The organism is Streptomyces sp. NRRL S-340 (genome assembly GCF_000720185.1).
In the GTDB taxonomy this organism is placed as follows: domain Bacteria; phylum Actinomycetota; class Actinomycetes; order Streptomycetales; family Streptomycetaceae; genus Streptomyces.
In genome coordinates this window covers 287,400-336,777 of sequence record NZ_JOIY01000004.1, presented here as the reverse complement: position 1 = coordinate 336,777, position 49,378 = coordinate 287,400, and the positions used below count along the sequence as shown (strand labels likewise).

Here is a 49,378-nt window from a genome sequence, read left to right as displayed (position 1 = left end):
ATCCCGCACACCACCCGCATCCGCCCGCAGATCCCCGCACGCCTTCTCCAGCAGCCCCAGATCACCCGTGAACTGCGGAATCTCCCCCGGCTCGATCACGCTGCACCGCCCCCCGTCCGCCGACCCCTTCCGCAGGGTCGGCTCGCGTCAAGATCCCATCATCATACAAATGGGGTAACGGGGTGTCAGGAGCGCGAGGCGACCCGGCGCGCCCTCGTGCGGGGGCCGCCGAAGTGCGGGGGCGGGGCCGTGGGGGAGGGAGTGAGGAGGAGGCCGCCCAGGACGGCGGCGGCCGTGCCGGGGGTGTCGGCGTCCGCCTCCGTGTACGGGTTTCCGTGCGTGCGGACGTCCTGCTCCGCACGGTCCCGGGCCTCGCGGGCGAGGGCGTCGGCGCGCAGGTGGCCGACGGGGTCGTCCGAGTCCAGGAGGCGTTCCGCCCCGGCCAGCAGGGTGCGGGCCGCGGCGCCCACCGCTCCCCGGTGCGTCGTGACGAAGTCCGCCGCCGCAGCGGTCGCGCTGCGGGCGATGAGCAGGGCCGCGGCGGAGAGCACTCCCGTGCGCCCCGCGTCCAGGGGAGCCGTTGCCGTGACGACCCGGCGCAGGACGTCCAGCGGGTCGTGGCGCCGGCCCGAGGTCAATTCCTGCCGTACGGAGGCCAGGACGGCGTCCGCGTGCAGGACGCGGGAGCGGATCTCACCGGCCGGCACGCCCGTGAGCCGGCTCCGCGCCCCCGCCCGCTCCGCCTCCGCCCCGCTCAGCGCGGCCGGCACCATCGACGCGGCCTCGTCCAGCTCGGCGGCGAGGCGTTCGACGCCGTCGAGGAGGACGGCCGCCTGCGCCACCGCGCCCTCGGCCGCCCGCAGATGAGCCGCGGCGCGGCCGGTCTCGCCCAGGTCCGCCCGCTGGCGCGCCTGGTTGAGGTGGACCGTCGCGAACATCAGACGGTCCTTGGCCTGTTCCGTGTACCCCGTCACCTGGTCCGACGCCGAGGGGGCGTAGCGCCGTGCGAGGCCGGCCAGGACGGCCTCCGCCGCCGGCGTCCGCGCCGCCAGCGCCCGGAAACGGGTCTCCGCCACCTCCACCGCCCGGCCGACTCCCCGGTCCAGTGCGCGCACGTCGTCGAAAGCGTCCGCCGCCGCGTCCAGCAGCCGCCCGGCCTCCTCACAGCGGCCGATCACGCCGGCCAGTACCTGCCGCCGGGCGGACGGGTCCGCCGGGTCGCCCGCGTCGTAGCGCAGCCGCAGTCCGAAAGCCACCGCCAGTTCCCGCTCCGCCTCGCGGACCGCCCCGGCGAAGGGCGCCACGTCCGCGCCGCCGCGGGCCGCCTCGGCGAAGCCCAGTTCCTCCCGGCTGGTGCGCAGGCAGTCGTCGGCCAGGACCAGCGACTGCCGGGCCCGTGCGTCGAGTTCGCCCGGTCCGTCGAGTCCGTCGAGGCCGGCGATCCGGCCGCCGGAGAGCGGATCCGCAGGCGGCGGGGACGCGTCCGCGCCTCCGCCGCCCGGTGTCGTCCGTGTCCTCGCCCGCCGGGTGCGCCGCACGTACCCGTACCCCGCGCCCACCGCCGCCGCGCCCACCGCGACGAGCGGCAGGACGAGGTCGGCGCCCGACGTCTCGTCCTGCGGGGGTGCGGCGGTACCGGCGGCGACCGGGCCGGCGCGGGGGAGTGCCTCCGCTGCAACCGCCGTACCGCTGTTGATCGTCATCACCGGAAGCGCCAGCCAGGCGATCCCCACCGCGCCGCCCAGCGCGGCCCGCGCCGCCCGCACGCACCAGTGCGGCCGGGCGCGGCGCGGCCGGACCGCGCGGGGCAGGGAGGACGTCACGTCTCGGAGCGTATGACCGCCGGTGCGGGCCCGCGACCGGGACTGCGGCACTGGTGGGGCGGATGCGACGCGACGACAGTGAGGGGCCGGGACAGCGGCATGGAGAACAGCGGAAGCGAAGACGGCAGAGGCGAAGGCGGCACAAGCGGCGAGGAGGCCGCGAGCGGCAGGAAACTCCAGGCCGAGGAGACCGAGGCCAGCGAGGCCGAGGAGGTCACCGAGGCCGGCGGGGGCACGGGCGCCGCGGCCGAGCGGCGCCGGCGGGCCGGTGCCGCCGAGGACGCCCAGGACACCGGCGCGGACCGAGCGCCCGTGCCCGGCCCCGGCCGCCTCTTCGGCGCCCGGACCCCCCGCGTGTCCGGCGCCCGCCGCCTCCTCCGCCCCCGTCGCCTGGTCCCCCTCCTCGTCCTCCTGCTGGTCCTGCCCCTCCTCGCCGCCGAGACCGCCCTGCGGGTCAACTACACCGGCGAACCGGCCGACGGCACGCGGACCAGGGGCCAGGACGCGATCTGGCTCGGACACGCCTGGGTGGACGGGCGGAAGAAGGACGCCGATGTCGCGGCCCTCGCCGCGCGGCTGCGCGGGACCGGGATCCGGGACCTGTACGTGCACGCGGGTCCGCTGGAGCACGACGGCACCCTGCCGGCGTCGGCGTACCGCGACGCCGGACGGCTGGTGGCGGCCGTGCACCGGGCGCTGCCCGGCGTGCGGGTGCAGGCCTGGCTGGGGGACGTGCTGGCCACCGAGAGCCCGGACGGGCTGCGCCTGGAGCGGGCCCGGACACGCGCCGCCGTGGTCGCCTCCACCCGTGCGGTCCTGGCCGCCGGGTTCGAGGGCGCCCACTTCGACCTGGAGCCGCTGCACTCCGGCGACCGGAACTACCTCGGCCTCCTCGACGACCTGCGCGCCGTCACCCGCGCGCACGGCGCCGTCCTGTCGGTCGCCGCACACCAGATCGACCCGCTCCCCGCCTTCCACTCCCTCTGGGGCACCCTGACCAACCACCCCAAGTGGTGGTCGCAGGCGTACTTCGGGGAGGTCGCGCGCCGGGTCGACCAGATCGCCGTGATGTCGTACGACACCATGCAGCCGTTGCAGAGCCTGTACGGCGGTTACGTCGCCCAGCAGACGTCCCTCGCCCTGGAGGTCACCCCGGCCACCACCGACCTGCTGATGGGCCTGCCCTTCTACCACGAGAACCGGTTCGGCCACTGGGCGCACGCCGAGACGGTGCCCGCCGCCGTCCGGGGCGTCCGCCTCGGCCTGTCCCGTACTGACCCGGACCGCGTGCGCTTCGGCGTCGCGCTGTACGTCGACTTCGCCGCGACGGAGGCGGACTGGAGCGCGTACCGGAACGACTGGGTGTGACCCGCGGCCCTCACCGCCGCGTGGACGCCACCGTCACGGCGAGCGCCGCCACCGTCACGGCGAGCGCCGACACCGTCACGGCGAGCGCCGCCTGATCTTCGAGCCCAGCCAGACCAGCGGGTCGTACTTGCGGTCCGCCGCGCGTTCCTTCAGGGGGATCAGGGCGTTGTCGGTGATGCGGATGCCCTCCGGGCACACCTCCGTGCAGCACTTGGTGATGTTGCAGTAGCCGAGGCCGTGGTCGTCCTGGGCCGTGCGCTTGCGGTCCAGGCCCGCCTGGTCCGCCGCGTCCAGGGGGTGCATGTCCAGCTCGGCGATCCGCATCAGGAAGCGCGGCCCGGCGTACGCCGGCTTGTTGTCCTCGTGGTCGCGCACGACGTGGCAGACGTCCTGGCACAGGAAGCACTCGATGCACTTGCGGAACTCCTGCGGCCGGTCCACGTCCTCCTGCATCATGCGGTACTCGCCGGGCGCCAGACCGGGCGGCGGGACGAAGGCGGGGACCTCGCGGGCCTTGGCGTAGTTGAAGCCGACGTCCGTGACCAGGTCGCGGATGACCGGGAAGGCGCGCAGCGGTGTGACGGTGACCGTCTCGTCCCGGGTGAAGACCGACATGCGGGTCATGCACATCAGGCGCGGACGTCCGTTGATCTCCGCCGAGCACGACCCGCACTTGCCCGCCTTGCAGTTCCAGCGCACGGCGAGGTCGGGTGCCCGGGTGGCCTGGATGCGGTGGATGATGTCGAGCACCACCTCGCCGTCGTTGACCTCGACCGTGAAGTCCTTCAGGCCGCCCCCGCTCGCGTCACCCCGCCACACCCGGAAGCGGGCCTCGTAGCCGCTCATTGCGACAGCTCCTCTTCGGTGAGGTACTTGACCAGCTCTTCCTTCTCGAACAGGGCGAGCAGGTCCGGGCGGATGGGGGCGGTGGTCTCGCGGGTCAGCGTGATCTGGCCGCGCACCGGGTCGGTGGCCGCCAGGCCGCCGGTGGGGTCGCTGAGCCGGCACAGCAGGTTGGTCCGCCGCCAGGCGCGGTCCATCGACGGGTGGTCCTCGCGGGTGTGGCCGCCGCGCGACTCGGTGCGCTCCAGCGCCGCCCGGGCCACGCACTCGCTGACCAGCAGCATGTTCCGCAGGTCCAGGGCCAGGTGCCAGCCCGGATTGAACTGCCGGTGGCCCTCGACCCCGGCCCGGCGCGCGCGGACGCGCAGCTCGGCCAGCTTGTGCAGCGCCTGCTCCATCTCGGCCTCCCGGCGGATGATGCCGACCAGGTCGTTCATGGTCTGCTGGAGTTCCTGGTGGAGGGTGTACGGGTTCTCCGGCGGTCCGTCCGCCGCGTTCGCCTCCGCCGAGAACGGGCGCAGTGCCTCCGCCGCCGCCGCGTCCACCTGGGTGTCCGGCACGGGCGGGCGGTCGTGGGCCAGGCCCTGGGCATACTCGGCGGCGTGCCGGCCGGCCCGGCGGCCGAAGACCAGCAGGTCGGACAGTGAGTTGCCGCCGAGCCGGTTGGAGCCGTGCATGCCGCCGGCCGCCTCGCCGGCCGCGAACAGGCCCGGCACCCCGCGGGCGGCCGCCGTGTCCGAGTCGACCGCGACGCCGCCCATCACGTAGTGGCAGGTCGGCCCGACCTCCATCGCCTCGGCGGTGATGTCCACGTCGGCGAGTTCCTTGAACTGGTGGTACATCGAGGGCAGCCGGCGGCGGACGGTCTCGGCCGGCATCCGGGTGGAGACGTCCAGGAACACGCCGCCGTGCGGGGAGCCGCGGCCCTCCTTCACCTCGGAGTTGATCGCGCGGGCCACCTCGTCGCGGGGCAGCAGCTCGGGCGGCCGGCGGTTGTGGTCGGGGTCGTCGTACCAGCGGTCGGCCTCGTCCTCGGTCTCGGCGTACTTCTCCTTGAAGACGTCGGGGACGTAGTCGAACATGAACCGCTTGCCCTCGGAGTTGCGCAGCACCCCGCCGTCGCCGCGCACCGACTCGGTGACGAGGATGCCCTTCACCGACGGCGGCCAGATCATGCCGGTGGGGTGGAACTGCACGAACTCCATGTTGACCAGCGGCGCCCCGGCCAGCAGCGCTAGCGCGTGCCCGTCGCCGGTGTACTCCCAGGAGTTCGAGGTGACCTTGAAGGACTTGCCGATGCCGCCGGTGGCGATCACCACCGCGGGCGCCTCCAGCACGAAGAAACGGCCGCTCTCGCGTTCGTAGGCGAAGACGCCGCCCACCCGCCCGCCGTCCTTCAGCACGCGGGTGACCGTGCACTCCTGGAAGACCTTCAGCCGCGCCTCGTAGTCCCCGGTCTCGCGGTGGTCCTCCTGCTGGAGGGAGACGATCTTCTGCTGGAGGGTGCGGATCAGTTCGAGGCCGGTGCGGTCGCCGACGTGCGCGAGGCGGGGGTACTCGTGACCGCCGAAGTTGCGCTGTGAGATCTTCCCGTCCTTCGTACGGTCGAACAGCGCGCCCCAGGTCTCCAGCTCCCACACCCGCTCGGGTGCCTCCCGGGCGTGCAGCTCGGCCATCCGCCACTGGTTGAGGAACTTCCCGCCGCGCAGCGTGTCGCGGAAGTGGACCTGCCAGTCGTCGTGCGGGTTCGCGTTGCCCATGGCCGCGGCGATGCCGCCCTCGGCCATCACCGTGTGCGCCTTGCCGAACAGCGACTTGCAGATCACCGCCGTGCGCGCCCCGCGCTCGCGGGCCTCGATGGCGGCGCGCAGTCCGGCGCCGCCCGCGCCCACCACGACGACGTCCCACTCCTGCCGGTCGACCACGGACATCAGTCCTCACTCGTAGATCACTGGACGAACTGGTGGGGCGCTAGAAGAAGCGCGGATCGTCGAACACCCCGGACGCGACGAGATAGACGTAGAAGTCGGCGAGCGCCACGCTGATCAGCGACGCCCAGGCCAGCTGCATGTGGCGGGCGTTGAGCCGGCCGACCGCACGCCAGGCCCGGTAGCGCACCGGGTGCTTCGAGAAGTGCTTGAGCTTGCCGCCGACGATGTGCCGGCAGGAGTGACAGGAGAGCGTGTACGCCCAGATCAGCCCGATGTTGACGAGGAAGACCAGGGTGCCGAGGCCCATGTGGCCCCAGCGGTAGTGGGTGTCGCGGAAGGCCAGCACCGTGTCGTAGGTCAGCACGCCGGCGACGAGCAGCGCGGCGTAGAAGAAGTACCGGTGGACGTTCTGCAGGATCAGCGGGAAGCGGGTCTCGCCCGAGTACCGGCCGTGCGGTTCGGCGACCGCGCAGGCCGGCGGGGAGGCCCAGAAGCTGCGGTAGTACGCCTTGCGGTAGTAGTAGCAGGTCAGGCGGAAGCCCAGCGGGAAGATCAGGATGATGATCGCCGGGGAGATCGCCCACCAGCTGCCGAAGACGTCGGCGTTGGGGCCCATCCGCATGGTCCGGCAGTTCTCCGCCAGGCAGGGCGAGTAGAACGGCGAGACGTAGGGGGCCGCGTAGTAGTCGGCGTTCGCGAAGGCCCGCCAGGTCGAGTACGCGACGAAGGCCAGCAGGCCCGCGGCGGTGACCGCCGGGGCCAGCCACCAGCGGTCGGTCCGCAGGTGCCCGGCGGCGATCGCGGCGCGCGCCGGGGACCGGACGCCGCCGCGCGCGGGACGGGGGGCCGTGCCGGGAGGTTCCGTACCAGTGGCCACGTAAGGACTCCGGTCGGGTCAGGGGGCGTGGCGGTCGCGGGCGCCGAGTCCCTCGTCGTCCGAGTCCGTCCACAGGGAGATGTCGTAGGGCGTGTCGGAGATGGTGACGAGGGCGGGGCGCTGGGCCGCGGCGGGGCTCCGGGTGGCCTCGCGCAGCAGGGCGACGCTCTCGCGCAGGTGGTCGGCGTCGGTGCGCACGCGGCGTATCTCCAGCGTGCCGCCGAGCTGGTGCTCCAGCCGGGCAACCGACCGCAGCAGGTCGTCGAGGGTGTGCTGTACGGACGTCAGGTCGTCGGACACGGACATGACGTGACCTCACTTCCACGGGCCGCGAGGGCCCTGGACGGCGACGTTCATGCGCCTGCGAGTGTCGCGCGTCACACCTGCCGGTGGGAAGGGATGTGCAGCGATCGGCGGATCGCGGCTTTCCCGCGCACGCTCGTACGCGCTCTGTGTGCGCCGGGGCGCATTGCTCCGCACGGGTGACCTTCCGGCCCCCCGCCGCCGTGTCGCCTCCGGCAGACGAACCCTTTCCTCTTCAGTGGGGCCATAGATCTGATCAGCTCCAAAATACCGCCAAACGTGAACAAGCAGTACGCAGACCAAGAAAGCCCCACATATGTTCCGCCCGCCTCCCCACCTGTGCCGCCACCCGTGCCCACCGGCGGGAAGCGGCTCCCCGGAGGTAGCACAGATGTCGTACGACGGTGTCGGGCCCCGCGCGGTCATGCGCTCGGCCGCCTTCCTGGCCGCAGGCGCCCTCACGGTGCCCCTGCTGGCCGGCTGCGGCTCCGACGACGAGGGCAGCAAGCCCCTGGCCGCGCAGGACATCGCCCCCGCGGCCCGCGCCCAGGTCGCCGACGGAGGCACCCTGCGCTGGGCCGTGGATGCGATGCCGGAGACGCTGAACACCTTCCAGGCGGACGCGGACGCGGGCACCACCCGGATCGCCCAGGCCGTCCTGCCCGCCATGTTCCGCATCGACGCCGCCGGCCGCCCGCAGCGCGACGCCGACTACCTCGACTCCGCCCGGGTGGTGGAGACCGAGCCCAAGCAGGTCGTCGTCTACCGGCTCAGCCAGCAGGCCGTCTGGAGCGACGGCCGCCAGATCGGCGCCGCCGACTTCGCCGCCCAGTGGCGCGCCCTGTCCGGCAAGGACTCCGCGTACTGGACCGCGCGCAACGCCGGCTACGACCGCATCGAGAAGGTCGAGCGCGGCGCCAACGACCTGGAGGTCCGCGTCACCTTCGCCCGCCCCTACGGGGACTGGAAGTCGCTGTTCTCGCCGCTCTACCCCAAGGACGTCACCGGCACCGCGAACGACTTCAACGACGGCGCGCGCAAGAAGCTCAAGGTCAGCGCCGGCCCGTTCACCGTGCGGAAGATCGACACCAAGGAGAAGGACGTCGTCCTCGCCCGCAATCCGCGCTGGTGGGGCCACCCGGCCAAGCTGAACGAGATCGTGCTGCACGCGGTGGCGCGCGACAAGCGGGCCGCGGCGCTCGCCGACGGCACCGTGGACGTGGCCGACATCGACCCCGCCGACGCCGACCGGATCACCCTCGCCGACGGCGCCCACGGCAGCTCCCCCTTCCTCGGGGGCGGCGGGCGCACCGCGGCCAAGGCCCTGCGCTCCTGGGCGCTCGTGCACGGTTCCGACGAGAAGGCCGCCGGCCGCGAGCGCCGCGCCCTGGAGAAGGGCCGCGGCACGCTCACCACCTACCTGAAACAGCAGGAGGCGCTGCGCGGCGTGCGGGTGCGCAAGTCGCTGGAGCCGGCCTTCACCCAGCTCGCCCTGAACGGAGCGGGCGGCCCGCTCGCCGACGAACGCGTCCGGCACGCGGTGGCGCACGCCCTGGACCGCAAGGAACTCGCCGAGATCGTGCTCAAGCCGCTCGGCCTGCCCGCGACCCCCGTCGGCAGCCACCTCGCCCTGTCCGGCCAGGCCGACTACGCCGACAACAGCGACGCGCTCGGCGGCCAGGACACCGCCCAGGCCAAGGCACTGCTCGCCGACGCCGGCTGGGTGCCGGGCCAGGGCAAGGAGCGCAAGAAGGGCGACAAGGCGGCCGGCGCCGAGGGCCACAGGGGCGCGAGCGGGTCGCCGGACGGCGCGGGCGACGGCGACGGCACCTACATCGTCGGCGTGAACGACGACATCGAGGCCAACGGGGACGGCAAGGGCCACGCGGACGGTGGTCACCGGGGGTCCGACGGCGGCAGCGACCAGGAGAGCGCCAAGGACCACGCCGGGGACGGCGGCGGTTCCCGGCAGCTCGCCCAGGACGGCAGGCACTACGCCCGCGAACAGCTGACCCAGGGCGGTGCGCCGGGCGCGTACGCCCCCCGGGGCACCGCCGCGCCGGCCGGTGCCGTCGCCGGGCCGCTGGCCAAGGACGGCAAGCCGCTCACCCTCCGCTTCGTGCTGCCCTCCGGGCCCGGCTCCGAGACGCTGCGCAAGGTCGCCGACCGGATCACGGCCATGCTGGAGAAGGTCGGCATCGCCACCGACGTCACCAAGGTCCCCGACGACAGCTACTTCCGCGACCACATCGCCGCCGGCCAGTACGACCTCGCCCTGTACTCCTGGCCGGCCACCGCCTACCCGGCCACCGACGCCCGCCCGGTCTACGCCAAGCCCGTCCCGGCCGCCGACGGCTCGCTGAACGTCCAGCAGAACTACACCCGCGTCGGCACCGACCAGGTCGACCAGCTCTTCGCCGAGGCCGTCGCCACCCTGGACGAGGGCGAGCAGCGCGACCTGGTCCGCAAGGCGGACGCGCGGATCTGGGCGAGCGCCGGGTCCATCCCCCTCTACCAGCGGCCGCAGCTCGTCGCGGTCCGCGACACCCTGGCCAACGTGGGCGCCTTCGGATTCCAGACGCCGGTCTACGAGGACATGGGATTCCTGCGCAAGGGCGCCGCCGGGGCCACGGCGAGCGCGTCGTCGTAGCCCGGCGCCGCCACCGGAGCCCGAACGGGCCGGAACGCGGGCGGCGGCCGGGCCCCGGCGGGGCCGGGACCAGGGCCGCAGCCGGGTCCGTGGCCGGGGCCGGACGGCCCCGCAGGCCCCCGCGGCGGCGCACCCGTACCATGGGGTGAGGCCGTGGCGTGTTCAGCCCGGCAGGGCGCGCGTACCGAGGACGTACGCGCAGCCGTCCGCACACTCCGGGAGTACGCCTCAATATGGCCACGCGCCACGACATTCGAAACGTAGCCATCGTCGCTCACGTCGACCACGGCAAGACGACCATCGTCGACGGCATGCTGAAGCAGGCCGGTGCCTTCGCCGCCCACCAGCTCGACTCCGTCGACGACCGCATGATGGACTCGAACGACCTGGAGCGTGAGAAGGGCATCACGATCCTCGCCAAGAACACGGCGGTGAAGTACCACCCCAAGGACGGCGGGGACCCCATCACGATCAACATCATCGACACCCCCGGCCACGCCGACTTCGGCGGCGAGGTCGAGCGCGGTCTGTCGATGGTCGACGGTGTCGTGCTGCTGGTCGACGCCTCCGAGGGCCCGCTGCCGCAGACCCGCTTCGTGCTGCGCAAGGCGCTCCAACAGCGCCTGCCCGTCATCCTGTGCATCAACAAGACGGACCGCCCGGACTCCAGGATCGACGAGGTCGTCAACGAGACGTACGACCTCTTCCTCGACCTGGACGCCGACGAGGAGCAGATCGAGTTCCCGATCGTCTACGCCTGCGGCCGTGACGGCGTCGCCTCGCTGACCAAGCCGGACAACGGCACGGTCCCGGCCGACTCCGACAGCCTGGAGCCGTTCTTCTCCGCCATCCTGGAGCACATCCCGGCGCCGACCTACGACGAGGACCTGCCGCTGCAGGCCCACGTCACCAACCTGGACGCGGACAACTTCCTCGGCCGTATCGCGCTGCTGCGCGTGGAGCAGGGCGAACTGCGCAAGGGCCAGACGGTCGCGTGGATCAAGCGCGACGGCTCCGTGCAGAACGTACGGATCTCCGAGCTGATGATGACCGAGGCGCTCACCCGCAAGCCCGCCGAGAAGGCCGGCCCCGGTGACATCTGCGCCGTCGCGGGCATCCCGGACATCATGATCGGCGAGACCCTCGCCGACCCGGAGAACCCGGTCCCGCTGCCGCTGATCACGGTCGACGAGCCCGCGATCTCCATGACCATCGGCACCAACACCTCCCCGCTGGTCGGCCGCGGCGGCACCGGCAAGGGCGCCGACGCGAAGGCGGCCGTCAAGGACCGCAAGGTCACCGCCCGCCAGGTCAAGGACCGTCTCGACCGCGAGCTGATCGGCAACGTCTCGCTGCGCGTGCTGGACACCGACCGCCCGGACGCCTGGGAGGTCCAGGGCCGCGGTGAGCTGGCGCTCGCCATCCTGGTGGAGACCATGCGCCGCGAGGGCTACGAGCTGACCGTGGGCAAGCCGCAGGTCGTCACCAAGGAGGTCGACGGCAAGACCTACGAGCCGGTCGAGCGCATGACGGTCGACGTGCCCGAGGAGCACATGGGCGCGGTCACGCAGCTCATGGGCGTGCGCAAGGGCCGCATGGACAACATGTCCAACCACGGCTCGGGCTGGGTCCGCATGGAGTTCGTGGTCCCCTCCCGCGGTCTGATCGGCTTCCGCACCGAGTTCCTGACCCAGACCCGCGGCACCGGCATCGGCCACTCCATCCACGAGGGCTTCGAGCCCTGGTTCGGCACGCTGACGACCCGTAACAACGGTTCGCTGGTCGCCGACCGTGCCGGCGCCGTCACCGCCTTCGCGATGACGAACCTGCAGGAGCGCGGCGTGCTCTTCGTGGAGCCGGGCACCGAGGTGTACGAGGGCATGATCGTCGGCGAGAACTCCCGCGCCGACGACATGGACGTCAACATCACCAAGGAGAAGAAGCTCACCAACATGCGGTCCTCGACGGCCGACGTGACCGAGTCGATCGTCCCGCCGCGCAAGCTCTCCCTGGAGCAGTCCCTGGAGTTCTGCCGCGACGACGAGTGCGTCGAGGTGACCCCGGAGGCGGTCCGCATCCGCAAGGTGAACCTGGATGCCCGCGAGCGCGCCCGCGCGGCCAGCAGGGCCAAGCACGGCTGAGTCCGGCCGGGCCCCTGACGGCCGCGGACGCACAGCGCACCAGGGCCCGCCCGGCAGCATGCCGGGCGGGCCCGCGCGTTCCCCGGGCGCCGCGGTGTCAGGTCCGTACAGGGTTTTCCCTACAACCGCGTATCAGCACGCTCGGTGACACCTGTACGGTTCGCGCCATTGTTAGAGTGACCGGAATCTACGGCTTGTCGGGTCCTCGTGCCGGTCTGTTCCGCGCACCGGTCCCGGACCGCCCTCCAGATGCTCGCGCCGCCGTCCAGCGCAACGGGTTTTTCCGGCCCTCCTGTCCGCTATTCGGACAGTCGCGCCCGATAGTTGTGTAACAAGTCCGTTTCGCAGGGATCTTTCACCAAACCCTTTGTCCGGATTTTGGAAGAAGTACACGGCAGGTGTGATCGAACCGAGACCTGGAAGGTGTGGTTCGGTACGGTTCGGATGGCAGATAGTTAGGCGCGTAGAGCTCGGATCAACGGGTCACGCGCTGCTGGCGGCGCCGACTCACGAGCCAGGGGGCACCTGAGCATTTCAGGCACCGGTAACGGTGATGCGTCAAGTGCCCCTCCATGCGGTGAACCAATGGACTCATGAGGAGGAGCCCCATGCGTGGTGCCAAGAGCGCCAAGTGGGTTGCGATAGCCGCGGTTGTGGCGCTGGGTGCGACGGCCTGCGGTGGCGGCGGTGGCAAGGGCAGCGACAGCAAGGCCGCGGTCGACCCCAACGGAAAGTTCTCCGTCGAGGTGGGCGAGCCGCAGCACCCGCTGCAGCCGGCGAACACCATGGAGTCCAACGGCAGCATCGTCATCAAGTCGCTCTTCTCCGGGCTCGTCGACTACGACTCCAGCGGCAAGATCGTCATGGTCAACGCCCAGTCGGTCGACACCAAGGACAACAAGACCTTCACGGTCAAGCTGAAGCCGGGCTGGAAGTTCCACGACGGCACCCCGGTCACCTCCACGTCCTACGTCAAGGCGTGGAACTGGGCCGCCAACCCGGCCAACAAGCAGACCAACAGCGCCTGGTTCGCCGACATCCAGGGCTACGAGGACGTCGCCCCGGCCAGCGGCAAGCCGAAGTCGGACAAGATGTCCGGCCTGAAGGTCGTCGACGACAACACCTTCACCATCACCCTGTCGAAGCCGATCCCGTACTTCGTCTACAAGCTCGGCTACGAGGTCTTCGACCCGCTGCCGGAGTCCTTCTACAAGGACCCGACCGCGGCGGGCGAGCACCCGGTCGGCAACGGCCCGTACAAGTTCGTCAGCTGGAAGCACAAGCAGTCGATCGAGGTCGCCAAGTACGACGACTACAAGGGTCCGAACGCCGCCAAGAACGGCGGTGTGGTCTTCAAGAACTACGCCAAGCTCGAGACGGCGTACCAGGACCTCAAGTCCGGCAACCTCGACGTGATGCGCCAGGTCGCCCCGCGTGACCTGCCGGTCTACAAGCAGGACCTCGGCGACCGCGCCGTGGACGAGTCGTACTCGGCCATCCAGACCATCGCCGTGGCCTTCTACTCCCCGCAGTGGAAGAAGGTCAACCCGAAGGTCCTCCAGGGCCTGTCGATGGCGATCGACCGCGACACCATCACCAAGACCGTCCTGCAGGGCACCCGTGAGCCGGCCACCGGCTGGGTCGCCAAGGGCGTCCTGGGCTACCAGCCGAACGCCGCCGGTGACATCACCAAGTACGACCCGGCCAAGGCCAAGCAGCTCATCCAGCAGGGTGGCGGCGTCCCGGGCAACAAGATCTCCATCCAGTACAACGCGGACGGCGGTCACAAGGAGTGGGTGGAGGCCGTCTGCGGCTCCATCACCAAGGCCACCGGCGTGGCGTGCACGGGCGACTCGAAGGCCGACTTCCAGGCCGACACCAACGCCCGTGACAACAAGCAGGTCAAGTCCCTCTACCGCTCCGGCTGGGTGCTCGACTACCCCTTCATCTCGAACTTCATCCGCGACCTGTTCGGCTCCCAGGCCGACGGCAACCAGGGTGGGTTCAAGAGCAAGGAGGTCGACGACCTCATCGCCAAGGCGGACGCGGCCAAGACGCTGGACGAGTCGGAGAAGCTCTACCAGCAGGTCGAGAAGGAACTGCCGAACTACATGCCGAGCATCCCGCTCTGGTACTACAAGGTCAACGCGGGCTACTCGGAGAAGGTCTCGGGCGTCAAGTACGCCCAGGACGGTGACCCGATCCTGACCGGCGTTCAGGTCAAGAAGTAACCGCTGACGAACAGCGCGTGCCGTGCCGCACCCTTCAGGGGTGCGGCACGGAAGCGGCCGACGAACGGCCGGGGGGCCCTTTTCGCCTCGTACGTACGGAATTCTTCGGGAAGCCGCTCGTACGGGGCGAAAAGGGCCTGCCGCTGTGACTGACATGGAGGCACCATGGGGCGCTATGTCGCACGACGACTGCTCCAGATGATCCCGGTCTTCATCGGGACAACCCTGCTGATCTTCCTGATGGTCTACGCTCTGCCCGGCGACCCCGTGCGCGGGCTCTTCGGGGACAAGGCCACCACGCCGCAGGTGATCAACTCGCTGCGGCACCAGTACGGCCTCGACAAGCCGGTCCTGGTCCAGTACTGGGACTACATGCGGGGCATCATCCTGCACTTCGACTTCGGCGACCAGATCGCCAGTGGCCGCCCGGTCACCGACATCCTCGGTGAGGCCTTCCCGGTGACGCTGCGGCTCGCCGGTCTCGCCTTCGCCATCGAGGCCGTCGTCGGCATCGTGCTCGGCGTCATCGCCGGCATGCGCGCGGGCAAGGCCGCCGACACCGTCATCCTCTTCGTGACGCTGCTGCTGATCTCGGTGCCGGTCTTCGTGCTCGGCTACATCCTGCAGACGGTCTTCGCGATCAACCTGGGCTGGCTGGAGCCGTCCGTCACCGACGACACCGACCTCAACCAGTTCATCCTGCCCGCCATCGTGCTGGCCAGCGCGTCGCTCGCCTACGTGGCCCGGCTCAGCCGGACCTCGGTCGCCGAGAACCTGCGCGCCGACTACATGCGCACGGCCATCGCCAAGGGCCTGCCCAAGCGCCGGGTGATCGGTGTGCACCTGATGCGCAACTCGCTCATCCCGGTCGTCACCTTCCTCGGCACCGACCTCGGTGCCCTGATGGGCGGCGCGATCGTCACGGAGGGCATCTTCAACATCCACGGCGTGGGCGGCACGATCTACGACTCGATCGTGCGGCGAGAGGGCACCACACTCGTCGGCCTCGTCACCATCCTGGTCCTCGTGTACCTCTTCTGCAGCCTGATCGTCGACCTGCTCTACGCGGTCCTGGACCCGAGGATCCGTTATGCCTGAGCTGACCACTTCCGCTGACGAAGCGCCCAGCGCCGCCGCGACCGCCGCCGCGGGCGCCGAACTGCCGCAGCCCAAGGCGGAGAAGACCCGCAGCCTGTGGGGCGACGCCTGGCAGGACCTGCGCACCAACTGGGTGTTCATCGTCTCGGCGCTCCTCATCCTCCTCCTGCTGCTGATGGCCGCCTGGCCCGGCCTGTTCACCGGCGGCGACCCGAACAACAAGGACCTGGCCGGGCACTACCTGGCGCACCCGCAGTACGGGAAGGTCTTCTCGGTCGACTGGCTGGGCTACGACGCCCAGGGCCGCAGCGTGTACGTCCGCGCCATCTACGGCGCCCGCGCCTCGCTGCTGGTCGGCGGCGGGACCACCCTCGCGGTGACCCTGCTCGGCGGCCTGATCGGCATGGTCGCCGGTTACTTCGGCGGCTGGGTCGACGCGGTGCTGTCCCGGGTGACCGACATGTTCATGGGCATCCCGTTCCTGCTCGGCGCGCTGGTCCTGCTGAACGCCTTCACCGACCGGACGATCCCGGTCATCATCCTGGCGCTGGCCTTCCTCGGCTGGACGCAGACGGCCCGTGTCATGCGCGGTGCGGTCATCACCGTCAAGTCCACGGACTACGTGCAGGCCGCCAAGGCGCTCGGCGCCGGGACCAACCGCATCCTCTTCCGCCACGTGCTGCCCAACGCGGTGGCGCCGGTGATCGTCGTCGCCACCATCTCGCTCGGTGTCTACATCGGTGCCGAGGCCACACTGTCGTTCCTCGGCCTCGGCCTGAACGGCGCCTCGTGGGGCAACGACATCTCCGACGGCGGCAACTCGATCCGCGTGGCCCAGTGGATCATGCTCTATCCGTCGATCATGCTCAGCATCACGGTGCTGGCGTTCATCATGCTCGGTGAGGCCGTCCGCAACGCCCTCGACCCGAAGACACGCTGAGGGAGGCGTACGTGACCACCATCGAAGAAGTCACCCCCGTGCCGTCGCCCCGCGACGGCGGGGCGGACGGCGGGCCACTGCTCGACGTGCGCGACCTGCACGTCGAGTTCCACACCCGCGAGGGCGTCGTGCGGGCCGTCAACGGCGTCAACTACAGCGTGAGCGCCGGTGAGACGCTCGCCGTGCTCGGCGAGTCCGGCTCCGGCAAGTCCGTGACCGCGCAGGCGATCATGGGCATCCTGGACATGCCGCCGGCGAAGATCCCCCAGGGCGAGATCCGCTTCCGCGGGCAGGACATGCTGACCATGTCCGCCGAGGAGCGCCGCAAGATCCGCGGCCGCCGGATCGCGATGATCTTCCAGGACGCGCTCTCCTCGCTGAACCCGGTGCTGGAGCCGGACCTGATCATCGCCGACGAGCCGACCACGGCCCTCGACGTGACGGTCCAGGCCCAGGTGATGGACCTGCTCGCGGAGCTGCAGCGCGAGTACAACATGGGCCTGATCCTGATCACCCACGACCTCGGCGTCGTCGCCGACGTCGCGGACAAGATCGCGGTGATGTACGCGGGCCGCATCGTGGAGCAGGCGCCCGTGCACGAGCTGTACAAGCGCCCGGCGCACCCGTACACCCGGGGTCTGCTGGACTCGATCCCGCGCCTGGACCAGAAGGGCCAGGAGCTGTACGCGATCAAGGGCCTGCCGCCCAACCTGCTGCGCGTACCGACCGGCTGCGCCTTCAACCCGCGCTGCCCCAAGGCTCAGGACATCTGCCGTACGGAGATCCCGGAGCTGCTGGCGGTCACCGAGCGCGACGGCGGCGAGCTGCCGGGCCGCGCCTCGGCGTGCCACTTCTGGAAGGAGACGATCCATGGCTGAGCTGAGCAAGAACGGCGAGCAGCAGGACGCCACGCCGAACGTCTCCGAGGTGGACGTCGTCAAGGCGGGCACCGAAGACGAGGCGGTCGACGCCATCGAGGCGCCCGTCCAGCGCGGTGAGCCGATCCTCCAGGTGCGCGACCTGGTGAAGCACTTCCCGCTCACCCAGGGCATCCTGTTCAAGAAGCAGGTCGGCGCGGTCAAGGCCGTCGACGGCGTCTCCTTCTCGGCGAGCCCTTCGACATCCACCCCGAGGTGGCCCCGAAGGGCGACCGGCGCCGCAAGGTGCAGGAACTGCTGGACGTCGTCGGTCTCAACCCCGAGTACATCAACCGCTACCCGCACCAGTTCTCCGGCGGTCAGCGCCAGCGCATCGGCATCGCCCGCGGCCTCGCGCTCAACCCCGAGGTGATCATCTGCGACGAGCCGGTGTCCGCGCTCGACGTGTCGGTGCAGGCGCAGGTCATCAACCTGATGGAGCGGCTGCAGGACGAGTTCAACCTGTCGTACATCTTCATCGCGCACGACCTGTCGATCGTCCGGCACATCTCGGACCGCGTGGGCGTGATGTACCTGGGCAAGATCGCCGAGATCGGCACGGACGAGCAGATCTACGACCACCCGACGCACCCCTACACGCAGGCGCTGCTGTCGGCGGTGCCGGTGCCGGACCCGGACGCCCGTGAGCACCGCGAGCGGATCATCCTCACCGGCGACGTGCCGTCCCCGGCCAACCCGCCCTCGGGCTGCCGCTTCCGCACCCGCTGCTGGAAGGCACAGGACAAGTGCGCCGAGGAGGTCCCGCTGCTGGCGATCCCCGAGCGCTTCAAGGCCTCGGACTCCCCGGCGGCCCACGAGTCGGCCTGCCACTTCGCCGAGGAGAAGGACATCGTCCACGCGGCGTAGTCCCCACCGCGGCACCACCGCCGATGCCCGGCACCCCCACCAGGGTGCCGGGCATCGGCGTTCACGGACCGCGGCGGACGTGCATCCGGCTGGAGCCGGGCCGTCCTCGGTGAGGCGTACGGGATATATGCGGCTTATGTGCTGATATGGGTGTCAAGCCGTCGGCCGGACCGTGCCCTGTCCCGCACCCGAGGAGGCGCCCATGCGTGCAGGCACCCGCGTGCGGTGGGCCGGTGCGGCGCTGGCGGCGGCCGCGCTGCCGCTGGCCGCGGGGTGCGGCAGCACGACGGGTGCCGGGGCCGGCGTCCTCAGCTCCTCCTGGGGCGACCCCCAGAACCCGCTGGAGCCCGCCAACACCAACGAGGTGCAGGGCGGCAAGGTCCTCGACATGGTCTTCCGCGGACTGAAGCGGTACAACCCGCGCACCGGCAAGGCCGAGAACATGCTCGCCGAGCGGATCGAGACCACCGACTCGCAGAACTACACGGTCACCGTCAGGTCCGGCTGGACGTTCAGCAACGGCGAACCCGTCACGGCGAAGTCCTTCGTCGACGCCTGGAACTACGGCGCGAGCCTGAAGAACAACCAGAAGAACGCGTACTTCTTCGGCTACATCGACGGCTACGACAAGGTGCATCCGCAGAGCGGCACGCAGAGCGCCGACACGCTGAGCGGGCTGAAGGTCACCGGACCGCGGACCTTCACCGTCCGGCTCAACCAGAAGTTCTCCACCTTCCCCGACACCCTCGGCTACGCCGCCTTCGCCCCGCTGCCCCGGACCTTCTTCACCGACCACAGGGCCTGGCTCGCCAAGCCCGTCGGCAACGGCCCGTACACCATCGAGTCCTACACCAAGGGCGCGCAGATGTACCTGAAGAAGTGGGCCGCCTACCCGGGCCCGGACAAGGCGCTCAACGAGGGCGTGACCCTGCTCGTCTACACCGACAACAACACCGCGTACACCGACGTCCTGGCCGGCAACCTCGACCTGGTCGACGACATCCCCGCCAGCCAGCTCAAGAACGTCACCAAGGACCTGGACGGCCGCTACATCAACACCCCGGCCGGCATCATCCAGACCCTCGCCTTCCCGTTCTACGACAAGGCGTGGAACACCGACGGCGCCCGCAAGGTCCGCACCGGTCTGTCCATGGCCATCAACCGGGCGCAGATCACCAAGACCCTCTTCCGCGGCACCCGCACCCCCGCCACCGACTGGACCTCACCGGTGCTCGGCAAGGACGGCGGCTTCCAGGCCGGGCTGTGCGGCAGGGCCTGCGCGTACGACCCCGCCGAGGCCAGGAGGCTGGTCGAGGAGGGCGGCGGGCTGCCCGGCGGCCAGGTGCGCATCACGTACAACGCGGACACGGGCTCGCACAAGGAGTGGGTGGACGCGGTGTGCAACTCCATCAACAACGCGCTCGGCAACGACCGCGCGTGCGTCGGCAACCCGGTCGGCACCTTCGCCGACTTCCGCAACCAGATCTCCCGGCACCGCATGCCGGGCCCCTTCCGGGCCGGCTGGCAGATGGACTACCCGCTCATCCAGAACTTCCTCCAGCCGCTGTACTACACCGACGCCTCCTCCAACGACGGCACGTGGTCGAACCAGCAGTTCGACCGCCTCGTCGACCGGGCCAACGCCGAGACCGGCAAGGCCCAGGCCATCCGGCTCTTCCAGCAGGCCGAGGGCGTCGTCCGCGACAACATGGCGGCCATCCCGCTCTGGTACCAGAACGGCAGCGCCGGCTACTCGGAGCGGCTGCACCACGTGGCCCTCAATCCGTTCAGCGTGCCCGTCTACAACGAGATCAAGGTCGGCTGACCCGCCATGGGACGCTACGTCGTCAGACGCCTGCTCCAGATGATCCCCGTCTTCGTCGGGGCCACCCTGCTCATCTTCGTCATGGTCAACGTGATGGGCGACCCCGTCGCCGGGCTGTGCGGCGAACGTGCCTGCGACACCGCCACCGCCGCCCAGCTCAAGCGGGAGTTCGGCCTCGACAAGCCGCTGTGGCAGCAGTACGCGACCTACATGGCCAACGTCTTCACCGGCGACTTCGGCACCGCCTTCAACGGCCAGCCCGTCACCGAACTGATGGGCGCCGCCTTCCCGGTGACCATCCGGCTCACCGTCGTCGCGATCGTCCTGGAGATCGTCATCGGCATCACCCTGGGCGTGGTGACCGGGCTGCGGCGCGGCCGGCCCGTGGACACCACCGTCCTGCTGCTCACCCTCGTCGTCATCTCCGTGCCCACCTTCGTCACCGGTCTGCTGCTGCAACTGCTGCTGGGCGTCACCTGGGGCTGGATCCGGCCGTCCGTCCCGCCGGAGGCCTCCTTCGACGAACTGATCGTGCCCGGCCTGGTCCTCGCCTCCGTCTCCCTCGCCTACGTCACCCGGCTGACCCGCACCTCCATCGCCGAGAACCGGCGCGCCGACTACGTCCGCACCGCCGTCGCCAAGGGCCTGCCGCGCCGCCGCGTCGTCGTACGGCACCTGCTGCGCAACTCCCTCATCCCCGTGGTCACCTTCATCGGCACCGACATCGGCGCGCTGATGGGCGGCGCCATCGTCACCGAGCGCATCTTCAACATCCACGGCGTGGGCTACCAGCTCTACCAGGGCATCCTGCGGCAGAACACGCAGACCGTCGTCGGCTTCGTCACCGTCCTCGTGCTGGTCTTCCTCGTCGCCAACCTGCTGGTGGACCTGCTGTACGCCGTACTCGACCCGAGGATCCGCTATGCCTGAGCAGCAGCCGCCGCAGCCGCACGAACCCGAGGGCGCCGTCGCGGGGACCGGGATGGGCGGCGGGATGGACCTCGCGGCGAGCGAGGCGACCACCCTGGCACCGGCGCCGGGCGGGGCGGCCGACGGCGCGGGCCCGGGGGAGCGGCCCCGCTCGCTGTGGTCCGACGCCTGGCGCGACCTGCGCCGCAACCCCGTCTTCCTGCTCTCCGCACTGGTGATCTGCTTCCTGATCGTCATCGCGATCCGGCCCTCCCTGATCGCCCCCGGCAACCCCCTGTCCTGCGACCTGGCCCGGGCCCAGGACGGCTCCTCGCCCGGCCACCCCTTCGGATTCGACGGCCAGGGCTGCGACGTGTACACCCGCACCGTGCACGGCGCCCGGGCCTCCGTCACCGTCGGGGTCTGCGCCACCCTCGGCGTCGCCGTCCTCGGCTCCGTCCTCGGCGCCCTCGGCGGTTACTTCGGCGGGGCCTGGGACGCGGTCCTCTCCCGCGTCACCGACATCTTCTTCGCCATCCCCGTCGTCCTCGGCGGCCTGGTCCTGCTGTCCGTGGTCACCAGCAACACCGTCTGGCCCGTCGTCGGGTTCATCGTGCTGCTCGGCTGGCCGCAGATCTACCGCATCGCCCGCGGCTCCGTCATCACCGCCAAGCAGCACGACTACGTGCAGGCCGCCCGCGCCCTCGGCGCCTCCGACAGCCGGATCCTGCTGCGCCACATCGCGCCCAACGCCGTCGCCCCCGTGATCGTGGTCGCCACCATCGCCCTCGGCACGTACATCGCCCTGGAGGCCACCCTGTCCTACCTGGGGGTCGGACTGAAACCGCCGAGCGTCTCCTGGGGCATCCAGATCTCCGCCGCCTCGCCCTACGTCCGCAACGCCCCGCACGCGCTGCTGTGGCCCGCCGGCGCCCTGGCCGTCACCGTGCTGGCCTTCATCATGCTCGGCGACGCGGTCCGCGACGCCCTCGACCCCAAGCTGAGGTGACGGCGCGATGCTGCTCCAAGTCCGCGACCTGCACGTGGAGTTCCGCACCCGCGACGGCGTCGCCCACGCCGTCAACGGCGTCACCTACGAGGTGGACGCGGGCCAGACCCTCGCCGTGCTCGGCGAGTCCGGCTCCGGCAAGTCCGTGACCGCGCAGGCGATCATGGGCATCCTCGACATGCCGCCCGGCCGCATCACCGGCGGCGAGATCCTCTTCCGCGGCCGGGACCTGCTGAAGCTGCCGGAGGACGAGCGGCGGCGGATCCGGGGCGCCGGGATCGCGATGATCTTCCAGGACGCGCTGTCCGCCCTCAACCCCGTGCTCACCGTGGGCGACCAGCTCGGCGAGATGTTGAGCCGGACCTGATCATCGCCGACGAGCCGACCACGGCCCTCGACGTGACGGTCCAGGCCCAGGTGATGGACCTGCTCGCGGAGCTGCAGCGCGAGTACGACATGGGGCTCGTCCTGATCACCCACGACCTGGGCGTGGTGGCCGACGTCGCCGACCGGATCGCGGTGATGTACGCGGGCCGGATCGTGGAGACCGCCCCCGTCCACGACCTCTACAAGGCGCCCGCGCACCCCTACACCAAGGGCCTGCTGGACTCCATCCCGCGCCTGGACCACAAGGGCCGCGAGCTGTACGCCATCAAGGGCCTGCCGCCCGGCCTCACACGCATCCCCTCCGGGTGCGCCTTCCACCCGCGCTGCCCGATGGCCCGGGACGTGTGCCGCACCGACGTACCACCCCTCCACCCGGTGGACGAACAGCGCGGGTCCGCCTGCCACTTCTGGAGGGAGTGCCTGGATGGCTGAGCCGCTGCTGGAGGTCGCCGGGCTGGTCAAGCACTACCCGCTCACCCGGGGCATCCTCTTCAGGAAGCAGGTCGGCGCGGTCAGGGCGGTCGACGGCGTCGACTTCTCGGCGAGCCCTTCGACATCCACCCCGAGGTGGCCCCGAAGGGCGACCGGCGCCGCAAGGTGCAGGAACTGCTGGACGTCGTCGGTCTCAACCCCGAGTGCATCAACCGCTACCCGCACCAGTTCTCCGGCGGTCAGCGCCAGCGCATCGGCATCGCCCGCGGCCTCGCCCTGCGCCCGGAGGTCATCGTCGCCGACGAGCCGGTCTCCGCCCTCGACGTCTCCGTGCAGGCCCAGGTGATCAACCTGATGGAGCGGCTGCAGGCGGAGTTCGACCTCTCCTACGTCTTCATCGCGCACGACCTGTCGATCGTGCGGCACATCTCCGACCGGGTCGCGGTCATGTATCTGGGCCGGATCGTGGAGACCGGCACGGACGAGCAGATCTACGACCACGCGACGCACCCGTACACGCAGGCGCTGCTGTCGGCGGTCCCGGTGCCGGACCCGGAGGCCCGCGAGCGGCGCGAGCGGATCATCCTCACCGGTGACGTGCCGTCCCCGGCGGACATCCCCTCGGGCTGCCGATTCCGCACCCGCTGCTTCAAGGCCCGCGAGCGCTGCGCGCGGGAGGTACCGCTGCTGGCCGTCCCCGCCGAGTTCCGCCACACGCCCGGCCCGGCCGCCCACGACTCGGCCTGCCACTTCGCGGCGGAGCGGCAGACCGTGCGGTGACACGCGGGCAACGCCGCGGAAACGGGGCCGATACGCGCGGACGGCAGGATGAGGCGGTACGGCCGTGCGGGTGCCGTTCGCGGGCCGGGTGCGTCCCGCCCCCCCCTTGCGGGGGAGCGGTGCGCCCGGCCCGCCGGCGTGTCCGGCCCCTCGCCGTGCCGGCTCAGCCGCCGAGGCCGAGCGACCGCTTGAGGAAGTCCACCTGGAGCAGCAGCAGGTTCTCCGCGACCTGTTCCTGCGGGGTCATGTGGGTGACCCCCGACAGCGGCAGCACCTCGTGCGGCCGGCCGGCGGCGAGCAGCGCGGAGGAGAGCCGCAGGGCGTGCGCGACCACCACGTTGTCGTCGGCCAGGCCGTGCACGATCATCAGCGGGCGGTGCGGCGCGGCGGGCGCGGACAGGGCGCCGTCCTCGGTGACGAGCGAGGACCGCTCGTACGGCCCCGGGTCCGCGGCCGGGTCGCCCAGGTACCGCTCGGTGTAGTGGGTGTCGTAGAGGCGCCAGTCGGTGACCGGGGCGCCGGCGATGCCCGCGTGGAAGACGTCCGGGCGGCGCAGCACGGCGAGGGCGGAGAGGTAACCGCCGTAGGACCAGCCGCGGATCGCCACCCGGCTGAGGTCGAGCGGATGGGTCTTGGCGAGGTCCTGGAGCGCCTCGATCTGGTCGTCCAGGGTGGCGGTGAAGTCGTGGTGGATCGCCTTCTCCCAGGCGGGGGAGCGGCCCGGGGTGCCGCGGCCGTCTGCGACGACCACCGCGAAGCCCTGGTCGGCGAACCACTGGGAGGTGAGGTACGCGTTGTGGGCGGCCATCACCCGGGGACCGTGCGGGCCGCCGTAGGGGTCGAGGAGGACGGGCAGTGGGGCGGCGGTGGCTGTGTCACGGGGGTAGTCCGTAGGCATAAGCACGGCGCACGGAATTCGGCGTGCGCCCCCCTCGGTGAGAGTCACGCGCGGGGTGATGCCGGGCACCTCGGCGTGCGAGGCGATGAACGCCACCTCCTCGCCGGCCCGCAGCACCCGCACCCGCGACCCCGGCCGGTCCAGGGTCGCCGACACCAGCACGGTCACCTCGCCCGCACGCACCGCCGTGTGCACGCCGGGCTCCTGGCTGACGCGCTCCACGCCCAGCTCGTTGACCCGGTACACGTGCGTCTCGCCGATCTCCGCGGCGGTGGCCTCCGCACCGGCGGAGGCGGAGACGAGGACATCGCCCTCGGCGACGTCGAGTACCGCCCGGACGTGCAACTGCGCTCCGGTCAACGGGCGTTCGCCGACCGCCAGAACCCGCGCGCCCCCTTCGTCCGCCAGGCGCACGAGCTGTCCGGAGGGGCTCCAGCACGGCACACCGGGGAAAAGATCAAGCCAATCTAGATCTTCGTCCGCGTGCACCATGCGGGTCGCGCCCGAGTCCGCGTCCACGGCCAGGTACAGCTGGCTGCGCTGGTCCCGCGCCTGCACCAGGAGCAGCGGCGCACCCGCCGCTGACCAGTGCACACTCGCCAGGTACGGGTAGCGGGCCCGGTCCCAGGAGACCTCCGTGCGCGCTCCGTCCAGGCCGATCACGAACAACCGTACGTCGGCGTTGGGCGTTCCCGCGGCCGGGTACCGGACCTGGCGGGGTTCCCGCTCGGGCCGCGCCGGATCGGAGATCCACCACTGGCGCACCGGCGCGTCGTCCGCACGTGCCACGAGCAGCCGGTCCGACTGCGGTGCCCACCAAAAGCCCCGGTGGCGGTGCATCTCCTCGGCCGCGATGAACTCCGCGAGGCCGTAGGTGACGGTGGCGGACTCGGGCTCGGCGAGCGCCCGGTCGCCGTCGCCCTCGGCGCCGACCACCCGCAGCGCGCCGGCGGCGACGTAGGCGATGTGGCGTCCGTCCGGAGAGGGGCGCGGGTCGATCACCGGCCCGGATACGGGCAGTTCACGAGCCGTGCCCGCCCGCAGCTCGGCCGTGAACAGCCGGCCCGACAAGGCGAAGGACGCCAACTCCACGGCGTTGTCGGTGGCGTAGCCCACGATGCCCGCACCGCCCTCACGGGTGCGCTCGCGGCGCGCGCGTTCCTCGGAGGAGAGGTTCTCCAGGGCGCCGCCGAGGAGGGTACGCGGGTCCGCGGCCACGCGCTCCCGGCGTTCGGCCAGGTCCAGGACCCGCAGTGAACTGGCCCGGTCCGTACCGGAGTCGGAGCGCAGGAACACGACACGGGAGGCGTCGGGAGCGACGGTGAAGGCGCGCGGTGCGCCGAGCGTGAACCGCTGGGTGCGTGCGTGCTGCCGGGGGAAGGAGACAGGCTCGGTCGTCATACCAAGACCATATTGGCCATGCGCCCCCTTGTGCGGCCGTGCGCCGAGCGATGCGCGCGTGCGGATAGTTATGATCGTTAGCGCATAGTGGGTATGAACCTGCTGACCGTTGCGTGGATTTATCTGCCCCCATAGTCCGACCCCCCGACACCCCCCGCGTCCTGGGATCTTTGGAGGTGAGCCGCCGTGGCACTCTCGATTTCGGCGGTGGTGCTGCTGGCGATCATCGTCTTCTTGCTGATCAAGAAGTCGGGGCTGAAGGGAGGTCACGCGGTCGTGTGCGTCCTCCTCGGCTTCTACCTGGCCTCTTCGACGGTCGCCCCGACGATCAGCGAACTGACCAAGAACGTGGCGGGGATGATCGGCAGCCTGAAGTTCTGAGGCCGGCCGGGCGGCTCCGGGCGGACTGAGCGGGCTCCGCCGGACCCCGGCGTCCCGCCGTCGTCTTCTCCCGGAGAGGCGGGGGGCGGCGAGGCCGCAGGCTTCCCGCCGTCCCTGGGCATCCGGCGCGACGCGGACGGTCCGGCCTGATTCGGGTTGAGGCCGTCCGGGATCCCCTTGATACAAATGATCGATCGGTCCTTCCTTTCGCGCCCGGCGGCTCTGGCGCCGTGCTGCGCGGCGGAGGAGCCGACGAAACGTATCTGCGTGGGGCGGCGGAGCGTGAGCGGACGTGTCGGCCATCGGCACGGACGCGACGGCCCTGTGGGACGCGGGCGCGCGCATCGACAGCACCTTCAACTCCCTGTCGGCGTACTGCAAGGCCCCCGAGGCGGAGAAGCTGTTCGCCACGACGAAGCCGGTGGCCGCGGCGGGCGACGAACTCTGCGACGAGCTGGGGACCGTCGCGAGCGCCCTGGCCGCGTACGCGGACGAGGTACGGCCGCTGGTGGCCACACTGGACCGGCTGCGCCAGGAGGCCCGCGCCTTCCGTGCGTCGGTCGCGCACGACGACGACTGGCGGGAGGACGGCGACAAGGTCGAGGAGAACAACGACCGCCGCTCGCAGGTCGACGCCGCCTGGGCCGCCTTCCAGGCCGCCGAACGCGACTGCCACGCCAAGATCGTCAAACTCGTCGGCGGCGATCCGCTGACGGTGGACGACGGTTCGCACGAGAAGGGCATGTACGGCTACCGGGCCGAGGACCTCGACCAGGCGCAGGGCCTGCCGTGGGGCGACCCGGTCGACGAGGAGACCCCCTGGTACCGGATCGACCAGCACGCCTGGAACTTCGTCAAGGGCTTCTTCGTCGACGGCGTCTGGGGCACCATCCGCGGCCTGGGCACCCTCGTGGGCGTGGACGGCTGGGACACGGCCGGACAGGCCTGGAAGGGCCTGGGACAGCTGCTGACGGGCATCGCGCCTGAGAAAGGAACGCTGGAATTTACAGCGGCTATCAATACCGACGGTTCGACATCAGCAAGGGGACTCTCTCGTGACCGTACATATTTCCCGGCACGGGCTGGCGGACGGGCCGGAGGCGGAGCGGTACTCGGAGCGTCTGAGCGGGCACTTGGCGGAGAAGGTCGAAGATCTTGAAAGCTCCTCCGAGCTGATCGATTCGACGTTCAGCGCGAGTCTGCTGCTGCTGTCCGCCCGCTGTGTGACCGACCCGTCGGCGGCGGCGGTGGAGACGTGGGAAGCGGCGGTCACCGCCATGCAGCTGGGTTCCGCGCTGTTCGCGGTGACCGGGGCGAGCGAGGGGACGGTCGAGTGCCGGATCGACAGGAAGGTGCGGAGCCTTCCTGCTGTCGGTCCGCTGTCCACCGCGGACGCGGGCAACTGGCTCACCGCTTTCTGGCTGGCCGTCATCTGCCGTGAGCGGCAGCGGATGACGGAGTTGTGTGAGATCCCGTTGGAGCGGCTGCGGTCGCCCGAGGGGCAGTACGACGAGTACGTCTACCACTGGGTGGACACGTTGCAGACGTACTGGCTGCGGCGCCCCGGTCTGGTGGAGAAGCTGACCGCCACCTTCGAGGCGTCGGACCCGGCGGTGGCCACGATCGCTCCCCGCGACCTGCTCCAGGGCATCCTGTATCCGCCGATCAACCTCTTCTACCACTTCGTCCGCAGGGACGAGGAGGGCTTCACGCCCGCTCTGGTGGACGCCCTCAAGCTGCACCAGATGTACTGGACGCTGAACGAGGACCGGGCCCGCGACATCGACGGCAGCATCGCTCTCGGTCCGCTGGCCATCGCCTCCCTGGCCTACGACGGCAAGATGCCCATCGGCGTCGAGTCCGAGTACCTGCCCAGGCACCTGCTGCAGCACGACTGGCTGGGGGAGTTCCCGACCTGAGAGGCCGGCCGCGTGCGGCTCGCCGTTCGGCCGGACGAGCCCCGCGCCGTCATGCTCCGGACGCGTACGGGACGAAGTCCGTGGTGCCATACCGCAACCCAAGGATGCGGGGCTGCCTCAGACCGGAAGTCGGGCGACCGTTGAAAGCACGCCCTCGGAGCCCCCACCGCCGTACCGTCCGTGAACGTCAGCGACTCGGTCTTGCCGCCCAAGCCCGGGGGCACTCCCCCTCTTGGTACGACCAAGAGGCCGCGCCGGTACGCGACTTCAGCGTGCTGCTGTCCTCCGCGCCGCGAGGTGCCCGGCTCGTCCGGCGGCTCGCGGCCGACCGGCTCCGCGCGTGGGGCGTCGCCGGCACCCCCTGCGAGACGGCGCGCCATGTCGTGGCGGAGCCGACGGCGAACGCGGCCGCGCACGGCCGCCTGCCGGGCCGCGGCTTCCGCCTCACGCTCTACGTCGTCGGGCGCACGCTGCGCGTCGAGGTGACCGACACGCGAGGTGACCGGCAGCCGGTGCTGTCCGAGCCCGACCGGGCTCCCGTAGCGGAGTCCGGCCGCGGACTGCTGCTCGTCGACGCCCTCGCCGACCGCTGGGGCGTCGCCGAAGGCCGCTTCCCACGCAAGACGGTCCGGGCCGGACTACGCGTGCCGTAACCAGAACTCATGTTCTCCCGTTACCGAAGTGACAAGAATCCGGTATTGAAAGAGCGAACCAGGAACCGCATGGTCAACTCGTCCCACGAGGCGATGCACCGCATCTTCCAGGAGTACCCCGGCTTGTTCGCCGGGGTTTCCAAGGTCCTGGGTCTTCCGTTCGTCCAGCCCACATCCATGGCGGTTCTGCCCAGCGATCTCACCGAGATCCAGCCCGTCGAGCGCCGGGTCGACACGCTCTTGCGTTTCGACTCGGACGACGAGCCGCTCCTGGTGGCCGTGGAGGCACAGCGCGGGAAGGACCCGGACAAGCCCGCCAGCTGGGCGTACTACCTGTCCTACCTCTACACGAAGTACAAGGTCCCGCCCTTGCTGCTCGTCGTCTGCCAGGACCGGGCCACGGCCGAGTGGGCCGCCCGGCCGGTGGACATCGGGCCCCGGCAGTGGCCCGCCCTCACGCTGCACCCCCTGGTGGCCGGGCCCCACAACATGCCTGTGATCACCGACCCGGCCGAAGCCCGTGAGGATCTGGCGCTGGCCACGCTGTCCGTCATCACCCACGCGAAAGAACCCGCCGTCGATGGGATACTGAAAGCCCTGTCCGCTGCTTTGCGGGGCGTGCCCGAAGCGTTCGCCGGCCCGATCATCGAATTCACCGCACAAGGCCTGGGCAGCAGTCGCCGGGCCGCAGAGATCTGGAGGAACCTGGTGGCCGTGGACCTCTCCTTCTACAAGTCGTACCTCGCCGAAGAAGTCCGTGCGGAAGTCCGCGCGCAAATCCAGGACGAGGTCCGCGCGCAAATCCAGGACGAGGTCCGCGCGCAGGTACAGGAAGAGGCCCGTGCGGAGAGCCTTGTCCGGAAAGGCGCCGAGGACATCCTCCTCGTCCTGGAGACCCGCGGACTCGACGTGTCCGGCGCGGTCCGTGAACGCGTCACCGCCTGTGACGATCCCGAACTGCTGCGGCGCTGGCTCACCCGTGCCGTGACCGTGCCGGTTGCCGAACAGATCTTCGAGTAGCGGAGTCTCCGGGGGGACGCGGGGCGAGGCGGGCCTGGGCCGGTGCCGCGTCCTGTGCCTCGTAGGGTGGAGGCATGACGGAACTGCCCGATCGGCGTCTGCTGCTGGTGCACGCGCACCCCGACGACGAGTCGATCAACAACGGCGCGACCATGGCACGCTACGCGGCCGAGGGCGCGCTGGTGACGCTCGTGACCTGCACGCTGGGGGAGCGGGGTGAGGTCATCCCGGACGGGCTGCGGCACCTGGGCGGGGCCGAGCTCGGCGCGCACCGGCGGCAGGAGCTGGCCGCCGCCATGGGAGAACTCGGGGTCACGGACTTCCGGCTGCTCGGCGGCGCCGGACGCTACCAGGACTCCGGGATGATGGGCCTGGCCGACAACGACGACCCGGACTGCTTCTGGCAGGCCGGTGTCGACGCGGCCGCCGAGCACCTCGTCGCCGTGATCCGCGAGGTCCGTCCGCAGGTCCTCGTCACCTACGACGACAACGGCGGCTACGGCCACCCCGACCACATCCAGGCCCACCGCGTCGCCATGCGCGCCCTCGATCTGGCCGCCGACCCCGCCGTACGGCCCGACCTCGGCGCGCCCTGGCGGATCGCGAAGGCGTACTGGAACCGGATGCCGCGTTCCGTCGCCGAGGCCGCCTTCGCGCGGCTCGGCCGGGAGCTGCCCGGCCTGCCCTTCGCCGAGGCCGCCACCCTCGACGACGTCCCCGGTGTCGTCGAGGACGAGCGCGTCACCGCGCGGATCGAGGGCGGCCCCGCCCACGCCGCCGCCAAGGCCGCCGCCATGCGCGCCCACGCCACCCAGATCGAGGTGGCCGAGCCGTACTTCGCGCTCTCCAACCAGCTCGCGCAGCCCCTCTTCACCACCGAGTACTACGAGCTGGTACGCGGCGAGGCGGGCACCGGCGGAGCCGGCGGTGCCGAGAGCGATCTGTTCGCGGGGACCGAGGAAGGGGCGGCAGCCCGATGAGTACGTCCGGACGCCGGCCCGCGCAGAGCGGCGGCGGTTCCATGCTGGCGCAGCCCCTCAAGCCGCCCTCCGCCGGGCGGGCCGCCGCCTTCCTGGGGCTGTTCGTGCTCGGCGCGGTGGTCGGCGTCGCCGGGGCGCTGGTCCAGGCCGCCTGGTTCCCCGGCGGGCTCCTCCTCGCCCTCGCCGGATCCGCGGGGCTCTTCCTCGGCGGTGCGCGGGCCCTGCGCGGCCGCGGCGGGGCCGTGGCGGGCGCGGCCGGCTGGCTGGTCGCCGTCATGCTGCTCACCGCCAGCCGCCCGGAAGGCGACTTCTTCTTCGCCGCGGGCGGCGGCTCCTACCTCTTCCTGCTCGGCGGCATGGCCGTGGCTGTGATCTGCGCCACCTGGGGCGGCGGGAGGCAACCGGAAGGCCGCGAAGCCCGACTTGGCGAATGACGTACTACTTCTTCCCCAAGTCCCCGTGCGGGTCCGGTGTGGGTTTCCCCGGCGGTCCCGGGATAAGGGCCTGAAGTGGCCAGTATGGTGGTGCGCGCCGCCGAGCTTCCCCCAAACGCTCGACTGCGCTCGTGCAGGGGGGACCCCCACGCGAGTGAGGTCGTGACGGGCGGCGGAGCCAACCGGGAGAACCTGCCTTGAGTCGTGAAACTGACACTCCGTCCTCCGGGCCCAGCGGGCGCGGGGGAGCCGCCTACCCTTCGGGGACCCCGCCGTACGGTGTGCCGGCGCCCTCCGACGACGGTGCGGCCGCGGGCCGTTCGGCCACGCAGCCGGAGGAACGCAAGACCGAGACCACGCTGACGACCCGGATCCGGATCAACATCCCCGGATCCCGGCCGATTCCGCCGGTGGTCGTCCGCAAGACCGTCGCCGAGGGCGGCGAGGCCGAGCAGTCCGGCAGCCGGACCGAGGCGACCGAGAGGTCCGCGGGGACCGGTGACCGGCCGGCCGTCCACGGGACCCGGCCGGGCGACGGCAGCGACGTGACCGGCCTGGCCGGGAGCGCCGGCGACGGCGCCCCCCGCCGTGACGACGCCCGCGGTGACGTACGGCCCTCGGGCGGTGCCCCGGCGCCCTCGGGCGGCGGCAGCGCGCCGTCCGGCGCCGAATCCGCCGCCCCGGCCGAGGAGAAGGCGACCAGCGACTGGTTCGCGCCCCGCAAGTCCCCCGCGGGCAAGGGCGGTCAGGGCGGCGGCGCCACCAACGGCGCGGGGCTCCCGGGCGGTTCGGACGCGGGCGGCGCCTTTGTGAACGGTGCGGGTTCCTCCCGCGGTTCCGGTACCGGATCATCCGCCTCCGGGCCCTCCGGTACGGGTCCCTCCGGTGCGGCATCCTCCGGCGTGAACGGTTCCGGTGGCACGCGGCCGGGTGCCGCCTCCCGCCCGGGCGGTGTCGTCGGCTCCATGCGGGCGCCCGGCGGAGCCTCCCGCCCCGGCGGCGGCAAGGGCTCCGCCCTGCCCGGCGCCACCGGCGGTCCGGTCGCACCGGGCCACGGCGGCGGCACCGGTTCCTTCGACGTCACCGAGGCGCTGGCCGCGGGCCCGTTGTCCGGTGGCTCCCGTCCCGGCGGCGAACCGCGCCGCGACGACCTGCCCTTCTTCACCGGCAACGGCCAGGGCGGTCAGGGCGGCCCCGGGGGGCCCGGCGGCCCCGGCGGTTTCGACGGCGCGGGCGTCCCCGGCGGACCCGGCGGCCCGGGCGGTTCGCCCGGCCCGGCCGGACCGACCGGCGGCCCGGTGACCGGCGACGGCCCCCTGCTGCCCGACGGCGGCACCCCCGCGGGAGTCCCCGGCACGCCCGCGGCACCTGGCGCGCCCACCGCGCACCCGGGATCCGCCCTGCCCGGCGGCGGTCTGAGCGACGACACCGCGATCCTCACCCCGCAGAAGCCCGCTCCCGAGCCGGGCGCGGGCGGCCACGCCCACCGGCCGGACAACGTCTCCGGACACACCGTCACCAGCGGCATGCCCGTCGTGTCCCCCGGGAACGGCGGCGGCAGCCACGCGGGCGGCGAGGCCGACTCACCCTTCCGTCCGGTCGCTGGCGGCCCCCGTACGGGACCGTCCACGCCCCCCGCCTCGTCCGAGCCGGGCCGGCAGAGCACCGGTTCGCCGGGGAAGTCCGCCAAGGCGGCCAAGGCGCCCAAGAAGAAGGGCCGCAGCAAGGTCGCGCTGCTCGGCGGCCTGGTGGTCGTCGCCGCGGGCGTCGCCTACGGTGCCGGACTGCTGATGAACCACTCCGACGTGCCCAAGGGCACCACCGTGCTCGGCGTGGACGTCGGCGGCGGCAGCCGCGACGACGCCGTCAAGAAGCTCGACGACGCCTTCGGCAAGCGCGAGAAGCAGCCGCTGAAGCTGTCCGTCGACGGCAAGACCGTCAGTCTCCGGCCCGACCAGGCGGGACTCCAGCTCGACACCCAGGCGACGGCGAGCGCGGCGGCGCGCAGCGACTACAACCCCGTCTCCGTGATCGGCTCGCTGTTCGGCAACCACCGGGTGGTCGAGCCGCAGATGCCGGTCGACGAGGAAAAGCTCCAGGCGGCCCTGCAGAACGCGGCGGGCGGCGCCGGCTCGGCCACCGACGGCACCATCCGGTTCGAGCCGGGCAAGGCCGTCGCCGTGTACGGCAAGACGGGCAAGGGCATCGACGCCGCCCGTTCCGTGCAGGCGGTCGAGCAGGCGTACCGCACCCAGGTCGAGACCGGCACGGCCGCACCCGTCCGGGTTGCGACCACCACCCGGCAGCCGACGGTCTCCAATGCCGAGGTCGACCGGATGATGAAGCAGTTCGCCGAGCCGGCGATGTCGGCCAAGGTGACGGTGCGGGCCGACGCGACGCACGGCCTGCCGATGAGCCCGCAGAAGTCGCTGTGGAAGTTCCTCGGGGTCAAGGCGGTCGACGGCAAGCTCGTCGAGTACTACGACCAGGAGAAGCTCAAGCAGCTCTACGGCGGTGTCTTCGACGGCGTGCTGATCACGCGCGGCAACGGGCAGAAGACGCCCGTCACGGTCCAGGACGTGATCGCCGCCCTGCGGCCCGCCCTGGTCAGCAAGACCAACCGGGTCGGCATCATCGACACCAATCCGGACTAGCGGACCGCCGGCCGACGGCACAGGGGCCTTCGGAGCGCACCCGCGCACCGAAGGCCCCTCCGCCTTGGGTCTCTTCGCCGGGCGGCCCCTGCGCCGCGCCCCCGCGGCGCGCGTCCGCCGTGCCCCCCCCGCGGCGCGCTTCCCCGCCGTCACCCGTCCCGCATGACATCTGTCATCCCGTCGTCAGGACCCCCGACACTGCCGCCCGCCCGGGCCGCCCGGCGACCATGGGGACATGACGACGACAGCGCAGACCGCCACCGCGACCGCGGTGGCGGCGTTCGACCAGGTGACCAAGAGCTACGGGAACGTACGGGCCGTGGACGGGCTGAGCCTCGCCCTGTATCCGGGGGAGACCGTGGCGCTGCTCGGCCCGAACGGCGCGGGCAAGTCGACCACCCTCGACCTGCTCCTCGGCCTCAAGAACCCCGACAGCGGATCCGTCGCCGTCTTCGGGACCGGCCCGCGCGAGGCCATCGTCGCCGGACACGTGGGTGCCATGCTGCAGAGCGGCGGACTGATGGACGAGGTCACCGTCGCCGAGCTGGTGAAGCTCGCCTGCGCCCTGCACCCCAAGCCGTACAAGGCGGACGACGTGCTGGCCCGCGCGGGGATCACGCAGATCGCCGACCGCAAGGTCAACAAGCTCTCCGGCGGCCAGGCCCAGCGCGTCCGCTTCGCCCTCGCCACCGCCGGTGACAGCGACCTGATCGTGCTGGACGAGCCGACCACCGGCATGGACGTCTCCGCCCGCCAGGCCTTCTGGGCCACCATGCGCGAGCAGGCCGACCAGGGCCGTACGGTCCTGTTCGCCACCCACTACCTGGAAGAGGCCGACGCCATCGCCGACCGGGTGCTGGTGCTGCACCGGGGCAGGCTGCTGGCCGACGGCACCGCCGCCGAGATCAAGGCGAAGGCGGGCGCCCGGCGGATCGCCTTCGACCTGGAGGGCGCCATCGACGAGTCCGCCCTGCGCGGCCTGCCCTTCCTGACCTCCCTCGACGTCAGCGGCCAGACCGTCCGCATCCAGTCCACCGACGCCGACGCGACCGTCCACGCCCTGTACGGGCTCGGTGTCTACCCCCGCAACCTCGAAGTCGCCGGGCTCGGTCTGGAGCAGGCGTTCGTCGCCATCACCGAGGCCGAGGAGGCCAAGCAGTCGTGAACAGCCTGATCAAGCTGGAGATCGCCCGCTCCCTGCGCAACCGCAAGTTCCTCTTCTTCTCCGTGCTCTACCCCTCGATCCTGTTCCTGATCATCGCCGGCCAGGCCGACGGCGACGCCAGGATCGACGGCACCGCCCTGACCCTGCCGACGTACATGATGGTCTCCATGGCCTCCTTCGGCGCCCTGACCGCCGTGCTCATGGGCAACAGCGAGCGCATCGCCAAGGAGCGCGAGAGCGGCTGGGTGCGGCAGCTGCGGCTGACCACGCTGCCGGGGCGCGGCTACGTCTTCGCGAAGACCGCCAGCGCGGCCGTGGTGAGCCTGCCGTCCATCGTCGTCGTCTTCGTGGTCGCCGCCGTCGTCAAGCAGGTCCGCCTCGACGCCTGGCAGTGGCTGGCCCTCACCGGGGCGATCTGGGCCGGCAGCCTGGTCTTCGCCGCGCTCGGCGTCGCCATCGGCTACCTCGCCAGCGGCGACGCGGTCCGCCCGATCACCATGATCGTCTACTTCGGCCTGTCGCTGCTCGGCGGCCTGTGGATGCCCTCGACCACCTTCCCGCAGTGGCTCCAGGACATCGCGAAGTGGCTGCCCACGCACGCGTACGCTGCTCTGGGGCAGGCCATCGAACAGAGCCAGGCCCCGCACGCCAAGGACATCACCATCCTGGTCGTCTTCTTCGCCCTGTTCGCGGGCGGCGCGGCCTGGCTGTACCGGAAGGACACGCTGAAGGCGTGAGCGCCATGACGGACGACCGCATCGAGGAAGCCCGCGAGGACCGGCTGCTGCGCATGGGGGAGCCGCCCCGCGACCTGGGCGAGGCCTGGCGCAAGCTGCTGTGGATCCTGCCCTGGCTGATCTTCCTCAGCTCGCCGGTGCGCGACCTGGCCGCGGGCACGCACACGCCCGCGGCCACCGCCGCCGGCTGGGCCGGTCTGGCCGCCTTCACCGGGACCTACCTGGCGCTGATCTTCCGCAACATGGGCCGGCCCTTCCCGCCGCGGGTCCTGCTCTGCCTGGTCGCCGTCCTCGGGGTCCTCGCGGTGGTGCTCAGCCTGACCCTCGGCGGCGCGTGGGTCGGCCTGTTCGTGTACGTCGCGGTGGTGTGCGGCACGGCCTTCCCGCTGCGCGTCGCCTACTGGACGATCCCGCTGACCACCGCGGTGATGCTGGCCGTCGGCCGGATCGTCGGCGCGGGGGACATGTGGACGATGGTCCTGCTGGTGCTGCTCGTCGGCTTCGCGATGAGCGGCGTACGGCAACTGGTGCGCACGACGGTCGAACTGCGCCAGGCCCGCGCCACCGTCGCCCAGCTCGCCGCCAACGAGGAGCGTCTGCGCCTCGCCCGTGACCTGCACGACCTGCTCGGCCACTCGCTCTCCCTGATCACGCTGAAGAGCGAGCTGGCCGGCCGGATGCTCCCCGCCCACCCGGACAAGGCCGCCCAGCAGGTCGCCGACATCGAGCAGGTCAGCCGGCAGGCCCTGGTCGACGTGCGCGAGGCCGTCACCGGCTACCGGCGTCCCCGCCTGACCGCCGAACTGGCCGGTGCCAGGGTCGCGTTGACGGCGGCCGGGGTGAGCCCCGGACTGCCCGCCGAGCCCGACCTCACCGGCGTCCCCGAGGAGAGCGAGGCCGCGCTCGCGTGGGCGCTGCGCGAGGCCGTCACCAACGTCGTACGGCACAGCGGTGCCCGGCGCTGCGCGGTCGAGGTCGTCCGCCGCCAGACCCTGGACGGGCCGATGCTCGAACTGTCCGTGGAGGACGACGGCACGGGCGGGCCGGGCAACGGGCCCGGCAACGGCCTGACCGGCCTCCAGGAGCGCCTGGAGAAGGCGGGCGGCATGCTGGAGGCGGGCCGGGCCGGGCGCGGGTTCCGCCTGGTCGCCCGGGTGCCGGCCGCCGCACCGGGGCACGTAGGATCCCCGGCATGAGCAGCACGATCAGGGTTCTCCTCGCCGAGGACCAGTCGATGGTCCGCGAGGCACTGGCCGCACTGCTCGGCCTGGAGGACGACATCGAGGTCGTCGCCCAGGTGGCGCGCGGGGACGAGGTCGTGGCCGCCGCGCAGGCCCACGACATCGACGTGGCCCTGCTCGACATAGAGATGCCCGGCTGCACCGGCATCGAGGCGGCGGCCCGGCTCCACAAGGAACTGCCCGCGGTCCGGCTGGTCGTCCTCACCACCTTCGGCCGCCCCGGCTACCTGCGCAGCGCCATGGAGGCGGGCGCCGACGCCTTCCTCGTCAAGGACGCCCCGGCCGCCCAGCTCGCCGAGGCCGTGCGCAAGGTGCTCGCCGGTGAGCGGGTCATCGACCCCACGCTCGCGGCCGCGGCCCTCGCGGAGGGCGCCAACCCGCTGACCGACCGCGAACGCGAGGTCCTGCGCGCCGCCGCCGACGGTTCGACCAACGCGGAACTGGCCACCGCCCTCCACCTCTCCCAGGGCACGGTCCGCAACTACCTCTCCACCGCGATCCAGAAACTGGCGGTCAGGAACAGGGCGGAGGCGGTCCGCATCGCGCGGGAGAAGGGCTGGCTCTGACCGGCCGCGTCCCTGGGGGCGCGGCGCGTTCCGGTGTGCGGCCTCGCCTCGCCGCGTGAGCGCGGCCGGCCCAGCGCACCCGCTCCCGCCCGGCCGGGCACGCACGCCCGGGCACGCCCCGGCCGCTCCCGCCCGCTCGGGCACGCCCCGGCCGGGCACGTACGCCCGGGCACGCCCCCGCCCGTACCTGGGCGCGCCGCAGTCGCCGCCGGCAGCCTGTGTCAGTTCAGCCGCGCCCGCGCGGCGAGCGCCTCTCCGCGCACCCGCCGGCCGGCGCCCTCGTCCACCGCGCCCACCACATCCGCGTAGGCCTCCAGCGCCTTCGCCCCCTCGACGAAGTCGCCCCGCTCCACCAGCAGCCGGGCCCGCTCGTACCGCAGCCGCGCCGGGTGCGAGGGCAGCAGCAGGGACAGCTCGACCGCCCACAGCGCCACGTCCGACCGTTCGGGCCGGGCGGCGGCCCACACCCGGATGTTGTTCAGGATCCGCATGACGAGGTCCAGCGGCTCCGCGGGCACCAGCATCGACGGCTCCAGCGGCGCCCCCGTCGCCCCGGTGACCAGCAGCTCCGCGTCCGCCCCGGTCAGCACCCGGCCCCCGTCGAACGGGTCGGCGAGCACCTGCTGCCCGGCCGTGCCGAAGCCGACCACGAAGTGCCCCGGCAGCGCCACCCCGTACACCGGTGCTCCCGCCCGCCGCGCGACCTCCATCCACACCACGGACAGCAGGATCGGCAGTCCGCGCCGCCGCCGCAGCACCGTGTGCAGCAGGGAGGAGTCCAGCCGCTCGTAGTCCGCGGCCGAGCCGCGGAACCCGTGCCGCTCGCCGAGCAGCTCGCGCAGCGCCCGCGCCCACGCGAGGGGGCTGCCGGGCCGGTAGGGCAGTTGCCCGGCCAGCCGGTCGAGTTCCAGTTGCGCCGCGTCCAGGCCGGCCTCGTCCAGCGTCCCGTCCCCCGCCGCGCCCACCAGCAGGCACAGCGCCGCCAGGTCGGGCCGCTCCGCGCGCGCCTGGCCGGCGAAGCGCCGGCGCAGCTCGGCCGACCGGCCGGGCGGTGGGGGACTGGGATGGCGCATGGCGGGCCCGTGTCCTTTCACGAGGGGCCGGGCGCGGACGGACCCGTCCCCGCCGCCGGTCCCGGCTCGCGGTAGTGGTGGTACGTGTGGTGCGCGGCGAAGCCGAGACCGGCGTACAGCGCCCGCGCCGCGGCGTTGTCCGTCTCCACCTGGAGCCAGGCGGCCGAGGCGCCCTCGTCGAGGGCCTGCCGGGCGAGCGCGGCCAGCACGGTGGAGGCCAGCCCCTGCCGCCGCCGCGCCGGATCCACCTCGACGGCGGCGAACGAGGCCCACCGCCCGTCCACGACGCACCGCCCGATCGCGGCGGGCGGCTGACCGGCGGCCGCGCCCGGGACGGACGCGAACCACACCGAGGGCCCTGCCGCCAGGACTCTCAGGGCCACCTCGCTCACCCCCTTGCGCTGGTACCGGGCGAGCCACGCCTCGTCGGCCGTGCGGGACAGCACGGCCCCGGACGGCTGACCGGAGCCGCCCTCCGCCCGGTCCGCGACCGGCGCGAGCGCACCGGTCCACAGCTCGGCGGTCACCTCACGGGTCCAGCCGCGCCGCTCCAGCTCCGCGCACAGCGGCTCCTGCGTGCCCTCGCCGCCGGTGGCGGTCTGGACGTACGCGGGCAGGCCGCGCTCCCCGTACCAGCGTCGTACGGCCTCCAGTGCCGCGTCGAGCGGGAGGCCGGGGTCGCCGAGGGGCAGGACGGAGTTGGCCCGGCGGGTGAAGCCGGACGCCGCCCGCAGCTCCCACTGGCCGAGCCGCTCGCTCTCCACCGGCTGCCAGGCCCGCGCGGCGACACGCGCGAGTTCGGGGTACGTGGCGGCGGGGCCCCGGCGGCGGGCCGGCGCGGGGGGCACGACCTTCCCGGCCACCAGTGCGGATTCCGCGATCCGGACGGTCTCGCCGTCCTTCCGTGTGATCAGCAGCACACCGTTGTCCCATGATGTGAGAACACCGACCGTGTCGGTGAACTTCTCACCCGTTCCCCGCGGTTCGTCCAAGCGCCGTACGGAGACCCGTTTGCCCACGTCAGAAGCGGTGATGCGGACCTCAAGCCGTCCTGCCGCCCAGATTTCCACAGGTCAGTTCACCCCTCCTGTATGGATCATGCCCCGGAACGGAGATACTAGGTGCGGGCATCGACGACGCCGCGCTCCCGCGCGCCAGGCGGCGGAGCCTGTGGAGGCCCGCCAGCGCCCTATCGAGGAGGAACGACAGCGTGACCTACGTCATCGCGCAGCCTTGTGTCGACGTCAAGGACAAGGCGTGCATCGAGGAGTGCCCGGTCGACTGCATCTACGAGGGCCAGCGGTCCTTGTACATCCACCCGGACGAATGCGTCGACTGTGGTGCCTGTGAGCCGGTCTGCCCGGTCGAGGCGATCTTCTACGAGGACGACGTGCCGGAGGAGTGGAAGGACTACTACAAGGCCAATGTGGAGTTCTTCGACGAGCTGGGCTCTCCCGGCGGCGCCAGCAAGCTCGGGCTGATCGAGCGCGACCACCCGGTCATCTCCGCGCTGCCGCCGCAGGGCGAGTAACCGTCCGGTGGCCCCGCCGCCTCGGTCCCGTACGGCCTGACCGCCCCGCGCGTCGGAAGCCGTACGGGACCGAGGCGTTTTCCGTACCAGAAAGTGAGCCTCATCCCGTGTCCGCAGTCTCCGACCGTCTCCCCACCTTCCCCTGGGACAAGCTGGAGCCGTACAAGAAGACGGCCGCAGCCCACCCGGACGGCATCGTCGACCTCTCGGTCGGCACCCCCGTCGACCCGGTACCCGAGCTGATCCAGAAGGCGCTGGTCGCGGCGGCCGACTCGCCGGGCTACCCGACGGTCTGGGGCACGCCCGGGATGCGCGACGCGATCACCGGCTGGGTCGAGCGCCGGCTCGGGGCCCGCGGGGTCACCCACCGCCACGTCCTGCCCATCGTCGGCTCCAAGGAACTGGTCGCCTGGCTCCCCACGCAGCTCGGCCTCGGCCCGGGCGACACGGTCGCCTTCCCGCGCCTGGCCTACCCGACCTACGAGGTCGGCGCCCGGCTGGCCCGCGCGCAGTACGTGGCCTACGACGACCCCACCGGGCTGGACCCGGCGCGGCTGAAGCTGCTGTGGCTGAACTCGCCGTCCAACCCGACCGGCGAGGTCCTCGGCAAGGAGGAGCTGACCCGGATCGTCGCCTGGGCCCGCGAGCACGGCGTCCTGGTCGTCTCCGACGAGTGCTACCTCGAACTGGGCTGGGAGGCGGACCCGGTCTCCGTCCTGCACCCCGACGTGAACGGCGGCTCCTACGACGGGATCGTCGCCGTCCACTCGCTCTCCAAGCGCTCCAACCTGGCCGGCTACCGCGCCGCGTTCCTCGCCGGTGACCCGGCCGTCCTCGGCCCGCTGCTGGAGATCCGCAAGCACGGCGGCATGATGACCTCGGCGCCGACGCAGGCGGCGGTCGTGGCGGCGCTGGGCGACGACGCGCACGTCCGCGAGCAGCGCGAGCGCTACGCGGCCCGCCGCGCCGCCCTGCGCCAGGCCCTGCTCGCCCACGGCTTCAGCATCGAGCACAGCGAGGCCAGCCTCTACCTGTGGGCGACGCGCGGTGAGTCCTGCTGGGACACGGTGGCCCACCTGGCCGCCCGCGGCATCCTGGTCGCCCCCGGCGACTTCTACGGCCCGGCCGGCGACCGCTTCGTCCGCGTCGCCTTCACGGCCACGGACGAACGGATCGCGGCGGCCGTGGCCCGGCTCTGACGGCCCACACGCGCCGACGGGGCCCGGGGAGATCCCCGGGCCCCGTCGCGTCGTGCCGGCGGAGGTCAGCCGCCCAGCGGCAGGCCCTGGACCGGCAGGCCCTGCGTCGGCAGGCCGCCCTTCGTCGCCGTCTTCGCGGTGTCACCGAGGAGACCGGCCGCGGTGCCCGCCGTGTCGCCCGCCGTCTTCTGCGCCACCGGCGTCGTCTGCTTCACCAGCTTGCCGCCGGTCTTGCCCGCGGCCGGCACGGCCTGCTTGAGCGCCTTGCTGCCGGTGTCGCCCGCGACCCCGGTGACGTGCTGCGCCGCGCCGTCCGCGGTGTTGCCGACGCTCGCCGTGTCCAGGGCGGTCAGCCCGCCCAGGTTCGGGGTGGCCGGCAGCTGGGGCGCAGCACCGGCGGAGCCGGCCGCACCGACCCCGGCAGCCGCCCCGGCGGCGACGAGCAGCGCGGCACGGGCGATCCGGCGGGTCAGGGGGAGGGACATGTTGCTCCTTCGACGGGAGAGAACCTTGAAGTGTCCGGCCGGGCCCGGTACTTCACCGGAAGCCGCGGGGCCGTCGGTGGCCCGGCCCGGACGCAGTGACTACCGCTCGAAGCCCGCGAAGGTTGCGGCGGGGCAACGTAAAGAGTTGGCAATGCGTCGCATAATCTGCTGTGGATAAAAACGGGCAAAGGGCAACCGCGTGGAAAGCCTGCTGAATCCTTACAGCACTGCGATCCCAAGGGTTTTTGCGCACAGCCGGGTGACGGCGCGAAAACCTGCGCACACCGCCGCGCCCACCCGGCCCGCGCCACCCTGGCGGGTGAGGAACCGAACTAGTGCCCCGTCGTGATGCGGACCGCGCCGGACCCCGCGCCGGCCCCGTCGGCGTTCTTCCCGTCGGCCGCCCGCCACTCGCCCTCGGTGACCCCCGCGGTCCACTCCCGGCCCGCGTAGGACACCCGCTCGATGTGCAGCGCCGAGGCGTTGGCCACCGCCCAGTGCGCCAGCTGCCAGCCACGCTCCGCCAGACTGCGCCCGCCGCGCGAGCCGGTGTCGTCCCGCACCGGCAGCGTCACCGTCCGCTCGTCCGTGCCCGCGCCGCCGTCCGGCGCGGCCGACGGCGGCGCGGCACCGCCCCGGCCGCCCACCTGCGCACCGGCCTCCTGCACCACGTCCCGCCCGAAGTCCCTCACGAGCGCCGCCCGCACCGCCGCCGGACCGGTCGCGGCGCTGATCCCCGGACGGCCCTGGCAGGTCAGCGTGGCCGCGGCCCGCCCGGTGAGCGCGGCGGACAGCAGCGTGGCGTCCCGCTCGTGCCGGGCGTACGCCTGCGGGAAACCGCTGCGCTGCACCCGCTGCGCGGCTACCGTCAGCGGCAGCCGGGTGTAGTCGCGGACCTTGGTCAGGTGCTCGTAGAACATCCCCGCCGCGTACGCCGAGTCCATGATCTCCTTCGCCGTCCCCCAGCCCTGCGAGGGCCGCTGCTGGAACAGGCCCCGGGAGTCCCGGTCGCCGTGGTCGACGTTGCGCAGCCCCGACTCCTGCAGGGCGGTCGCCAGCGCGATCGTCACGGCCCGCTCGGGCATGCCGCGCCCGGTGCCGACGGCCGCGATCGTCGCCGCGTTCACCGCCTGCTCCGGCGTGAACTCGTACGCCCCGCCGTCCCGGTCGGCGGAGACGACCTCGCAGCCGGGACCCGTCCCGCCGGTCAGGTACTGCACCGTGAGGTAACCCGCGACCGCGAGCAGGACGGCGAGGGCCGCCCCGATTCGGAGGAGGCGGCCACGACGCTTCGGAGTGGGGGACGGCTCTGGCACGCGTACAAGGTACTGGAGAGTGACCGAGCCGCCGCGCGCGGTAGGCGGGGGCGCGGCGGCGCGGGGCCGGTCCGGGCGGACGGGCCGGCCCGGCCCGAGCGCCGCAGGTGGGCGGAGGTGCGGAGCGGCCCGGCGGGGAGGCCGGGCGCCGGTGGCACGACCCGCAGGGCAGGGCCTAGGGTCGGCGGCATGGCCGATACCCCGCTTGACCTCACGCTGGACGCCGCGCGGCTGACCGCGCAGCTCGTCGACTTCCCCTCGGAGAGCGGCACCGAGAAGCCGCTGGCCGACGCGATCGAGGCCGCGCTGCGCGCCCTGCCGCACCTGACGGTCGACCGCCTGGGCAACAACGTCGTCGCCCGCACGAACCTCGGGCACGACCAGCGCGTAATCCTGGCCGGCCACATCGACACCGTCCCCATCGCCGACAACGTGCCGTCCCGGCTGGACGACGACGGGGTCCTGTGGGGATGCGGCACCTGCGACATGAAGTCCGGCGTGGCCGTGCAGCTGCGCATCGCGGCCACCGTCCCGGCCCCCAACCGCGACCTGACCTTCGTCTTCTACGACAACGAGGAGGTCGCCGCCGAGCTGAACGGCCTCAAGCACATCGCCGAGACCCGGCCGGACTGGCTGGCGGGCGACTTCGCCGTCCTCCTCGAACCCTCCGACGGCCAGGTCGAGGGCGGCTGCCAGGGCACCCTGCGCGTCCTGCTGAAGACCCGGGGCGAGCGGGCGCACTCCGCGCGCGGCTGGATGGGCTCCAACGCCGTGCACGCCGCCGCGCCGATCCTGCGCACGCTGGCCGGGTACCGGCCGCGCCACCCGGTCATCGACGGCCTGGAGTACCGCGAGGGCCTCAACGCGGTCGGCATCTCGGGCGGCGTGGCGGGCAACGTCATCCCCGACGAGTGCGTCGTCACCGTCAACTTCCGCTACGCGCCCGACCGCAGCGAGGAGGAGGCGGTCGCCCATGTCCGCGAGGTCTTCGCCGACTGCGGCGTCGAGGAGTTCGTGATCGACGACCACAGCGGCGGCGCGCTGCCCGGCCTCGACCACCCGGCCGCCGCGGCCTTCATCGAGGCGGTCGGCGGCACCCCGCTGCCCAAGTACGGCTGGACGGACGTCTCCCGCTTCTCGTCGCTCGGCGTCCCCGCCGTCAACTACGGTCCCGGCAACCCGCACTTGGCGCACAAGCGGGACGAGCGGGTGGAGACGGAGAAGATCCTCCTGGGCGAGGAGCGGCTGCGGGCGTGGCTGACGAGCTGACCCGGCGGCCACGAACCCGACCGACCGAGGTCCCCCGCCGGTAACCCGCGGAGATCTACGCTGAGGTGGAACGACCGCACGTGGAGGGAGCGCACATGCCGACAGGCAACCCCGAGGGCAAGAAGCAGCCACCGGAGGAGCAGCGCCTGGGACCGGTGCTCCGGCGCCGGGGCCAGGTCCAGGCCAGCACCACGGACCAGCGGCTGCTGGACGAGCGCGCCCCCACCGACTGGGTGCACACCGACCCCTGGCGGGTGCTGCGCATCCAGTCGGAGTTCATCGAGGGCTTCGGCACACTGGCCGAACTGCCCCCGGCCATCAGTGTGTTCGGTTCGGCGCGCACCCCGGTGGACTCCGCGGAGTACGAGGCAGGGGTGCGGCTCGGGCGGGGCCTGGTCGACGCGGGCTTCGCGGTGATCACGGGCGGCGGCCCGGGCGCGATGGAGGCGGCGAACAAGGGCGCCTGCGAGGCCGGGGGCATCTCGGTCGGCCTGGGCATCGAGCTGCCCTTCGAGCAGGGACTGAACCCCTACGTCGACATCGGCCTCAACTTCCGTTACTTCTTCGTCCGCAAGATGATGTTCGTGAAGTACGCGCAGGGCTTCGTGGTCCTGCCCGGCGGCCTCGGCACGCTCGACGAACTCTTCGAGGCGCTCACCCTGGTGCAGACGCAGAAGGTCACCCGCTTCCCGATCGTCCTCTTCGGCAGCGCCTACTGGGGCGGCCTGGTCGACTGGCTGACCCACACCCTCATCGCCCAGGGCAAGGCGGCCGAGGCCGACCTGACCCTCTTCCACGTCACGGACGACGTGGAGGAGGCGGTGGCGCTGATGTCGAAGGAAGCGGGCAAGTAGAGCGCCGTCGAACAGGGGCGCGGGGAAGCGCCACGAGCCGCCGCCGGCGTGCAGCCGAAATCCGGGACGCACGGGGGCCCGGGGGCGAAGCCCCCAGGTCCGGGCGGGAAGGGGCGGCGGGGGCGCAAACGCCCTACGCCAGCCCCCGCCGGGCCACCGCCGGCCCCCGGTGCCCCGCGATGGCCGCCACCATGTCCACCACCTGCCGGGTCTCGGCGACCTCGTGCACCCGGTACACCTGGGCCCCCAGCCACGCCGACACCGCGGTCGTCGCCAGCGTCCCCACCACCCGCTCCTTCACCGGCCGGTCCAGCGTCTCCCCGACGAAGTCCTTGTTGGACAGCGACACCAGCACCGGCCACCCCGTGGCGACCATCTCGTCCAGCCGCCGTGTCGCCTCCAGACTGTGCCGCGTGTTCTTCCCGAAGTCGTGCCCGGGATCGATCAGCACCGACTCCCGCGGCACCCCGAGCGCCACCGCCCGCTCGGCCAGCCCCACGGTGACCTTCAGGATGTCGGCCATGACGTCGTCGTACGTCACCCGGTGCGGCCGGGTCCGCGGCTCGGCGCCGCCCGCGTGCGTGCACACCAGCCCCACCCGGTACCGGGCGGCGACCTCGGCGAGGCGCGGGTCCACGCCGCCCCACGCGTCGTTCAGCAGATCCGCGCCGGCCTCGCACACCGCCTCGCCGACGTCCGCCCGCCAGGTGTCCACGCTGATGACGACGTCCGGGAAGCGCCGCCGCACCTCGGCGACGAAGCCGACCGTGCGCCGCGCCTCCTCCTCGGCCGTCACCTCCGCGCCGGGTCCGGCCTTCACCCCGCCGATGTCCACGATCGCGGCCCCCTCGGCGACCGCCTGCTCCACCCGCGCGAGGGCGGGCTCGTCGCGGAACGTCGCCCCCTGGTCGTAGAAGGAGTCCGGGGTCCGGTTGACGATCGCCATGATCACCGGCTCGTGGGCGCCGAATTCACGCCTGCCCAGCCTGAGCATCCGCTGTGACCTCTTCTCGTACGTTCCGGTCTTGGGCCGCCTGCGACCCTAACCGTCAGCGTCGCATGGCACGATCGGACCCTGACACGTACGACAGACTCCGTAACTCCGTGGGGACCTCAGCGATGGTGATGTTCTTGTTCCTGGTCGTCGCGCTCGCGGTCGTCGTCGCCGCGGTGACCCTCGCGGTCGTGGGCGGCGGGAGCGGCGGCCCGCTGCCCGAGGCGGCGCCCGAGCGGCTGCACGACCCGCTGCCGCCGGACCGCCCGGTGGACCACACCGACGTGGAGAGCCTGCGCTTCCCGCTCGCCGTCCGCGGTTACCGCATGGCCGATGTGGACGACGTCCTCGGCCGGCTCGGCGCCGAACTCGCCGAGCGCGACGCCCGGATCGCCGGCCTGGAGTCCGCGCTGGCCGGCGCCCGGTCCGCCGCGGCCCCCGTACGCCTGACCAAGCCGGACCTGCCGGGAGCGGAGGACCACCGGTGACGGACGGAGCGGCGACCGGGGACGCGGCGGCCCAGAGCCCGGTGACCGACACGGCGGCCGGGACCGCCCGGACGGGCCCGGACGGCGCCCGGCGCTGCCCCTGGGCGCTGTCGGCGCCCGAGTACGTGGCCTACCACGACGAGGAGTGGGGCCGTCCGGTCCACGGCGACGACGCCCTCTTCGAACGGCTCAGCCTGGAGGCCTTCCAGTCGGGACTGTCCTGGATCACGATCCTTCGCCGCCGCCCCGGCTTCCGGGCCGCCTTCGCCGGCTTCCGGATCGCCGCGGTGGCGGAGTTCACCGACGCCGACCGCGAACGCCTGCTCGCCGACACCGGGATCATCCGCAACCGCGCCAAGGTCGACGCCACCCTCGCCAACGCGCGCGTGCTCGCCGCGTGGTCCCCGGGCGAGCTGGACGACCTCATCTGGTCCCACGCCCCCGACCCGGCCACCCGGACGGCCCCGCGGACCCTCGCGGACGTCCCGGCCGTCACCGAGCGGTCCACGGCCCTGTCCAAGGCCCTCAAGAAGCGCGGCCTGCGCTTCGTCGGCCCGACCACGGCGTACGCCCTGATGCAGGCGTGCGGGCTGGTCGACGACCACCTCGCGGACTGCGTGGCACGCCGCCGCCCCTGACCCGGCCCGCAGGGGCGGCGCGGCCGCGGCCCGCGGGTCAGCGGCCCAGGTACTTCGGCTTCTCCTTGCCGACGAACGCCTGGACGGCGATGGCGTGGTCCTCGGACCGGCCCGCCCGCGTCTGCAGCTCGTCCTCCTTGTCCAGCGTCTCCTGGAGGGAGTGCGTCAGGCCGTAGGCCACCGACTCCTTGAGCGCCGCGTACGCCAGCGTCGGGCCCGCGGCCAGCTTCCGCGCGGTCCGCTCGGCCTCGGCGCGCAGCTCGGCCGCCGGTACCACCCGGTCGGCGATCCCCAGCTCCAGGGCCTCCTGGGCGTTCACGGTGCGCGGGAAGAGCAGCAGGTCGGTCGCGCGGCCGGCGCCCACCACCCGCGGCAGCGTCCAGGAGATGCCCGAGTCCGCGGTGAGCGCGACGCCCGCGAAGGACGTGTTGAAGGACGCGGTGTCGGCGACGATCCGGTGGTCGGCGGCGAGCGCGAAGCCGAAGCCCGCCCCGGCGGCCACCCCGTTCACCGCAGCGACCACGGGCTTGGCCGCACCCGCCAGCGCCCGCACGATCGGGTTGTAGTGCTCCCGCACGGTGCTCATCGTCTGCCCCGACCCGCTCTCCCGGTCGGCGGCCAGCAGCCCGATGTGCTCCTTGAGGTCCTGGCCCACGCAGAACGCCCGGTCACCGGCGGCGGTCAGCAGCACCGCCCGTACGGCGGTGTCGGCCGCCGCGGATTCGGCCGCGTCCCGCAGCGCGACCTTGGCCGCGATGTTCAGCGCGTTCATCGCCTCCGGGCGGTTCAGCGTGATCGTCGCGAGCCCGTCGCTCACCTCGTAGAGCACGGTGTCGGCCATGGGGCATCCCCTCCGGTGTCGGCTCCGGCGTACCGGTCGGTACGTCCTGTGTCCGAGGGACAGCATGACGGAGATCACCGGCCCGGGCGCGGAGCGGGCGTGTGACCTGCGTCAAAGAATCCGGGTGGGCCGGGAGCCGGAAGGCGCGGGCGCGGGTGCGCAGTATCGCAGTCACATCCCCGAATTGAGTGGTTTTGCTCGCGCGCGTTGCCCAAGCGATGCCTACCGATGTTGGTCATCGGGTCCTGAGATGCGGGATAATGGCTGGGAAGCAATGTGTTCGATGCCGGTGTCGCGTGTCCTGGGCCGTTTTGCGGGTGGACCGCGCGCGTGCCCTTTCGGTACGCCGTCGGCTTTGACGATGAGCTGGGTTTCAGGAAGGGGAACGAGCATGGCGGCCATGAAGCCGCGGACGGGTGATGGCCCGCTCGAGGTCACCAAGGAGGGGCGGGGCATCGTCATGCGCGTTCCGCTCGAAGGCGGCGGTCGACTCGTCGTCGAGCTGACCCCTGACGAGGCCGACGCGCTCGGCGACGCCCTCAAGAAGGTCGTCGGCTGACGCGGAAGCGACCATACCCTTTCAGCGACCCCGGCGCCGTGAGCGGTGCCGGGGTCGCTGTTCTCCGGGCCCCGCCCGGCATTCCGGGCCGCCCGCGGCCTCTTCCCGCAGGGCGGCGGGCACTGTCTTCGCGCGCCTTCCGCCCGGCGGTCCCCGCGGTTCAGTGCTCGCGACGGCGCAGCGCGCGGGGCGGCGCGGCGCACGGGAGGGCGCAGGCGTGGTGGTGGTTCAGCGCTTGACCGCGCACAGCAGGCCGTCGCCCACCGGGAGCAGCGAGGGCACCAGACCGGAGCTCTCGCGCACCGTGCGCAGCAGTTCGCGCAGCCGCACGACCTCCGCGGGCTGCGGTCCGGAGTCGACCGTGCGGCCGTGGGCGAAGACGCCTTCGAAGACGACCAGGCCACCCGGCCGCAGCAGACGCAACGATTCCGCGAGATAGTCCGGGAACTCGTGCCGGTCGCCGTCGCAGAACACCAGGTCGTACCCCGCGTCCGCGAGGCGCGGCAGGACCTCCAGCGCGCGGCCGGGGATGAAGCGGGAGCGGTTGCTGGCGAAGCCGGCGGCCCGGAACGCCTGCCGGGCGAACTGCTGGTGCTCCGGCTCGGGGTCGACGGTGGTCAGCACCCCGTCCGGGCGCATGCCGTGCAGGAGGTGGATGCCGGAGACGCCGGTGCCGGTCCCGATCTCCGCGACCGCCTTCGCGTCCACGGTGGCGGCGAGCAACCGCAGCGCCGCGCCCGCGGCGGGGGAC

General features: G+C 72.3%; 42 protein-coding genes and 3 pseudogenes (1 of these 45 running past the window's edge). 32 read left to right on the top strand and 13 right to left on the bottom strand.

What is annotated here, in order from left to right; translation table 11 throughout:
- Positions 1-185 precede the first annotated feature (185 nt).
- The gene (locus IG64_RS04700) at positions 186-1,703 is read right to left on the bottom strand and encodes a hypothetical protein (RefSeq protein WP_199811505.1); all 1,518 of its coding nucleotides are present in this window, start codon (positions 1,701-1,703) and stop codon (positions 186-188) included.
- 219 nt (positions 1,704-1,922) lie between these two features.
- Between IG64_RS04700 and IG64_RS04695 the strand changes: the two genes are divergently transcribed.
- Entirely contained in the window at positions 1,923-3,191 is a 1,269-nt protein-coding gene (locus IG64_RS04695; RefSeq protein ID WP_234438381.1) for a hypothetical protein, read from the top strand.
- A gap of 75 nt (positions 3,192-3,266) precedes the next feature.
- On the opposite strand, the gene IG64_RS04690 is transcribed toward IG64_RS04695, so the two are convergent.
- The 4 genes from IG64_RS04690 to IG64_RS04675 are packed head-to-tail and all read right to left on the bottom strand — an operon-like array spanning position 3,267 to position 7,148.
- A complete protein-coding gene (locus tag IG64_RS04690; RefSeq protein ID WP_037852190.1) occupies positions 3,267-4,037 on the bottom strand; it encodes a succinate dehydrogenase/fumarate reductase iron-sulfur subunit in 771 nt (256 codons plus the stop codon).
- Complete coding sequence (locus tag IG64_RS04685; protein ID WP_037852189.1) at positions 4,034-5,965, bottom strand: fumarate reductase/succinate dehydrogenase flavoprotein subunit; 1,932 nt, start codon at positions 5,963-5,965, stop codon at positions 4,034-4,036. Before IG64_RS04685 ends, IG64_RS04690 begins: the two co-directional genes overlap by 4 nt.
- A 40-nt stretch (positions 5,966-6,005) precedes the next feature.
- Positions 6,006-6,842 (bottom strand): hypothetical protein, encoded by an 837-nt coding sequence (locus IG64_RS04680; protein ID WP_037852187.1) that lies wholly within the window; start codon positions 6,840-6,842, stop codon positions 6,006-6,008.
- 18 nt (positions 6,843-6,860) lie between these two features.
- Positions 6,861-7,148: a hypothetical protein gene (locus tag IG64_RS04675; RefSeq protein ID WP_037852185.1), complete on the bottom strand. Its 288-nt coding sequence runs from the start codon at positions 7,146-7,148 to the stop codon at positions 6,861-6,863.
- A gap of 388 nt (positions 7,149-7,536) precedes the next feature.
- Here IG64_RS04675 and IG64_RS04670 point away from each other — a divergent pair, with 388 nt between their 5' ends.
- From IG64_RS04670 to IG64_RS04615, 12 genes and pseudogenes are all read left to right on the top strand, one after another.
- Entirely contained in the window at positions 7,537-9,795 is a 2,259-nt protein-coding gene (locus tag IG64_RS04670) for an ABC transporter family substrate-binding protein (RefSeq protein ID WP_037852183.1), read from the top strand.
- A gap of 233 nt (positions 9,796-10,028) precedes the next feature.
- Positions 10,029-11,936 carry a translational GTPase TypA gene (gene typA, locus IG64_RS04665; RefSeq protein ID WP_037852181.1) on the top strand — a complete coding sequence of 636 codons (1,908 nt, stop codon included), beginning with the start codon at positions 10,029-10,031 and terminating at the stop codon, positions 11,934-11,936.
- A gap of 608 nt (positions 11,937-12,544) precedes the next feature.
- Positions 12,545-14,167: a peptide ABC transporter substrate-binding protein gene (locus IG64_RS04660; protein WP_037852180.1), complete on the top strand. Its 1,623-nt coding sequence runs from the start codon at positions 12,545-12,547 to the stop codon at positions 14,165-14,167.
- A 165-nt stretch (positions 14,168-14,332) separates the two neighbouring features.
- Positions 14,333-15,265, top strand: a complete 933-nt coding sequence (locus IG64_RS04655) for an ABC transporter permease (RefSeq protein ID WP_037852178.1) — start codon at positions 14,333-14,335, stop codon at positions 15,263-15,265.
- On the top strand, positions 15,258-16,205 hold the full coding sequence (locus IG64_RS04650; protein WP_037852175.1) for an ABC transporter permease: 948 nt from the start codon (positions 15,258-15,260) through the stop codon (positions 16,203-16,205). The genes IG64_RS04655 and IG64_RS04650 overlap by 8 nt, the downstream gene beginning before the upstream one ends.
- A 20-nt stretch (positions 16,206-16,225) precedes the next feature.
- Positions 16,226-17,083 (top strand): ABC transporter ATP-binding protein, encoded by an 858-nt coding sequence (locus tag IG64_RS04645; RefSeq protein WP_234438387.1) that lies wholly within the window; start codon positions 16,226-16,228, stop codon positions 17,081-17,083.
- Positions 17,076-17,989: pseudogene (locus IG64_RS04640) on the top strand (ABC transporter ATP-binding protein). The gene IG64_RS04645 and the pseudogene IG64_RS04640 overlap by 8 nt, the downstream one beginning before the upstream one ends.
- Positions 17,990-18,191: 202 nt before the next feature.
- The gene (locus IG64_RS04635; RefSeq protein ID WP_037852170.1) at positions 18,192-19,814 is read left to right on the top strand and encodes a peptide ABC transporter substrate-binding protein; all 1,623 of its coding nucleotides are present in this window, start codon (positions 18,192-18,194) and stop codon (positions 19,812-19,814) included.
- A gap of 6 nt (positions 19,815-19,820) precedes the next feature.
- Positions 19,821-20,744, top strand: a complete 924-nt coding sequence (locus IG64_RS04630; protein WP_037852168.1) for an ABC transporter permease — start codon at positions 19,821-19,823, stop codon at positions 20,742-20,744.
- Positions 20,737-21,732, top strand: coding sequence for an ABC transporter permease (locus IG64_RS04625; protein ID WP_037852166.1), 996 nt, complete (start codon positions 20,737-20,739; stop codon positions 21,730-21,732). The genes IG64_RS04630 and IG64_RS04625 overlap by 8 nt, the downstream gene beginning before the upstream one ends.
- Positions 21,733-21,739: 7 nt before the next feature.
- Positions 21,740-22,551: pseudogene (locus tag IG64_RS04620) on the top strand (ABC transporter ATP-binding protein).
- Positions 22,544-23,331: pseudogene (locus tag IG64_RS04615) on the top strand (oligopeptide/dipeptide ABC transporter ATP-binding protein). Before IG64_RS04620 ends, IG64_RS04615 begins: the two co-directional pseudogenes overlap by 8 nt.
- A gap of 163 nt (positions 23,332-23,494) precedes the next feature.
- On the opposite strand, the gene IG64_RS04610 reads toward IG64_RS04615, so the two are convergent.
- On the bottom strand, positions 23,495-25,630 hold the full coding sequence (locus IG64_RS04610; protein ID WP_037852164.1) for a S9 family peptidase: 2,136 nt from the start codon (positions 25,628-25,630) through the stop codon (positions 23,495-23,497).
- A 186-nt stretch (positions 25,631-25,816) separates the two neighbouring features.
- Between IG64_RS04610 and IG64_RS04605 the strand changes: the two genes are divergently transcribed.
- The 12 genes from IG64_RS04605 (at position 25,817) to IG64_RS04550 (ending at position 37,380) form a co-directional block, all read left to right on the top strand.
- Positions 25,817-26,011 carry a membrane protein gene (locus IG64_RS04605; protein ID WP_037852162.1) on the top strand — a complete coding sequence of 65 codons (195 nt, stop codon included), beginning with the start codon at positions 25,817-25,819 and terminating at the stop codon, positions 26,009-26,011.
- Between the two features lie 292 nt (positions 26,012-26,303).
- Positions 26,304-27,170 carry a hypothetical protein gene (locus tag IG64_RS04600; protein ID WP_037852161.1) on the top strand — a complete coding sequence of 289 codons (867 nt, stop codon included), beginning with the start codon at positions 26,304-26,306 and terminating at the stop codon, positions 27,168-27,170.
- The gene (locus tag IG64_RS04595) at positions 27,067-27,930 is read left to right on the top strand and encodes an immunity 49 family protein (protein WP_037852159.1); all 864 of its coding nucleotides are present in this window, start codon (positions 27,067-27,069) and stop codon (positions 27,928-27,930) included. The genes IG64_RS04600 and IG64_RS04595 overlap by 104 nt, the downstream gene beginning before the upstream one ends.
- 272 nt (positions 27,931-28,202) lie before the next feature.
- Positions 28,203-28,583, top strand: coding sequence for an ATP-binding protein (locus IG64_RS04590; RefSeq protein WP_037852254.1), 381 nt, complete (start codon positions 28,203-28,205; stop codon positions 28,581-28,583).
- A gap of 69 nt (positions 28,584-28,652) precedes the next feature.
- On the top strand, positions 28,653-29,603 hold the full coding sequence (locus IG64_RS04585; protein ID WP_037852157.1) for a hypothetical protein: 951 nt from the start codon (positions 28,653-28,655) through the stop codon (positions 29,601-29,603).
- A 74-nt stretch (positions 29,604-29,677) separates the two neighbouring features.
- On the top strand, positions 29,678-30,583 hold the full coding sequence (gene mshB, locus IG64_RS04580; RefSeq protein ID WP_037852155.1) for an N-acetyl-1-D-myo-inositol-2-amino-2-deoxy-alpha-D-glucopyranoside deacetylase: 906 nt from the start codon (positions 29,678-29,680) through the stop codon (positions 30,581-30,583).
- Positions 30,580-31,017, top strand: a complete 438-nt coding sequence (locus IG64_RS04575; RefSeq protein ID WP_037852154.1) for a DUF6113 family protein — start codon at positions 30,580-30,582, stop codon at positions 31,015-31,017. The genes mshB and IG64_RS04575 overlap by 4 nt, the downstream gene beginning before the upstream one ends.
- Before the next feature lie 197 nt (positions 31,018-31,214).
- On the top strand, positions 31,215-33,671 hold the full coding sequence (locus IG64_RS41035) for a hypothetical protein (RefSeq protein WP_037852152.1): 2,457 nt from the start codon (positions 31,215-31,217) through the stop codon (positions 33,669-33,671).
- Between the two features lie 235 nt (positions 33,672-33,906).
- Positions 33,907-34,836 carry an ABC transporter ATP-binding protein gene (locus IG64_RS04565; protein WP_037852149.1) on the top strand — a complete coding sequence of 310 codons (930 nt, stop codon included), beginning with the start codon at positions 33,907-33,909 and terminating at the stop codon, positions 34,834-34,836.
- Positions 34,833-35,573, top strand: coding sequence for an ABC transporter permease (locus IG64_RS04560; protein ID WP_037852146.1), 741 nt, complete (start codon positions 34,833-34,835; stop codon positions 35,571-35,573). Before IG64_RS04565 ends, IG64_RS04560 begins: the two co-directional genes overlap by 4 nt.
- Positions 35,570-36,769: a sensor histidine kinase gene (locus IG64_RS04555; protein ID WP_420709881.1), complete on the top strand. Its 1,200-nt coding sequence runs from the start codon at positions 35,570-35,572 to the stop codon at positions 36,767-36,769. The genes IG64_RS04560 and IG64_RS04555 overlap by 4 nt, the downstream gene beginning before the upstream one ends.
- Complete coding sequence (locus tag IG64_RS04550; protein WP_037852142.1) at positions 36,766-37,380, top strand: response regulator transcription factor; 615 nt, start codon at positions 36,766-36,768, stop codon at positions 37,378-37,380. The genes IG64_RS04555 and IG64_RS04550 overlap by 4 nt, the downstream gene beginning before the upstream one ends.
- Positions 37,381-37,601: 221 nt before the next feature.
- Here IG64_RS04550 and IG64_RS04545 read toward each other — a convergent pair whose 3' ends face one another.
- Together IG64_RS04545 and IG64_RS04540 are read right to left on the bottom strand one after the other, a co-directional pair.
- On the bottom strand, positions 37,602-38,453 hold the full coding sequence (locus IG64_RS04545) for a transglutaminase-like domain-containing protein (protein ID WP_037852139.1): 852 nt from the start codon (positions 38,451-38,453) through the stop codon (positions 37,602-37,604).
- 17 nt (positions 38,454-38,470) lie between these two features.
- Complete coding sequence (locus IG64_RS04540) at positions 38,471-39,523, bottom strand: GNAT family N-acetyltransferase (protein WP_037852137.1); 1,053 nt, start codon at positions 39,521-39,523, stop codon at positions 38,471-38,473.
- Between the two features lie 140 nt (positions 39,524-39,663).
- Here IG64_RS04540 and fdxA point away from each other — a divergent pair, with 140 nt between their 5' ends.
- Together fdxA and IG64_RS04530 are read left to right on the top strand one after the other, a co-directional pair.
- Positions 39,664-39,984, top strand: coding sequence for a ferredoxin (gene fdxA, locus IG64_RS04535; RefSeq protein ID WP_037852134.1), 321 nt, complete (start codon positions 39,664-39,666; stop codon positions 39,982-39,984).
- A gap of 107 nt (positions 39,985-40,091) precedes the next feature.
- Entirely contained in the window at positions 40,092-41,183 is a 1,092-nt protein-coding gene (locus tag IG64_RS04530) for a bifunctional succinyldiaminopimelate transaminase/glutamate-prephenate aminotransferase (RefSeq protein WP_037852131.1), read from the top strand.
- A 65-nt stretch (positions 41,184-41,248) separates the two neighbouring features.
- Here the strand turns inward: IG64_RS04530 and IG64_RS04525 are convergent, their stop codons facing one another.
- Complete coding sequence (locus tag IG64_RS04525; RefSeq protein WP_037852128.1) at positions 41,249-41,668, bottom strand: hypothetical protein; 420 nt, start codon at positions 41,666-41,668, stop codon at positions 41,249-41,251.
- 332 nt (positions 41,669-42,000) lie between these two features.
- Positions 42,001-42,984: a heavy metal transporter gene (locus IG64_RS04520; protein WP_078883780.1), complete on the bottom strand. Its 984-nt coding sequence runs from the start codon at positions 42,982-42,984 to the stop codon at positions 42,001-42,003.
- A 189-nt stretch (positions 42,985-43,173) separates the two neighbouring features.
- Between IG64_RS04520 and dapE the strand changes: the two genes are divergently transcribed.
- Entirely contained in the window at positions 43,174-44,253 is a 1,080-nt protein-coding gene (gene dapE, locus IG64_RS04515) for a succinyl-diaminopimelate desuccinylase (protein ID WP_037852125.1), read from the top strand.
- 95 nt (positions 44,254-44,348) lie between these two features.
- Complete coding sequence (locus IG64_RS04510) at positions 44,349-45,107, top strand: TIGR00730 family Rossman fold protein (RefSeq protein ID WP_037852122.1); 759 nt, start codon at positions 44,349-44,351, stop codon at positions 45,105-45,107.
- Positions 45,108-45,240: 133 nt separating this feature from the next.
- Here the strand turns inward: IG64_RS04510 and folP are convergent, their stop codons facing one another.
- Positions 45,241-46,101, bottom strand: a complete 861-nt coding sequence (gene folP, locus IG64_RS04505) for a dihydropteroate synthase (protein WP_037852119.1) — start codon at positions 46,099-46,101, stop codon at positions 45,241-45,243.
- Positions 46,102-46,232: 131 nt separating this feature from the next.
- Here folP and IG64_RS04500 point away from each other — a divergent pair, with 131 nt between their 5' ends.
- A complete protein-coding gene (locus IG64_RS04500) occupies positions 46,233-46,589 on the top strand; it encodes a DivIVA domain-containing protein (RefSeq protein ID WP_063758754.1) in 357 nt (118 codons plus the stop codon).
- A gap of 41 nt (positions 46,590-46,630) precedes the next feature.
- On the top strand, positions 46,631-47,227 hold the full coding sequence (locus IG64_RS04495) for a DNA-3-methyladenine glycosylase I (protein WP_037852252.1): 597 nt from the start codon (positions 46,631-46,633) through the stop codon (positions 47,225-47,227).
- A 37-nt stretch (positions 47,228-47,264) separates the two neighbouring features.
- Here IG64_RS04495 and IG64_RS04490 read toward each other — a convergent pair whose 3' ends face one another.
- Entirely contained in the window at positions 47,265-48,068 is an 804-nt protein-coding gene (locus IG64_RS04490) for an enoyl-CoA hydratase/isomerase family protein (protein ID WP_037852114.1), read from the bottom strand.
- Positions 48,069-48,459: 391 nt separating this feature from the next.
- On the opposite strand from IG64_RS04490, the gene IG64_RS38320 reads away from it, so the two are divergent.
- Positions 48,460-48,627 carry a DUF3117 domain-containing protein gene (locus IG64_RS38320; RefSeq protein ID WP_003966491.1) on the top strand — a complete coding sequence of 56 codons (168 nt, stop codon included), beginning with the start codon at positions 48,460-48,462 and terminating at the stop codon, positions 48,625-48,627.
- 228 nt (positions 48,628-48,855) lie between these two features.
- On the opposite strand, the gene IG64_RS04485 is transcribed toward IG64_RS38320, so the two are convergent.
- On the bottom strand, positions 48,856-49,378 hold the 3' portion of the coding sequence (locus tag IG64_RS04485; protein ID WP_078883787.1) for an O-methyltransferase. It continues 173 nt past the right edge of the window; 523 of the gene's 696 nt are visible here — the last part of the coding sequence; its start codon lies beyond the right edge, outside the window; its stop codon occupies positions 48,856-48,858.

Excerpts from the sequence above, each read along its gene's own strand:
- IG64_RS04700 (WP_199811505.1), bottom strand. The coding sequence starts at position 1,703 with ATGACGATCAACAGCGGTACGGCGGTTGCAGCGGAGGCACTCCCCCGC.
- IG64_RS04695 (WP_234438381.1), top strand. The coding sequence starts at position 1,923 with ATGGAGAACAGCGGAAGCGAAGACGGCAGAGGCGAAGGCGGCACAAGC.
- IG64_RS04690 (WP_037852190.1), bottom strand. The coding sequence starts at position 4,037 with ATGAGCGGCTACGAGGCCCGCTTCCGGGTGTGGCGGGGTGACGCGAGC.
- IG64_RS04685 (WP_037852189.1), bottom strand. The coding sequence starts at position 5,965 with ATGTCCGTGGTCGACCGGCAGGAGTGGGACGTCGTCGTGGTGGGCGCG.
- IG64_RS04675 (WP_037852185.1), bottom strand. The coding sequence starts at position 7,148 with ATGTCCGTGTCCGACGACCTGACGTCCGTACAGCACACCCTCGACGAC.
- IG64_RS04670 (WP_037852183.1), top strand. The coding sequence starts at position 7,537 with ATGTCGTACGACGGTGTCGGGCCCCGCGCGGTCATGCGCTCGGCCGCC.
- typA (WP_037852181.1), top strand. The coding sequence starts at position 10,029 with ATGGCCACGCGCCACGACATTCGAAACGTAGCCATCGTCGCTCACGTC.
- IG64_RS04660 (WP_037852180.1), top strand. The coding sequence starts at position 12,545 with ATGCGTGGTGCCAAGAGCGCCAAGTGGGTTGCGATAGCCGCGGTTGTG.
- IG64_RS04655 (WP_037852178.1), top strand. The coding sequence starts at position 14,333 with ATGGGGCGCTATGTCGCACGACGACTGCTCCAGATGATCCCGGTCTTC.
- IG64_RS04650 (WP_037852175.1), top strand. The coding sequence starts at position 15,258 with ATGCCTGAGCTGACCACTTCCGCTGACGAAGCGCCCAGCGCCGCCGCG.
- IG64_RS04635 (WP_037852170.1), top strand. The coding sequence starts at position 18,192 with ATGCGTGCAGGCACCCGCGTGCGGTGGGCCGGTGCGGCGCTGGCGGCG.
- IG64_RS04630 (WP_037852168.1), top strand. The coding sequence starts at position 19,821 with ATGGGACGCTACGTCGTCAGACGCCTGCTCCAGATGATCCCCGTCTTC.
- IG64_RS04625 (WP_037852166.1), top strand. The coding sequence starts at position 20,737 with ATGCCTGAGCAGCAGCCGCCGCAGCCGCACGAACCCGAGGGCGCCGTC.
- IG64_RS04610 (WP_037852164.1), bottom strand. The coding sequence starts at position 25,630 with ATGACGACCGAGCCTGTCTCCTTCCCCCGGCAGCACGCACGCACCCAG.
- IG64_RS04585 (WP_037852157.1), top strand. The coding sequence starts at position 28,653 with ATGGTCAACTCGTCCCACGAGGCGATGCACCGCATCTTCCAGGAGTAC.
- mshB (WP_037852155.1), top strand. The coding sequence starts at position 29,678 with ATGACGGAACTGCCCGATCGGCGTCTGCTGCTGGTGCACGCGCACCCC.
- IG64_RS04575 (WP_037852154.1), top strand. The coding sequence starts at position 30,580 with ATGAGTACGTCCGGACGCCGGCCCGCGCAGAGCGGCGGCGGTTCCATG.
- IG64_RS04565 (WP_037852149.1), top strand. The coding sequence starts at position 33,907 with ATGACGACGACAGCGCAGACCGCCACCGCGACCGCGGTGGCGGCGTTC.
- IG64_RS04550 (WP_037852142.1), top strand. The coding sequence starts at position 36,766 with ATGAGCAGCACGATCAGGGTTCTCCTCGCCGAGGACCAGTCGATGGTC.
- IG64_RS04545 (WP_037852139.1), bottom strand. The coding sequence starts at position 38,453 with ATGCGCCATCCCAGTCCCCCACCGCCCGGCCGGTCGGCCGAGCTGCGC.
- IG64_RS04525 (WP_037852128.1), bottom strand. The coding sequence starts at position 41,668 with ATGTCCCTCCCCCTGACCCGCCGGATCGCCCGTGCCGCGCTGCTCGTC.
- dapE (WP_037852125.1), top strand. The coding sequence starts at position 43,174 with ATGGCCGATACCCCGCTTGACCTCACGCTGGACGCCGCGCGGCTGACC.
- IG64_RS04510 (WP_037852122.1), top strand. The coding sequence starts at position 44,349 with ATGCCGACAGGCAACCCCGAGGGCAAGAAGCAGCCACCGGAGGAGCAG.
- folP (WP_037852119.1), bottom strand. The coding sequence starts at position 46,101 with ATGCTCAGGCTGGGCAGGCGTGAATTCGGCGCCCACGAGCCGGTGATC.
- IG64_RS04500 (WP_063758754.1), top strand. The coding sequence starts at position 46,233 with ATGTTCTTGTTCCTGGTCGTCGCGCTCGCGGTCGTCGTCGCCGCGGTG.
- IG64_RS04490 (WP_037852114.1), bottom strand. The coding sequence starts at position 48,068 with ATGGCCGACACCGTGCTCTACGAGGTGAGCGACGGGCTCGCGACGATC.
- IG64_RS38320 (WP_003966491.1), top strand. The coding sequence starts at position 48,460 with ATGGCGGCCATGAAGCCGCGGACGGGTGATGGCCCGCTCGAGGTCACC.